The sequence below is a fragment of the Porphyromonas sp. COT-108 OH1349 genome (assembly GCF_000768755.1).
Classification (GTDB): domain Bacteria; phylum Bacteroidota; class Bacteroidia; order Bacteroidales; family Porphyromonadaceae; genus Porphyromonas_A; species Porphyromonas_A canoris.
In genome coordinates this window covers 1-45,136 of sequence record NZ_JRAH01000042.1, presented here as the reverse complement: position 1 = coordinate 45,136, position 45,136 = coordinate 1, and the positions used below count along the sequence as shown (strand labels likewise).

The 45,136-nt window shown below is 45.3% G+C and carries 37 protein-coding genes; 23 read left to right on the top strand and 14 right to left on the bottom strand.

Annotation, left to right across the window (positions count from 1 at the left end):
• The coding region (locus tag JT26_RS10000) for an Ig-like domain-containing protein (protein ID WP_200879752.1) at positions 1-617 on the bottom strand (617 nt) is incomplete at its 3' end.
• Between the two features lie 642 nt (positions 618-1,259).
• Between JT26_RS10000 and JT26_RS10325 the strand changes: the two genes are divergently transcribed.
• The 10 genes from JT26_RS10325 (at position 1,260) to JT26_RS09950 (ending at position 12,417) form a co-directional block, all read left to right on the top strand.
• Entirely contained in the window at positions 1,260-3,425 is a 2,166-nt protein-coding gene (locus JT26_RS10325) for an LptF/LptG family permease (RefSeq protein WP_052110516.1), read from the top strand.
• A gap of 50 nt (positions 3,426-3,475) precedes the next feature.
• Positions 3,476-4,687: a bifunctional 3,4-dihydroxy-2-butanone-4-phosphate synthase/GTP cyclohydrolase II gene (locus JT26_RS09990; protein WP_036849424.1), complete on the top strand. Its 1,212-nt coding sequence runs from the start codon at positions 3,476-3,478 to the stop codon at positions 4,685-4,687.
• 97 nt (positions 4,688-4,784) lie between these two features.
• Positions 4,785-5,807 carry an aminotransferase class I/II-fold pyridoxal phosphate-dependent enzyme gene (locus tag JT26_RS09985; RefSeq protein ID WP_036849444.1) on the top strand — a complete coding sequence of 341 codons (1,023 nt, stop codon included), beginning with the start codon at positions 4,785-4,787 and terminating at the stop codon, positions 5,805-5,807.
• 139 nt (positions 5,808-5,946) lie between these two features.
• The gene (gene rpsU, locus JT26_RS09980) at positions 5,947-6,138 is read left to right on the top strand and encodes a 30S ribosomal protein S21 (RefSeq protein ID WP_036788479.1); all 192 of its coding nucleotides are present in this window, start codon (positions 5,947-5,949) and stop codon (positions 6,136-6,138) included.
• Between the two features lie 178 nt (positions 6,139-6,316).
• Complete coding sequence (cdd, locus tag JT26_RS09975) at positions 6,317-6,793, top strand: cytidine deaminase (protein WP_036849421.1); 477 nt, start codon at positions 6,317-6,319, stop codon at positions 6,791-6,793.
• 98 nt (positions 6,794-6,891) lie between these two features.
• Positions 6,892-8,115: an L-serine ammonia-lyase gene (locus JT26_RS09970; protein ID WP_036849418.1), complete on the top strand. Its 1,224-nt coding sequence runs from the start codon at positions 6,892-6,894 to the stop codon at positions 8,113-8,115.
• Positions 8,116-8,145: 30 nt separating this feature from the next.
• On the top strand, positions 8,146-8,790 hold the full coding sequence (gene pdxH / locus JT26_RS09965; protein WP_036849415.1) for a pyridoxamine 5'-phosphate oxidase: 645 nt from the start codon (positions 8,146-8,148) through the stop codon (positions 8,788-8,790).
• A gap of 275 nt (positions 8,791-9,065) precedes the next feature.
• Complete coding sequence (locus tag JT26_RS09960) at positions 9,066-11,171, top strand: S9 family peptidase (RefSeq protein ID WP_081966446.1); 2,106 nt, start codon at positions 9,066-9,068, stop codon at positions 11,169-11,171.
• A gap of 11 nt (positions 11,172-11,182) precedes the next feature.
• Positions 11,183-11,812, top strand: a complete 630-nt coding sequence (locus JT26_RS10545; protein WP_081964502.1) for an HAD family phosphatase — start codon at positions 11,183-11,185, stop codon at positions 11,810-11,812.
• Positions 11,809-12,417, top strand: a complete 609-nt coding sequence (locus JT26_RS09950) for a YigZ family protein (protein ID WP_036849413.1) — start codon at positions 11,809-11,811, stop codon at positions 12,415-12,417. The genes JT26_RS10545 and JT26_RS09950 overlap by 4 nt, the downstream gene beginning before the upstream one ends.
• A 348-nt stretch (positions 12,418-12,765) precedes the next feature.
• Here the strand turns inward: JT26_RS09950 and JT26_RS09945 are convergent, their stop codons facing one another.
• Together JT26_RS09945 and JT26_RS09940 are read right to left on the bottom strand one after the other, a co-directional pair.
• Entirely contained in the window at positions 12,766-13,428 is a 663-nt protein-coding gene (locus JT26_RS09945; protein WP_036849410.1) for an HmuY family protein, read from the bottom strand.
• Between the two features lie 45 nt (positions 13,429-13,473).
• Positions 13,474-15,519, bottom strand: coding sequence for a TonB-dependent siderophore receptor (locus tag JT26_RS09940; protein ID WP_036849408.1), 2,046 nt, complete (start codon positions 15,517-15,519; stop codon positions 13,474-13,476).
• A 199-nt stretch (positions 15,520-15,718) separates the two neighbouring features.
• Between JT26_RS09940 and galE the strand changes: the two genes are divergently transcribed.
• From galE to JT26_RS09890, 9 genes are all read left to right on the top strand, one after another.
• On the top strand, positions 15,719-16,747 hold the full coding sequence (gene galE / locus JT26_RS09935; protein ID WP_036849406.1) for a UDP-glucose 4-epimerase GalE: 1,029 nt from the start codon (positions 15,719-15,721) through the stop codon (positions 16,745-16,747).
• Between the two features lie 165 nt (positions 16,748-16,912).
• Positions 16,913-17,590 carry a tetratricopeptide repeat protein gene (locus JT26_RS09930; RefSeq protein ID WP_036849403.1) on the top strand — a complete coding sequence of 226 codons (678 nt, stop codon included), beginning with the start codon at positions 16,913-16,915 and terminating at the stop codon, positions 17,588-17,590.
• A 387-nt stretch (positions 17,591-17,977) separates the two neighbouring features.
• Complete coding sequence (gene thrS / locus JT26_RS09920; RefSeq protein ID WP_036849399.1) at positions 17,978-19,930, top strand: threonine--tRNA ligase; 1,953 nt, start codon at positions 17,978-17,980, stop codon at positions 19,928-19,930.
• A gap of 72 nt (positions 19,931-20,002) precedes the next feature.
• Positions 20,003-20,542 carry a translation initiation factor IF-3 gene (infC, locus tag JT26_RS09915; protein WP_036788507.1) on the top strand — a complete coding sequence of 180 codons (540 nt, stop codon included), beginning with the start codon at positions 20,003-20,005 and terminating at the stop codon, positions 20,540-20,542.
• A 106-nt stretch (positions 20,543-20,648) separates the two neighbouring features.
• Positions 20,649-20,846 (top strand): 50S ribosomal protein L35, encoded by a 198-nt coding sequence (rpmI, locus tag JT26_RS09910; protein ID WP_036789010.1) that lies wholly within the window; start codon positions 20,649-20,651, stop codon positions 20,844-20,846.
• Positions 20,847-20,957: 111 nt separating this feature from the next.
• Positions 20,958-21,302, top strand: a complete 345-nt coding sequence (gene rplT / locus JT26_RS09905) for a 50S ribosomal protein L20 (protein ID WP_036788510.1) — start codon at positions 20,958-20,960, stop codon at positions 21,300-21,302.
• A gap of 264 nt (positions 21,303-21,566) precedes the next feature.
• Positions 21,567-23,480: a molecular chaperone DnaK gene (dnaK, locus tag JT26_RS09900; protein ID WP_036849396.1), complete on the top strand. Its 1,914-nt coding sequence runs from the start codon at positions 21,567-21,569 to the stop codon at positions 23,478-23,480.
• 360 nt (positions 23,481-23,840) lie between these two features.
• Positions 23,841-24,395, top strand: a complete 555-nt coding sequence (locus JT26_RS09895) for a GNAT family N-acetyltransferase (protein WP_036849394.1) — start codon at positions 23,841-23,843, stop codon at positions 24,393-24,395.
• A 110-nt stretch (positions 24,396-24,505) separates the two neighbouring features.
• Positions 24,506-25,819 carry a nucleotide disphospho-sugar-binding domain-containing protein gene (locus tag JT26_RS09890; protein WP_036849392.1) on the top strand — a complete coding sequence of 438 codons (1,314 nt, stop codon included), beginning with the start codon at positions 24,506-24,508 and terminating at the stop codon, positions 25,817-25,819.
• 711 nt (positions 25,820-26,530) lie between these two features.
• On the opposite strand, the gene JT26_RS09885 is transcribed toward JT26_RS09890, so the two are convergent.
• From JT26_RS09885 to JT26_RS09835, 11 genes are all read right to left on the bottom strand, one after another.
• A complete protein-coding gene (locus JT26_RS09885; RefSeq protein ID WP_036789014.1) occupies positions 26,531-27,298 on the bottom strand; it encodes a DNA alkylation repair protein in 768 nt (255 codons plus the stop codon).
• A gap of 266 nt (positions 27,299-27,564) precedes the next feature.
• Positions 27,565-27,963, bottom strand: a complete 399-nt coding sequence (locus JT26_RS09880; protein ID WP_200878524.1) for a DoxX family protein — start codon at positions 27,961-27,963, stop codon at positions 27,565-27,567.
• A gap of 58 nt (positions 27,964-28,021) precedes the next feature.
• Positions 28,022-28,741, bottom strand: a complete 720-nt coding sequence (locus tag JT26_RS09875) for a pirin family protein (protein WP_036788563.1) — start codon at positions 28,739-28,741, stop codon at positions 28,022-28,024.
• A 284-nt stretch (positions 28,742-29,025) separates the two neighbouring features.
• Positions 29,026-29,637 carry a nitroreductase family protein gene (locus JT26_RS09870; RefSeq protein WP_036849388.1) on the bottom strand — a complete coding sequence of 204 codons (612 nt, stop codon included), beginning with the start codon at positions 29,635-29,637 and terminating at the stop codon, positions 29,026-29,028.
• Positions 29,638-29,887: 250 nt separating this feature from the next.
• Entirely contained in the window at positions 29,888-31,849 is a 1,962-nt protein-coding gene (gene mutL, locus JT26_RS10875; protein ID WP_036849385.1) for a DNA mismatch repair endonuclease MutL, read from the bottom strand.
• A 9-nt stretch (positions 31,850-31,858) separates the two neighbouring features.
• On the bottom strand, positions 31,859-32,167 hold the full coding sequence (locus JT26_RS09860; RefSeq protein ID WP_052079580.1) for a hypothetical protein: 309 nt from the start codon (positions 32,165-32,167) through the stop codon (positions 31,859-31,861).
• Positions 32,168-32,169: 2 nt separating this feature from the next.
• Positions 32,170-33,840 carry an OstA-like protein gene (locus JT26_RS09855; protein ID WP_052110514.1) on the bottom strand — a complete coding sequence of 557 codons (1,671 nt, stop codon included), beginning with the start codon at positions 33,838-33,840 and terminating at the stop codon, positions 32,170-32,172.
• Complete coding sequence (locus JT26_RS09850) at positions 33,825-35,204, bottom strand: peptidylprolyl isomerase (protein ID WP_152567027.1); 1,380 nt, start codon at positions 35,202-35,204, stop codon at positions 33,825-33,827. Before JT26_RS09850 ends, JT26_RS09855 begins: the two co-directional genes overlap by 16 nt.
• A 24-nt stretch (positions 35,205-35,228) precedes the next feature.
• Positions 35,229-36,941 carry a glutamine--tRNA ligase/YqeY domain fusion protein gene (locus JT26_RS09845; protein ID WP_081966445.1) on the bottom strand — a complete coding sequence of 571 codons (1,713 nt, stop codon included), beginning with the start codon at positions 36,939-36,941 and terminating at the stop codon, positions 35,229-35,231.
• A gap of 40 nt (positions 36,942-36,981) precedes the next feature.
• Positions 36,982-37,710 carry an ABC transporter ATP-binding protein gene (locus tag JT26_RS09840; RefSeq protein ID WP_036849382.1) on the bottom strand — a complete coding sequence of 243 codons (729 nt, stop codon included), beginning with the start codon at positions 37,708-37,710 and terminating at the stop codon, positions 36,982-36,984.
• A 29-nt stretch (positions 37,711-37,739) separates the two neighbouring features.
• Positions 37,740-38,495 carry an ABC transporter permease gene (locus JT26_RS09835; protein ID WP_036849430.1) on the bottom strand — a complete coding sequence of 252 codons (756 nt, stop codon included), beginning with the start codon at positions 38,493-38,495 and terminating at the stop codon, positions 37,740-37,742.
• Positions 38,496-39,171: 676 nt separating this feature from the next.
• On the opposite strand from JT26_RS09835, the gene JT26_RS09830 reads away from it, so the two are divergent.
• The 4 genes from JT26_RS09830 (at position 39,172) to gyrB (ending at position 44,843) form a co-directional block, all read left to right on the top strand.
• Positions 39,172-40,044, top strand: coding sequence for a M48 family metallopeptidase (locus JT26_RS09830; RefSeq protein WP_052110513.1), 873 nt, complete (start codon positions 39,172-39,174; stop codon positions 40,042-40,044).
• A gap of 27 nt (positions 40,045-40,071) precedes the next feature.
• The gene (locus JT26_RS09825) at positions 40,072-41,919 is read left to right on the top strand and encodes a YgiQ family radical SAM protein (RefSeq protein ID WP_036849380.1); all 1,848 of its coding nucleotides are present in this window, start codon (positions 40,072-40,074) and stop codon (positions 41,917-41,919) included.
• 82 nt (positions 41,920-42,001) lie between these two features.
• A complete protein-coding gene (locus JT26_RS09820; protein WP_036788577.1) occupies positions 42,002-42,712 on the top strand; it encodes a DUF5020 family protein in 711 nt (236 codons plus the stop codon).
• A 175-nt stretch (positions 42,713-42,887) separates the two neighbouring features.
• Positions 42,888-44,843 (top strand): DNA topoisomerase (ATP-hydrolyzing) subunit B, encoded by a 1,956-nt coding sequence (gyrB, locus tag JT26_RS09815; RefSeq protein WP_036849377.1) that lies wholly within the window; start codon positions 42,888-42,890, stop codon positions 44,841-44,843.
• Positions 44,844-45,136 lie beyond the last annotated feature (293 nt).

Below are 45,136 nucleotides of genomic sequence, written 5' to 3'. Positions count from 1 at the left end.
GTTACCCGGCAGGAGGCTGTCTTACCGCCATCCACGGATGTAGCAGTAATGGTGGCACTGCCTTCCTTATGCGTGGTTACCTCTCCGTTGCTGTCAACGGATGCCACCTCCGACTTGTCCGAACTCCACGTTACAGCCTTGTTCGGAACATCCGCAGGTGAGAACGTTACCTGAATCTTGAACTTCTCGCCCTCTACCACGCTCTTTTCCGTGGGAGATACAGCGATGCCTTCCACCACCTTCACCAGGGTTACTTTCACCGCCTGACCGTAAGCCGTACCGGCGGAATTGGTTGCGTACGCACGAGCATGGTAGACCTTGCCCGGAGTAAGGTTGCCGATGCTTACCTTGAAGCTGCCGGTCCCGGAGCCTCCGGAGACTTTATCGTTGGAAATAGTGGGAGACGAACTCATGGCATAGCAGACGCCACGATCCGTAACCGCCGCTCCGCCATCTGCGGAGACATTCCCCTCGCACTCGAAACTTGTTGTGNTTGTGGTGATGTTGGAAACAGAGCCGGTTGCCACCGTGGGAGCTTTTGCAGGCTCTTTGGGATCTTTCTTGCATCCTGCCATGGATAAGGATGCAACCAATAATAGAAATAGTACTTTTTTCATAACAACTCATTTTATTGTTTTCTCATTTAATAATCTAATTGAACAAAACGCATAACAGAGAAATCATATATCGAATACTGAAACAACTTGAGATAAACGCTTATAAAACTTCCTCTGAATAGTTTTGCTGTCTGAAATCATGCCTTGACTGACACAATTCATCGCTTGAGTGCTGCAACTCGCGCCTTGTTCTCGACCAATCAAACCTCAATGTCCGATAATCGCGCCCTGCTTTAGATCTCCGAAAGGGTTCAACCAAAGTTCTAAACCTGTTTGTTCTACTTTCTGAACAGATTCAGACGCAAAAGCCTCCACAAAAAAAAGAGCAGAAAGCGATGCTCCTGCATCTGCTTTCCGCTCTTCTATCGTTTCCTTCAGAAGGATTATCTTCTCCGTCTGCTATTACCTCTTTTTCCCTCGCACCGCCTTGGAGTTACGCTTTGCGCACCATGATGCCTTGCGATCCTACTTCAAAATCCCTGTAAGCCTGCGACAGATCGCCATACAGAGAGTGTCTCGTAACTGCCGGAGAAGGATGGGGTTCATTATCGGTAAATATCCCTATCTTTGCAGATGTCTAAAGCCGGGATAAGGCTTTGGGCAAAGAACGAAACACTCATACACAGACGGCTTACAACATAGATGTTAGGAACAAAAAGGCTTTACGTATATACGCTTCAAAAGTTTTTCCCGCTCTTGGCTATGAACTTTCTCATCGCATGGTTCGTAGTGGTGATGCGGGCTCTTTGGAGTATCGTGGAGGATGTTGTGGGCAAGGGAATAGACGGATTTTTGCTATTCGAACTGATCCTCTATGCTGCCGTATCGGTGGTTCCGCAAGCACTCTTTCTAGCGGTGCTGCTCGCTTCGCTGATGACCTTCGGCAGTCTGGGCGAGAAGCTGGAACTTTTGGCAATAAAGACAGCCGGGATTCCGCTCTATAAGGTAATGCAGCCGGTCTTTGTGGTGGTGGTTCTGCTGGCAATAGGAAGCTATACGTTTCAGAACGACTGGCTGATCAAGAGTCAGGTTAAGTTTTATACCCTTTACTTTTCGGCGAGTAACAAAGCTCCGGAGCTTGAAATCCCAGAAGGTTCGTTTTACAGCCGTATTCCGCGTATGAGCATCTACGTCAAGAAGAAAGATGTCCAGAAAAAGATGCTAAGGGATGTGATCATCTACGATTTTTCGCAAGGACATTCGGATGCACGCATTATTCTGGCGGACTCTGCACGTCTCTTCTCCTATGCAGAGAGCAATAAACTGGTGATGAGACTGTATAGCGGTGAGTCTTTTGAGAATCTCCGAGGACACGCATCCGACCCTTATGGAGAGCTTGTTCCGTATCGTCGGGAAACTTTTGAACAGAAAGATCTTGTCTCTGCATATGATGCCTCTTTTAGCTTGATGGATCAAGACGTGATTTCATCCCAGTTTGTCGGAAAGAATATTCAACAGCTCGGACACTATACGGACTCCATGAGATTTGTGGTGGACTCTCTTCAGGCAGAGGTGGCAACGCTGATGCTCAATAAGTCTTATCTGAAGACATTTGCTTCGGAACGGACCGTGCGTACTCCGAGCCGGGTCTTTGATAAGCCGGAAGAGGGTTCGGACATCATCCAAACGGAAGAAGAGTTTCTTGCCGCTTCTTATGCCGAGGGCTTCAACGAGGACAGCATCGCTGCAGGTTCGGATACAGCTACGGATACGGCTGCTTCGCAAATGGAGCAAGGGGTTGTCTATCCCGAAATGCCTGATCTCAGCGGTACGGACCAGCAGAAAAAAGAGGTCTCGAATGCCTCTGAAAATACCTCGGAGATCGTCTTGGCAAATCCCGAAAACAGATATGCCAAACTTTCGGATGAGGAGAAAGAAACGTTCAATGTATATAAGAAATTAGAGAAGGCAGATCTTGAGAAACGTCTTTTCATAATATCTCAAGCTCGTGAGTCGCTCAGCTCGAACAGAGAGTCCATTGCATTCGATCAGACGATAGTGGAGGATCAGAGCCGTGTGTACAGACGAAATCTAATAGAGTGGCATAAGAAACTGACCATACCTATTGCCTGTATCGTCTTCTTCTTTATCGGGGCCCCGCTTGGTGCGATCATTCGTAAGGGCGGACTCGGTACTCCATCCATCATAGCAGTGCTCTTTTTTATCTTTTACTTTATCATGGATTCCATCGGATACAGAATGGGACGTGACGGAAAGTGGATGGTGTGGTTCGGTATTTGGCTTCCGACAATGGTGTTGATACCGATAGGCATTTGGCTGAGCTACATTGCGACCAAAGACTCTTCCAAACTGAATGTGGATGCGTATATACTCTTTGTTAAGAAGCTATTCGGATCGGCTACGGCTCGTAAGGTAGAGTTCAAAGAAGTTACCATGGTCGATGTGGAGAAGAGCAGAGCTATGGCTGAAATAGATGATCTCGATCGCTTGGTAAAGCAAGAGCAGGAAGCTCCGCTTCTTAGCTATCGGGCTCTCTTCTTGGACAAAGATGCGCAGAAGTCCAGACGAAATCTTGTGATGCGTACAGAGCAGCTTGTGGAGTATTTGGCTAATAGCCGGGATCTGCTGTTGGTATCCAAACTGGCAGAAGTACCCTTGCTCTCGACAATAGCGTTCTTGCCTCAGTCAAGGTTTGGATGGCTCAATAAATTATTGATGATACTTCTTCCTTTGGGGCTAATGGTTTTCGGATATTACTATATACGTACTCGACAACTTCGTAAATCGCTCAAGCAGATGCAGGTAACACTGACATCGCTTCGGGAATATGCCGGTAGAGAAGCGTAAAAACGGACATATAACATATTAAACATATAAATAACTCGGAAAGAAAAGCTATGGAATTCCAACTTGCCAGTGTAGAACAGGCGATTGAAGATATAAAACAGGGTAAAATTGTTATCGTTGTGGATGATGAAGACCGCGAAAATGAAGGCGACTTTGTGATAGCGGCAGAAAAGGTTACTCCTGAAATCATCAACTTTATGATGCGATATGGTCGCGGTGTATTGTGTGCTCCAATATCCGAAACCAGGGCTGCGCAACTTCAGCTCCCTATGCAGGTGCAGGATAATACTTCTCTGCACGAAACCCCATTTACTGTGACGGTGGACTTGATAGGTAAGGGGTGTACCACGGGTGTATCCATGTATGATAGAGCAATGACGATACTGGCTCTTGCCGATCCTGCGACTACACCCAATATGCTTGCAAGACCGGGACATATAAGTCCTCTGAAGGCAAAGGAAAAGGGAGTACTTCGTCGTGCAGGACACACAGAGGCTTCGGTAGATCTCTGTAAACTTGCAGGTCTTGAACCGGTGGCGTGTCTTATAGAAGTGATCAATGATGATGGTACCATGGCTCGTCTGCCACAGTTGATAGAGATCGCCAAGCAGTTTGAGCTCAATATCATTACCATCAAAGATCTTATTCAATATCGTCTCCGCTACGACTCGATAGTGGAGAAAGGAGCCTCCGCCCATCTTCCGACGCTGTATGGAGACTTTACAATAGTCCCATTCAAACAGAAATCAAACGGATTGGAGCATATAGCCATCATCAAGGGAGATATTGCAGACGGAGAGCCGGTGCTGGTTCGTGTTCACTCTTCTTGTGCAACAGGGGATATCTTCGGATCTATGCGCTGTGAGTGTGGAGAACAGCTTCACTCCGCATTAAGAAAGATAGAAGAAGAAGGACGAGGTGTGGTAATCTACTTGAATCAGGAAGGACGTGGAATAGGTCTGATGGCTAAGATAGAAGCCTATAAATTGCAAGAAGAGGGCTTGGATACAGTAGATGCAAATTTACATCTGGGCTTCAATGCTGATGAGAGAGACTATGGAGTGGGAGCAAGTATGCTACATCTGTTGGGTGTACAGAAGATGAGACTCATGTCTAACAATCCCGTAAAGCGCATCGGACTTGAAGCCTACGGGCTCGAAGTAGTAGAGAATGTGCCCATAGAGGTAACGCCCAACAAGTACAACTATCAGTATATGATCACAAAGAAAGAGCGTATGGGACATAACCTTTGCAAATTGTAAAGAGGGCAAAAGCCATTTGGACTTTCTTTCTGTAAATTCTTTGGTAACTTTGTACTTGGAAACGGATATAAATATACCCCACAACACCAGTAAAGATATGAGAACAACAGCTGCAAGACTTGAACAAAAGCAACCGATGGATTTCGGTACCAATGTATGGTATGGAGCCACGTTGGATAAGCTTAAAAGCCATCTGATAGAACAGATAGATATAATATCTTCTTATCCGGAAAGGGATGCCAAGTCGCTTCGTCGTCTGTTGGCCCGTCGCTATGAACTCAAGGATGGAAATCTGATCATTACGGCAGGAACTTTCACTGCTGTTAATGTGATAGCTCGTATATTCGATCGAAAGAAATCTCTCTTTGTTACGCCTTGCGGTGGTAAGCTTATAGAGGGATGCGAGGCAAGTAATCACGAGATAGTTCTTTCGGGTGAGATCAATAGTTTGTCCGAGTTGGACTTTACGGGAATAGATCTCTGCTGGATGGCAAATCCGAACACGGTTTCCGGTAAGCAGTACAGGAGAAAAGATATTTTGGATATGGTGGATAGCCACCCCAATGTAACTTTTATCTTTAATATTACCTATGGAAATTATGTCTTGGACGATCCATTAAAGCCATCGGATATGGGCAAGAGGAGCAATATGATCATGTTCTCTTCTGTATCCAAAAGTTACAATCTACCCGGACTTCGCTTAGCTTATATTGTTGCTCCGGAAGGCATTGGAAAGGTGTTGCAGAAGCAAGTGGCTTCTTATAGTATAAGCACTATTGCACAAGAGGCAGGGAAGTATATTTTTGTGCATCCGGCTCAGTTTGTTATTCCTTTGAGAAAGTGGTTGCGCAATGCGGAGGAGTTTCGCTCTACTCTTGCAGCAATACCGGAGATAGAGGTTTTACCATCAAATACTCCTTACTTCTTGATCAAGCTGAATGTCGGAGACGGAAGAGAACTGGCACGTTTCCTTGCAGAGCATCGCAATATCAATATTCGGACAACGGATGATGTTTGTGGCTTGAGCAATCAGTTTATAGGGGTAAGTACACGCTCCTCTGAAGAAAATAGCCTGCTTGTAGCAGCGATTAATGAATGGATAGCGAGCAAAGTGAAGTAACATAAAAGTAGCTCTTTATTCCCTATCTTGCTTATATGCAAAGTTCTTAGTATCTTTGCACACCAAAGTAGAGCTTGCTCTCCTTTCCATTAAATCAAGTTTGGATACAATAATAAAATAATAGCTATATACACAAATCATGATTGTAGTACAATTGAAAGAGGGCGAGAACATAGAGAAAGCCCTAAAGAAGTTCAAGAGAAAATTTGAACGTACTGGTGCCGTTCGCGAGCTTAGAGCACGTCAGGCTTTTACTAAACCTTCTGTAACTAAGAGAAAACAGATGGAAAAGGCCAGATATGTTCAGAAGCTTAGAAGCGTAGAAGAGTAAGAGAGGCTCTCTTCTTCGTGCGTTTTGCAGTACGAGTATGGGCAATCTTCGGATCCTACTACGTCAGATCAGCTTATAGTATATATTTTTAGAGCAATCCCAAAAGCTACTTTACAACGTGAATTTTTCCGTTGTAAAGTAGCTTTTTCGTATCTTAGAAGTTACAAAAACTTAAGTTATGAATCAGAAACAAATTACTATACCATACTATCTGCGTTCTAATGACAAGTTGTCGGACACGGAGCAGGCTCTTGTAGCTAAAGCCCAAGAGGCTGCGGAAAAAGCTTATGCTCCTTACTCCGGATTTCATGTCGGGGCTGCCGTTCTTCTTTCCAATGGGGCGATTGTTGCCGGATCCAATCAGGAGAATGCAGCTTATCCATCCGGGATATGTGCTGAGCGGACAACTCTCTTCTATGCAAATGCACAATATCCGGATGCTTCCGTAGAGGCCTTGGCTATCATAGCCATTCACGGTGGAGAGGTAGTACCATCCATATCTCCATGTGGAGCATGTAGGCAGGTCATGGTAGAGGTCTCTTATCGCTACAATAAACCGTACAAGGTTATTCTTGCAGGAAAAGATAAAAGTGTTGTCTTGGAAGATAACAGAATGCTTCTCCCTTTTACGTTCTCCGGAGACGACCTTAAATAGTATCTGATATGATTATCAATAATACTTTATTGGTATCTTTGTTCGGTAAAAAAAGTCGTGTGTAGATAAAATTTCTTTCCGGAGTAGAAAAAGTATTTATGGAATCTATCAAACAGATATATAAGATAGGCAATGGCCCATCTTCAAGTCATACCATGGGACCTAAAAGAGCCGCAGAGATCTTCATACAGGATCTGCCTGAGACAGTAGCATCTTTCCGCACAACGTTGTATGGGAGTCTTGCTGCTACGGGTGTTGGTCACATGACAGATGTTGCGGTTCTCGATGTACTGCGTCCTATAGCTCCTACGATCATTGTATGGGAACCTAAGACAGAGTTGGACTTCCATCCCAATGGGATTCGGTTTGAAGCTTTTGATGCAGAAAACATCCTTATCAAGGAGTGGTTGGTTTTTAGTGTAGGCGGTGGTTCTCTTGCCAATGAAGAGTTTGACGAACGGACATCCCAGGAAGTTTATCCGCACAATACTATTACGGAGATTATGGACTATTGTAAGGCCAACAGCCTTCATTATTGGGAGTATGTGGAGAAGTACGAAGGTCCTGAGATCTGGGAGCATTTGGACGAAGTGTGGAAGGTAATGAAGGAGGCAGTGGAAAGAGGGCTTGATGAAGTGGGTATTCTTCCCGGCGGATTGAATCTGCGTCGAAAAGCAGGGGATTATATGATTCGAGCCAAAGGATATGGCAGTAATGTGCAGAGTAGAGGATTGGTTTACTCTTATGCCCTTGCTGTTTCGGAAGAGAATGCAGCGGGAGGCCGTATAGTTACAGCCCCTACTTGTGGTTCTTGTGGTGTATTGCCGGCAGTGCTTTATCACCTATCTACTTCTCGTTCTTTCACTCCAAAGCGTATTCATAGAGCATTGGCTACTGCAGGGTTATTTGGTAACGTTGCACGTACAAATGCTTCTATCTCCGGAGCAGAGGTCGGATGTCAGGGAGAGGTCGGGGTTGCTTGCAGTATGGCGGCGGCAGCAGCGAATCAGCTTTTTGGAGGAACACTCAAACAGATAGAGTATGCCGCAGAGATGGGACTCGAACACCATCTGGGGTTGACATGTGATCCCGTTTGCGGACTTGTACAGATACCTTGTATTGAACGTAATGCTTTTGCAGCTGCTCGTGCTTTGGATGCCAATACTTATGCCAACTTTTCCGATGGTACTCACCGGGTTTCTTTTGATCAGGTCGTTTCCGTCATGAAGCAGACAGGTAAGGATCTTCCCAGTATCTATCGTGAAACATCCGAAGGAGGACTTGCACTTCATGAGCAGAGCATACAAAGCATCACTTGTTAGAACCTTTCTATTTTTAACTAATAATACATTATGAGCTTAGAACTACAGGATATCCGTCGAGACTTCAAGGCCGGAAGTCTTGATAGAAAGGATATGCCGAAAGATCCGCTTGTAAAAGTGGATGAGTGGATAAAGGAGGCCGTTGAAAAGCAAGCAATAGAACCTACGGCGGTAATCGTAACGACGGCAACTCCTGATGGTCATCCTTCTTCCCGGACAGTACTTTTGAAAGAAATCTTGAATGGGAAGTTTATTTTTTACACCAATTATGAGAGCCGAAAAGGGGAGCAAATAGCTGCAAATCCCTATGTGTCGCTTACATTTCTATGGCATCAGTTCGAACGTCAGATACATATAGAGGGCGTCTGCACCAAGGTTCCTTCGGAAGTTTCGGATGCTTACTTCCGTACTCGTCCATATAAGAGCAGAGTCGGAGCTCGTATCTCTCCTCAGAGCAGACCTATACCATCTCGTACATTTATCATGACGGAGTTTATGAAAGAGTCTCTCAAATATACCGGACGAGAAGTTCCAAGACCGGATTCGTGGGGGGGCTATCAAGTTGTTCCACACAGGATAGAGTTTTGGCAAGGGCGTGAGAGTCGTCTGCATGATCGTTTTCTTTACGTACAAGATGAAAGAGGAGAGTGGACATTGGAGCGTATAGCCCCTTAATAGGATAGCGATCGGAGTATTTATATTTTGTCTATTAGGGCTACGATATAGAGTGAAAGCTACACAACAGACGTGTGGCTTTCATTTTTTCTGTGCTCTGCCATAACTGCTTGTTTGGTATGGCAGAGGTTCTTTTGTAGGGCTGATATATTATTAGTACTTTAGCGGAGGAATAAAAAAGAGGTTTTGTTTCATTTCTTTACGAGATCTCTATTTTATGGCTCCTTTTAATTGAGGATTTAAGAATAAGTATAAATAAGCAACAGACATTCTACATGAAAAAAACATTCTTTATGGCATGCCTCTGTGCTGCTATCGGATTCGGGAGCGGATCCGCAACAGCAGCTACTCCCGGTGCTTCTACGGAGAAGAAAGCAATGACTCCGGAAGTTTTACTTTCACTTACTCGTATTTCGGCACCTACACTCTCTCCCAATGGTCAGATGTATCTTTATAGCCGATCCATGCCCAATATCAAGGACAATAAGATTCTTTCCGAAGTGGTATTGGCGCGTCTTGATGGCAAAGGTGCTCCGGAGGTAATTTTAGGTACGGACAAGAAAGCTTCTCAGGCTACATTCTTATCGGATACGGAGATTGCTTATGTTGCAAAGGCGGGAGACTTCTCTCAGATATGGCTCTATCACACAGTAAATAAGACATCCGTACAGCTCTCAAGTTTCGACTTTGATGTTACCGGATTTCTTTTCTCTCCCAATCGTGAAAAGGTTGTGGTGGTAAGAGATGTGGAGTTGCCCAATATAGCAAAAGACAGAAACAAAGACCTTGATAAGATTACCGGAAAGATCTATACTGATCTTATGTATAAGCATTGGGACGAGTGGAAGGTCTCCATACCGAAACCATTTGTTGCGAAGGTAGAAGCCGGCTCCAATAAGATTGCCAGAGATGTCCAACCTGTACTTAGAGCGGATGAGTGGTTCGAGGCTCCTACCAAACCTCATGCCGGAATCGAGCAGTTCGCTTGGTCTAATGAAGGCAAATACTTGGCTTACTCTTGCCGCAAGAAAGTCGGATTGGAGTATGCTGTAAGCACAAATACAGACATCTATCTTTTCGATACAGAGACAGCCACTACGGTAAATCTTTCGGAAGGAATGATGGGCTACGATACCAATCCTATGTTTTCTCCGGATGGTCAGTCCATTGCTTGGGTCAGCATGGAGCGCGATGGTTATGAGGCGGATATTAAGCGTCTGTTTGTGATGGATTTTAAGACCCAGATGAAGAAGCACCATGCTCCCGATTTTGAACACCATGTAGATCAGTTCGTTTGGCTACCCGATGGAAAGAAGATTCGCTTTGTCGCTACCATAGAAGCTCTTACCAATATCTACGAGATAGATCTTGCCACAGACAAGATAGAGGCCATAACCGAAGGCGTACACGATGTAACGGCATTCTCAGGCAATGGTCGTACCTTCGTTACCGGTATTCAGTCTTTCACTCACCCTACGGATCTCTTCCGCGTGGAGCTTCCTGCAAAGAAAACCAAGAAGAATAGAGGATTGGGCAAGCTCACAAAGCTCACCACAGAAAATGATGCCGTGCTTGCCGGTATAGAGATGGCTCAAGTGGAGAAGGTATGGATAGACACTACGGATGGTAAGAAGATGCTCACATGGTTCGTGAAGCCTCCGTTCTTCGATCCTAATAAGAAGTATCCTGCTATTCTTTACTGTCAGGGAGGTCCTCAGAGTACGGTGAGCCAGTTCTGGAGTTATCGTTGGAACCTCAATACATTCTCTTCTTTCGGATATGTCATTGTGGCACCGAACCGCAGAGGCTTACCATCTTTTGGCAAGGAGTGGCTCGAACAGATCAGCGGAGATTATGGTGGTCAGAACATGAAAGACTACCTTGCTGCCATTGACCATGCCGCCACCCTTCCTTATATAGATAAAGATCGTTTGGGATGTACGGGCGCAAGTTACGGCGGATTCTCCACTTATTGGCTTGCCGGACATCACAACAAACGCTTCAAAGCGTTCTTCGCGCACGCCGGTATCTTCAATCTTGAGGCGCAGTATCTCGAAACGGAAGAGAAGTTCTTTGCCAACTGGGATATGGGCGGTCCATACTGGGATAAGAGCAATGCCACCGCACAGAAAACATTTGCCACCTCTCCTCACCGCTTTGTGGGCGAGTGGGACACTCCTATCTTCATCTGTCACGGGGAGTACGACTTCCGCATCCTTGCTTCCCAAGGCATGCAGGCTTTCGATGCCGCACGCATGAGAGGAATACCTACCGAGATGTTGTTGTATCCGGACGAAACACACTGGATATTGAAGCCTCAAAACGGAATGTTGTTCTACAGAAGCTTCCGGTCTTGGTTCGACAGATGGCTTAAGAAGTAATCTCATTGCGGATGAAAATAGAAAACATTGTCCTTGATCTCGGTGGCGTCCTGCTCCATCTTGATATTGAGGAGAGCATAAAAAGATTTCAAGAGATTGGCGTGTATGATGCACGCCAATTTCTTAACCCCTACAAGCAGAGCGGACTTTTCCTCGACCTTGAACGAGGGACGCTCTCCGCCTACGAGTTTGTCCGGGCGTTGTCGCAGAGATACGGGCGCAGCTACACCTATAACGATATAGAGCACTGCCTGCTCGGCTTTGTCCGCGAAGCGCAAGCCTATAAGTTTGAGTTTATAGAGCAGCATCTTCTGCCTCACTACAACCTTTATCTCCTCAGCAATAATAATCCTTTCATCTACAATTGGTGTAATAGCAACTCCTTCCTGCCCGACAGAAGGAAGCTCGAAGGATTTTTCCACAAGACCTTTTGCTCCTATCACATGAATCTGTGCAAGCCGGAAGCCGAAATCTTTCAGGCAGCCATAGATATTTCCGGAATGGATCCGGAGAAAACCCTCTTTGTGGACGACGGAGAGGCAAACGTGGAGATGGGGAAAAAGTTTGGCTTCCGAACGATCATGCCCCACAACGGAGCCGACTGGCGAAACGAACTCTTATCCATACTTCACCGGCAATGACCGCATATAAGACCATCCTTCAACGCTCCCAAAGCGCCCTGACCGAGAAGCGAAGCAAATTCATCTCCTTCGCCATCCCCGTAGCCTCTCCGGAAGAAGCACTGGAGGAGGTGGCAAAGTTGCGAAAAGAGTATTTCGATGCTCGCCATGTCTGCTGGGCTTATGTCGTGGGGACGAGAACGCGACAAGAGAGAGCCAACGACGACGGAGAACCATCCTCCACAGCCGGAAAGCCCATCTTGGGACAGATACACTCCGCCGAGCTGACCAATATCCTCGTTGCCGTTGTTCGCTACTTCGGGGGGATAAAGCTGGGGACGGGCGGACTCATCGTAGCCTACAAAGAAGCAGCCGCTCTGGCGATAGCGGCATCCGAAATCATCACCATAGACCTCGCCAGACGCTACAAAGTCTCTTTCGGATTCGATGACATCAACACCATCATGCGTGTGGCGAAGACCTATTCTGCCGAGACGGCAGATACCGAAAGCTCTCTCTCCGGATACCAATGGACTTTCTCCGTGAAAGAGGAGCTTGCCGGCTTTTTCTTTGATGAAATCTCATCACTCTACTTTGCCGGAATAGAAGAGTTGCAAGAAGAATAATCCCCCCATCCCGTCATCGCACACTCTCGTCCGCACGCCAATTTATTTCCGTCCGCACACCAATAAATTTTTGCATATACGAAAATAAATTTCTGCATATGCAAAAATATTTTTCTGCATATACGAAAAAATATTTCTGTCCGCATGAAAATTTTTTTCCATGCCCATGAAAAATTTTTTCTTGGCCACGGAAATTTATTTTCTTACTAATCCAAAGTTTTTTTTCTGTAGACTATAAGTGAGTTTTGTCTGTCGTCAAAAAATAAGAAGCCGTAAAGATAGATTTACGGCTTCTTCTGCTTGTCTATCCGTAGCGATGCGGATAGTCTGTATTCCAGATAATGGAAGTTAGTTCAGTTTCGTACTGCCATCGGCTTGGTAGACATATTTGAAGCTGATGTATCCCGGTCTGCCTTCTGCATTGGAGTAGCTGACGAACTTTACTTTGGCATACTTGCCGTCCGCCGTGCGGATGATGAAGATGTTTTCGTTGGGTGTATAAGTGGGAGGAGGTCCTTGGAACCTGATTGCCTCACCGAGTCGGATGTCTACTCTTGGTTGGAGCTGGATCTTGGAGATGCCGCTCAGCACAACGTTTGCCGTGGTTTTGTGTTCGATCACTTTACCATTGTAGCCGAGAGCAACGTAGTCTTCGTCTATGCCGTATCCTGTGATCGGTGCTTCTTTGACATCGGCAAGATTCTGCTTGTCTGTCTTGAGTGCGCCACCTTTCCCTTTGCCGGACTTACCGCTGTTCGTACGGAAGAAGAAGGAGTTGAACGCTATATCCCAGTCTGAACGCTCTTGATAGTTGGACTCTGTAACGCCTCCCACTTCTTTGCCCGTAGCAAAAGAGAAGTAGATCCATTCTCCTTGAAACTCGGTAGGTTTGCTCTGTGTGTACTCTTTTGCAGAAGCATCGGGAGATGGAGCTTCTCCGGGCTTTTTTCCGCACGATGTCAGTGATAGCGCTGCCAGTATGACGAGCGAGATAAAGATTGTTCTGTTCATAAGTGATAAGTATATAAGTTGTGTTTGAAGTAAAACGGGGGCAGACTATATCTTGAGATGCAGAGATACAAAAGCGTTTCGCCCGATCCCCGTGTATGAATTGAAGCTGACGATACCTGCGTGGTAGTCGAATATGTTGTCCACTCCGAGCGTTATCTGACCTACTTTGTCGTGGCGATAGGAGAGGGAAACGTGCCAGAGGGAGTACGCCGGAATGATTGTCGTGTAGTATTCCGTTGTCGTGGTACCGTTTTGTTCGAGATCTTCTTGGACGTCAAACTCCTTTTTGCCGATATACGAACCGGAAAGGTTGATGTTGATGCCGCTCTTTCCCCATGAGCGATCGTACTCGGCACGAAGCGTTCCGGACAGAGTGCTTTGTGTGTTGAGCTGGAGACTTTTGTTCTTTGTGGGGTGGAGATAGTTGGCAGAAGCGTGGAGATGAAGCCCGTTCACAAACGGATTGAAGCGTATCTGTGCCTGCAGTCCGGCAAGGAGAGAAGACTCGATGTTGTTGTAATGAAGTTCTTTCTGATTGTTCCGCCAAATGCCCTCGATCTTGTTGGAAAAGCTGTTGTAGTAGCCGGAGATCAGTGCATAGAAGCGTCCGGAGACATACTCGGAAGAGAGAGAGAAGTAGTGGTTGCGCTCCGGTCGAAGTGCGGAGTTGCCATAGATCATGAACATACCGAGATGATCCCAGTTCATGTGCAGCTCTTTGATACTCGGCGATCGGTATCCTGCGCCGTAATTGAAGCGGAGCGTTACCGGCATCAGCTTATATATGGCTGCCGCTTTGGGTGCAAGATTGAAGCCGTAAGCGTTGTGATAATCTCCTCTCAGCCCGGCTATAATGCCAAAGCGGGGAGTGATCTGCCAGTCCTCTTGAACGTAAAGAGATGCGCTGTGCTGGCTTCGGGCGGAGTAGCCGACATTGGTAAACTTATCCGTGTAAAGCATCTCGTCGAAGTATTCTGCGCCAAGGCTCAGCTCGTGATGCTCTCCGATCTTCCGGACATACGAGAGGCGCGGCTGCACCAAACGGTGTCTGTAGATGAGGTCTTTGCGTCCTTTTATCAGCTCGAACTTCTTGTACTTGTTGTACTGATCACCCGAAAGCGTGAGCTTGAGCATTCCCTTATTATCAAATGTATATGTTCCGGAGATGCTTCCGGTGATGTCCGTGTTGTATTCGTAAAGGTTGTCCGGATTGAGATCATACTTGCTCATCTCGTACAGAGTGCCCGTAGCGGAGAGGGAGAGCCTTTTGTTCGGAGTGAATGTCAACACTTCACGTACGCTGTTGGTACGGAAGCCGGAGACATTGGTCGGGGAAGTGCTTACCGGCAGCGTGATGGTGAGATCCTGTTTCTTGAAATGTTTTTTGAGCCCTTCGCTGTCATGGAGAGCGTAAGCGTCCGCACTCCGATGCGTCAGTGTGGTCTGTGTACTCCACTTGCTATGGCGGTAGGATGCGGTCAACGAGCCGTTCAGGTTGGGTGCATCGGCATTTCGTTTGAAGAGAGCGTATTTATCGCCTGCTTCTATCGAGGGATAGTTCGTCTGATAAGCCGGGCTCCACTTCGTGTCCAGTGAGAGTCGAAAACGATCTTTGGGCTTTTTCGTGATGATATTGATGACGCCTCCCATTGCCTGCGTACCATAGATGGCAGACCCGGCACCTTGGACAATCTCTATCCTTTCTATATTGTTCAGATTGATCCGCTGGTAGTCTATATTATTGCCACTCTCTCCTGCCATACGCTCTCCATCTATAAGGAAAAGGATGTGTTTGCCACTAAGCCCTTGCATATTGATGCTTGTTCCGAAGCCGACCTCATTGAACGTAAGCCCCGGTACCTCTTGCGATAGAAGAGATTTAATGTCCGTAAGACCTCTGGACTCTATCTGTTTGGCGGTGATCACCTGCGTCATCACAGGGGAGTTAGATATCTTTTTCGGAGTACGGGTTGCCGTTACCACTACTTCCTCGATCTCCCGGTAGTCGTCGGCGTTGCGCTTCTTCCCTTGCTGTGCAAAGGAGGCAGAGTATATGAATATACCCAAGAGGGTAAAGATGATGCGATTCATTGCTTTATACAGAACAGAGCATAGAATATTCTACTTCTGAATTTTTGTGCAAAACTATACATACCTTTCTTTCTACACAATAGCTATAAATCGGTATTTTGTTCCTCTCTTTTTGTCTGTGCATTAAGGGTAAAATCGGAGCCGTTATATTGCAGAAAGTTTCTTAAATTTGCGAGAGCAAAAACCCAAAGAATTAGATATGAATAAGAAAACAATTTTGGTAACCGGCGGTACCGGTTATATCGGTTCTCATACCACCGTGGAGCTTCAAGCAGCCGGATATGATGTCATTATCGTGGATAACCTTTCCAATTCCAATAAAGAAGTGATAGACGGGATAGAGTCCATATCGGGTGTGCGTCCGTTGTTTTATGAGTTGGACTGCAACGATAAAGAGGGGCTAAGCCGCATCTTCTCTTCTCATCCGGGTATAGAGGGTATTATTCATTTCGCTGCAAGCAAGGCGGTAGGGGAGTCTGTGCAGAAACCACTGCTCTATTACCGTAACAATATAGTAACACTACTGAACCTGCTGGAGCTGATGTCCGAGCATCATGTCAAGGGTATCGTCTTCTCTTCATCCTGCACCGTCTACGGGCAGCCGGATATACTTCCCGTCACGGAAGCGGCTCCCACAAAGCCGGCTCTCTCTCCGTATGGCAACACGAAGCAGATCAACGAAGAGATCATACGCGACACCATCTACTCCGGTGCGCCTTACAAAGCTATTCTGCTGCGCTACTTCAATCCGATAGGTGCTCATCCGTCTGCCAAGATAGGCGAGCTCCCCATCGGCGTACCCCAAAATCTTGTCCCTTACATCACGCAAACCGCAGCCGGTATCCGTGCCGAACTGAGTGTCTTCGGGGATGATTACGACACACCGGACGGCTCTTGCATTAGAGACTATATCAATGTGGTAGACCTTGCCAAAGCGCACGTCATCGCCATGGATCGTATGCTCAAGAGCGATAAAGGCGAGCAGATGGAAGTCTTTAACATCGGAACGGGACGAGGCGTCAGCGTTCTGGAGCTGGTGCATACCTTTCAAGAAGCTACCGGCGTGGCTCTTCCGTACAAGATTGTAGGACGAAGAGAAGGAGATATAGAAAAGGTCTGGGCAGATCCCAAACATGCCAACGAAGTATTGGGATGGCGGGCAGAAAAAGAGTTGGCTGAGACTCTTCTGAGCGCTTGGGAGTGGCAGAAAAAACTGTCTCAAAAGTAAACCTGTCCGTTTGCTCTGCTTTCTTTCCGCTCTCTATCCGCTACAAAATTAAGATGGTGGTATCAGGGTATTCAACTTTATTTTGTACTTTTGTGGGCGGAATGAATTATTCTCTAATTTTTTGAGCATAAACTTAAAAGTCACATTTAGATTACGAGACTAAAAATGAAGGATCAGAAACAACACTCTTCGTTAGGAGAGACTACAGCGGAAGCTATAACCCGTTCGGAGAAATTTTTAGACGAAAACAAGAAAGCTATTGTCTTTGTCATCATAGCAGCAGTAGCTTTGGTGGGGCTCATTTTGGGATACAAGTATCTGTACAAACAACCCCATGAGAAGAATGCAGAAAAGAGCATCTTCGTTGCGGAAAACTATTTCGCCAAAGACTCTTTCCAGCTCGCTCTTAACGGTAACGGTGCAGACATCATGGGTTTCTTGGACGTAATCAAAAAGTATGATGGTACGCCTTCAGGCAATGTGGCTCATGCTTATGCAGGTATCTGCTACTACAAGCTCGGAGACTATGCAAAGGCTGAAGAGCATTTGAAGAAGTTCGACTCCTCGGATACTATGGTGGCACCTGCTTTGGTCGGTCTTATCGGAGACTGCTATGTGGAGCAAGACAAGTATCAGGAAGCCATCGGCTACTTTGAAAAAGCAGCAAAGAGCGCCGATAACGAGCTGATCTCTCCGATATATTTGAAGAAAGCGGCAACCGTTTACAAGCATCTTGGTCAGAATGACAAGGCTTTGGAATGCTACAAAACCATCAAGGAAAAGTACTACGCTTCTCAAGATGCTCAAGATATAGACAAGTACATAGAGCAGCTATCGTTCTAAACATCCGTTTAGACCCGAAGAATAAGAGAGGATGCGTCTTTCATCAAGGCGCATCCTCTTTCTTTTTCAGGTGTCTGCCCGGATCTTTTCTCCCGAAAGATTTTTTCTCCGAAGCCGTTCAGAACATTCTCTAAACCTTAAAAGAGGTTGCTCCAAACGGGATAAAAGGTCAAAACCGAGCTTTGTTTTCCATAATTCACGGCTCGATTTGCAAAACTCATGACCTGCTTTGCAGAACTCGTGGCTTGCTCCGCAAAAACTCACGGCTTGCTTTGCGGCAGTCAAAGTTTGCTTCAAAGAATATAACAGGTTCATTCTTTTATTTATACACTAAAAGAAGTATCTTTGCACAATATTTAGATCAAAAAATAGATTCAATAGGAACTTATGTCTCAAATAAAGATAACTTTCCCCGATGGCTCTCAAAGAGAGTTCGAGTCCGGTATCACTCCTCTTCAAATAGCGGAGTCTATCAGCTCCAGATTGGCCGGAGATGTCCTTTCGGCGTCTATAAATGGTAAAAATTCCGACCTCGCCACGCCCATTACGGAGGATGCTTCCATCATTCTTCACAAGTGGGAGGATAAAGAAGGCAAGCATGCGTTCTGGCACACCAGTGCTCACCTCATGGCGGAAGCATTGCAAGAGCTTTATCCGGGAGTGAAGTTCGGTATTGGTCCGGCCATCGAGAACGGTTTCTATTACGATGTGGATCTTGGTGACAGAGTGATAAAAGACTCCGATCTGGCTGCAATAGAGAACAAGATGAAAGAGTTGGCATCTCAAGGATGCCCCTTGCAAAGACGTGCCATAAGCAAGTCGGACGCTTTGGAGTACTGGAACCAAAAAGGAGACGAATATAAGATAGAGCTTATAACAGACCTCGAAGACGGTACCATCACAACATATACACAGGGAGGATTTACCGATCTTTGTCGCGGTCCTCACCTGAGAGACACATCGCCCATAAAGGCTATAAAGCTGCTCTCCATTGCGGGTGCATACTGGCGTGGAGACGAAAAGCGCAAGCAGCTCACACGTATATATGGTATCACTTTCCCTAAGAAGAAGATGCTCGATGAGTATCTCGTTCTTCTGGAAGAAGCCAAAAAGAGAGACCACAGACGCATCGGTAAGGAGTTGGAACTCTTTGCTTTCTCACAAAATGTGGGTGCCGGTCTTCCCTTGTGGCTGCCGAGAGGTACACAGCTTCGCCTTTCGCTCGAAGACTTCTTGAAGAAGATCCAAAAGCGTTATGGTTATGATCAGGTGATGACTCCGCATATCGGCAACAAGGCTCTATACGTTACTTCCGGACACTATGAGAAGTATAAGGAAGATGCTTTCCGCCCTATCCTTACGCCTCAAGAGGGAGAAGAGTTCATGCTTAAGCCGATGAACTGCCCTCACCACTGCGAGATGTACAAGGTGAAGCCTCGTTCGTATAGAGATCTTCCGGTGCGTTTGGCAGAGTTCGGTACGGTTTATCGTTATGAACAGAGCGGAGAGCTTCACGGTCTTACCCGTGTAAGAGGGTTTACCCAAGATGATGCGCACATCTTCTGCCGTCCCGATCAGCTGAAGGAAGAGTTCTTGAAGGTCGTGGATATTATCTTCATCATCTTCAAAGCTCTCAACTTTGAAAACTTTGAAGCGCAAATATCGCTCAGAAGCAAAGAGGACAGAAGTAAATATATCGGAAGCGAGGAAAACTGGGAAAAAGCAGAAACAGCGATCATAGAAGCTTGTCAGGAGAAAGGTTTGAGTGCCGTAATAGAATATGGAGAAGCGGCATTCTATGGACCTAAGCTTGACTTCATGGTGAAGGATGCCCTTGGTCGCCGTTGGCAGCTCGGTACCATTCAGGTGGATTATAACCTCCCGGAACGCTTCGACCTCGAATATACCGGAGAGGATAACAAGAAACACCGCCCTGTGATGATTCACAGAGCGCCATTCGGATCTATGGAGCGTTTTGTGGCAGTGCTTATTGAGCACACTGCCGGAAAGTTCCCTCTATGGCTCACACCGGATCAGGTGGTTATCCTGCCTATCAGCGAAAAGTATAACGACTATGCTTATAATGTTTCTCGCTACTTTGCTTCTCAAGATATTCGTTCTTCGGTGGATGACAGAAATGAGAAAATCGGCAAAAAGATCCGGGATAACGAGCTTAAACGCATCCCTTACCTGCTTATCGTAGGAGAAAAAGAGATGGAAACCAATACGGTATCTGTAAGAAAGCAAGGTGAAGGTGATAAAGGTTCGGAAGAATTTACTACCTTTGCGAAGAATTTGAACGAAGAGGTTGAGTCTATGCTTAATGCATGGCAGACTTAATCCCTATTTTGATTATACATATACATTATAACATACACACCCATATTCACCGGCAACAGAAAAAAGTACTGAATGGCGATAAACAACAAGAAAGACGATAAGGATCAGCATAGATTAAATGAGAAGATCCGTGTAAAAGAGGTTCGTCTCGTAGGAGATAATGTAGAGCAAGGTATCTATCCTACTCAGAAAGCTCTTGCAATGGCAGAGGAACAGGGCTTGGATCTCGTGGAGATTTCTCCTAATGGTGAGCCTCCGGTGTGTAGAATAATGGATTACCAGAAGTTTCTTTATCAGCAAAGAAAGAAACTGAAGGAGCAGAAAGCAAAATCTGTAAAGGTTGTGGTGAAGGAGATTCGCTTCGGACCTCAGACAGACGAGCATGATTATAACTTCAAGCTCAAGCATGCGATAGGATTCCTCGAAGATGGTGCAAAGGTTAAGGCTTACGTCTTTTTCCGTGGACGATCCATCCTTTTCCAGGATCAGGGAGAGATGCTTCTGCTTAAGTTTGCAAACGACTTGGAGGAATACGCTAAAGTAGACCAGCTACCCAAGTTGGAAGGTAAGAGAATGATCATGATGTTCTCTCCTAAGAAGACTAAAAAGTAAAGCAGCTGCAAAGCTCTTGACTCGATAATTCATATATTTTAAGTGTTGATTGCGCTTATGGCTGCGCAACAACATTATGTTTAACAAACAATACAAACGTACGAAAATGCCTAAATTGAAGACTAACTCCGGTGCGAAGAAAAGGTTTACCCTTACCGGAACAGGTAAAATCAAGCGCAAACACGCTTTTAAGAGTCATATCCTGACTAAGAAGACAACTAAGCAAAAACGTCATCTTACCGCTACAGGTCTTGTTCACAAAGTGGACGAAGCCAGCGTGAAGAGAATGCTTAACCTCAGATAACAGAGGCTCCTGAAAGTAGTATTTGTACAGATTTTTTTAACAGAGCACTTAGCCCAGCAAAGGAGTAAGAGATTCCATAATCCGCTAAGTCTCACAAAACAATTTTAAACTATGGCTAGATCAGTCAATCATGTTGCTTCAAGAGCGAAGAGAAAAAGAATTTTGAAGCTCACTCGTGGCTATTACGGAGCCCGTAAGAATGTTTGGACCGTTGCTAAGAACACTTGGGAAAAGGGTCTTACATACGCTTACAGAGACCGTAAGAACAAAAAACGTAACTTCCGTGCTCTTTGGATCCAACGTATCAATGCAGCTGTTCGTCAAGAAGGTATGAGCTACTCTAAGTTTATGGGTGCTCTTCATGCAAACGGTATAGAGATCAACCGTAAGGTTCTTGCAGATCTTGCAATGAATCATCCGGAAGCATTCAAGGCTATCGTAGATAAGGTGAAGTAAGAAACACTTTCATCTACCAAAATACTCAAGGACTCCTGCCTCTTTTAGAGGTGGGAGTCTTTTTTTAGTCATATTTGGCACGTTATCTGCTATGCTATCCAAGAGGTGTCATAGATGTCTGTCATACATTCTGCCAGAGTTAAGCTCTTGTCAGTGTACTCTGCCAGCTTTAATCTGTTGGCACACCGTTTGAATTTTATTGTGTGGAATGCTCGAAAGAGAGCTTTCCGAAATGAACGAACAAACTAAAAACAATTATATATAATGGGAAAAATAATCGGAATTGACTTAGGTACTACCAACAGCTGCGTATCTGTAATGGAAGGTAACGAGCCGGTAGTAATTGCAAATAGCGAAGGTAAAAGAACAACACCTTCAGTAGTGGCATTCGTGGAAAACGGAGAACGTAAGGTGGGAGATCCTGCTAAGCGTCAAGCTATCACGAATCCTCAAAATACCATATTCTCTATTAAGAGACTTATGGGAGAGACATTCGGACACATGGCAAACGAAGCAAGCAAGCTTCCTTATAAGGTTGTTAAGGGAGATAACGACTCTTGCCGCGTAGATATTAACGGTCGTCTTTACTCTCCTCAAGAGATTTCTGCGATGATTCTTCAGAAGATGAAGAAGACGGCGGAAGATTATCTTGGAGAAGAGGTAACATCTGCAGTGGTAACTGTTCCGGCATACTTCTCGGATGCTCAACGTCAAGCAACAAAAGAAGCAGGCGAGATTGCAGGTCTTAAAGTAGAGCGTATCGTGAACGAACCTACTGCCGCAGCTCTTGCTTATGGCTTGGATAAGAGTACAACAGATAAGAAGATCGCTGTATTCGACCTTGGTGGTGGTACGTTCGATATCTCTATCCTCGAATTGGGTGATGGCGTCTTTGAAGTACTCTCAACAAATGGTGATACACACTTGGGTGGTGATGACTTCGACCACGTTATCATCGAATGGCTTGTAGATGAGTTCCGCAAGGACGAAGGATTGACTCTTAGCGAAGATCCTATGGCGCTTCAACGTCTTAAGGAAGCAGCGGAAAAGGCAAAGATAGAGCTATCTTCTTCTGCATCTACAGAGATAAACCTTCCATATATTATGCCGGTAAACGGTATTCCCAAACACTTGGTGCGTACATTGACCAGAGCAAAGTTTGAACAGCTGGCAGACAAGTACATCCAAGCCTGTGTGGCTCCTTGTCAGAAAGCATTGTCCGATGCAGGGCTCAAGGCTTCGGACATCGACGAAGTAATCTTGGTGGGTGGTTCCACTCGTGTTCCGGCTATTCAGGAGATTGTACAAAAGATCTTCGGCAAAGCTCCATCCAAGGGAGTGAATCCGGACGAAGTGGTGGCTCTTGGTGCTGCCATACAAGGCGGTGTACTTAGCGGAGATGTGAAAGATGTACTTCTATTAGACGTTACTCCTCTATCTCTCGGTATCGAAACACTTGGCGGAGTGATGACAAGGCTTATAGATGCCAACACCACTATCCCTGCGAAGAAGAGCCAAGTATTCTCTACTGCTGCGGACAATCAGCCATCCGTAGACATCCACGTGCTTCAAGGAGAACGTTCTATGGCGAGAGACAATAAAACACTCGGTCGTTTCTCTCTCGATGGTATTCCTCCTGCACCACGTGGTGTGCCTCAAATCGAAGTAACATTCGACATCGACGCCAATGGTATCGTGAACGTAAGTGCAAAAGATAAGGCTACCGGCAAAGAGCAAGCTATCCGCATCGAAGCATCCACCGGTCTTTCGGAAGAAGAGATCCAACGCATGAAGGACGAAGCTGCGGCAAATGCAGAAGCAGACCAAAAAGAGCGTGAGCGCATAGACAAGCTGAACCAAGCAGACAGCATGATCTTCCAAATAGAGAAGAGCCTCAAGGATCTTGGCGATAAGCTCCCTGCCGACAAGAAGAGCGAAATAGAGACTGCTCTTACCGACCTCAAGGAGAAGCACAAAGCTCAAGACATTGCCGGACTTGATGCTGCAATGGATAAGCTCAATGCCATCTTCCAAGAAGCGAGCCAACAAATGTATGGTCAGCAAGGTACTCAAGCCGGAGGTCCTCAACCTAATCCCAACGCTTCATCTGCTAATGCCGGTGGTGGTGATGCAAATCAGGAAGGAGATGTTACGGATGCGGATTTTGAAGAAGTTTAAATAAGCATTAGATTCCAACATAAATAGAAAAATCGCAGCAAGTGTTTAGCTTGCTGCGATTTTTCTTTCTACCCATCCTTTATGCCTAACCAGAGGAGGATATAATATTTTTATCGTTTAGTCGGTTATGCTTTTATAGTTCTGATAAGGCTATATCATTGACGAGAACCCAAAGAAAGAAAAGAGGCGAGAATAGAATAGGTGATGAAGATAAAATCTCTGATTTTTTATCTTGCTTTTTTCTATCTAACACATTATTCCATTTCATATCTTTGTGTTAGTGCATTATCCTACATTAGTGATAGGCGAGAGATGATATGACAAGATGATAATAAAGTGAAATCTTGATTTAGTAAGAATATGGAATTACAAACAGAACATTTAATTTTAAGACCATGGCAAGAGAGCGATGCCGAAGATCTTTACAAGTATGCGCAAAACCCTAATGTTGGTCCAATAGCTGGTTGGCCCCCACATACGAGCATAGAGAATAGTCGTGAGATTATTAAGAGCGTTCTTTCGACTCCTGAAACTTATGCTGTTGTATTGAAAGCGACAGGAGAAGCAGTCGGTAGCGTTGGGTTAATGACGGCAAGAAGTGAAATTCACTCTGCAAAAATGGCAGATACCGAGTGCGAAATAGGCTTCTGGCTTGGAGAGCCATTTTGGGGACAGGGTTTGATACCCGAAGCTATAAATGAGTTACTTCGATATGCTTTTGATGACCTAAAGCAGACTGCCGTTTGGTGCGGTTATTTTGACGGAAATGAAAAATCAAGGCGTGTACAAGAGAAATGTGGATTTACTTACAGCCACACAGAGCACGACAAAGCAGTTCCATTATTGAATGAATTTCGCACAGAACATTTCACGAAACTCACATTAGACAATTGGAGAAAAACCAGAAACAGATAAATATGTTCGGTGATGCTTTTGTGGACTTAAACCTGTTTATGACAGTATTATATCGAGAAGAATTCAGGATAGGGTTAAGTGTTAACTTTTAATTTTCAACCAAAATCGATATGAAAAATAACATAACCATAGCTATAGCTACGATCTTTCAAAACGGAGGGGATGCAACAAGAGCCCTTGAGATAGCGAAGATTATAGATGAATATAAACCAGAGAATTGTAATCTCAGGATTGTATTCCTCACAAGAGGAAGCCTATACGAAGATAAAGTTATTGAAGCAGGATTTGAGCTCTATCGGGCTACTCCTCGATTGGAAGGTATTCGCTATCAAGATGATTTCGAAACTAAATTCGGAGAGCTGATCGGAAACGAATCATTAGCTTATGATATATTGCAGGGGGAGATTAAAGCATATAAAGAAATCAACCCCGATTTACTCATTTATGGATTTTGGCCGATAGGGAGCATCTCAAAGCGTTTGGCTATTCCAAGTGTAAAAAGCATTGCTTTCCTGCCACTGCCGTTAACGGAAACTTTTCTAAATGAGAGCCTCACCTTTCCTGATGAATTATTCTTTTCTCGATTCCCAGCTAAGTTTCAGAAGTGGGTAATGAGCTGTATTCCCCATTCATTAAAAAAGAGGAATCCGGCATTAAAGCATTCCTTAATCAGAAAGGCTGCTGAAAAATCCGGATGGGATGGATCTCCTTTAATCAACATATTTGAGATGCTTAAGTCTGATCTTTTATTGGTCAATGATTTGGCAGTCTTTTACCATACTGAGCAATACGACAGTACGGTAATCTTTACAGGACCGGTGTATGCTCAGGAAAAGCAAGAAGAAATAAAAGACAAAGAAATTCTCAAAATTCTTGATGATACAAATACACGCAAAAAGTTCTTTTGCACTCTTGGAACATCAGGAAGCAAGGAGGAGTTATTAGAAATAGTAAAGATGTTCAACTCTCCTTGGGGCATGAAGTGTGGTGGTATTATTCTTTCTCCTCCTTCTGTTTGTCCATTGGAAGAGTCTCAACGACTGCTTAACAATAAAAATGTTTATGTAACCGATAAATTTGTTCCGGCAAAAGCTATTAGTAAAAGAGTTGATTTAGTAATATGCCATGGAGGACAAGGAACGCTGCAAACAGCAATAACGAGTGCAATTCCTTTGATAGGAGTCGCTACGCAACCTGAACAGAAAATCAATTTGGAGCATTTAGAGGCGTTTGGTTCTGCTATTCGGATACCTATGAGAAAGTGGAACTGCAAAACTCTTGAGAAAAAAATTCAAGAGGTTTTGGAGCATTACCCCGAATATAAACAAAGTGCAGAAATGCTGTGCAGACAATACAATGAAACCAATGCAAAAAAAATCATTGGAGAATCAATTTGGGAATCAATAGAAGTTGTCAGAAAGTAATACCCAAACAAACGGTAATAATATTCTGATTGTTTATAATTGATTTCAGTAGTCATATTTACTCCATGCTATTGCAATCTGTTGTAAATCAGAATGTTTTTTTTTGTTTTTACTTCAAGGAGGAATTATTAAATAAGTAGTATTCCTACTCGTTGCTACTAATCTCAGTAGCCAATTATCGGAAGTTATACGAATCCGATAATTGGCTGTTTTTATTTCTATATTTGATTCCCTATAATTTTAAGATAAATGAATAGTCGGATTGTAGCTGTTTAGAAAATCATTTGAACGTGTTAGAAAGATAGGTGAAAGGTGTTTAGAAATATGAAGTGAGTCTTGGTTGCTGAAAATCAAAGTTTGGATTCTGGAAATTATGACTTGACTTTTACCAACCGAGCTTTGATTTCTCTTGTTAAACGTATTCACCGAAGGAAGTGAACAGGTTCTTTGGAAATTTGAAATATGGTCAGACTATAAATTTTTCACACTGTTTCAGATGAAGAGAGGGGTGTTTTGTGGATCTGTCAGTGATTATTCTCTTGTGAACAAGAGAGCATGAGAAACGATTTATGTATGACGTTTTTTGCGGAGCCTTATTGATGTGTACTTTGCTTAGCCTTTCCTGCCATGTTGATCTTTGTGGGGTGTCTGCAAAAGGTATCTGTTGAAGGCTTTTCTAATCTTGGCTCCGGTTTTTCGGCTATTATCTGTTCATCTTTCTTCGCACGAAGAGCACATGGCATCTTTGTTCTTGGTGCGAGAGGCATGCTTGATGATCCATGCGCACGCCTTTGTCATGTCCGGGCTTTCCCAGTCGGTAATGATCTGCTCAAACTTTAGAGGATCGGCTTTGTAAAGATCGTTCAGATTGTTGGCAACGCTCTTTTGGATGGTTTTGTCCGGATCGTTCCTTAGGTTGGAGAGAATCTCCCGGTAGAGATCGAAGTGCCGTAGCGCGACATCTGTTTTCTTTGACCATGGGAGGTATATGCGGAGGCATTCGCTTGCCAATCGACGTACTCTTTGATGCTCGTCTTTGCTCCACTCCAACATCAGCCGCATGGTCTTTTCGGGAAATCGAATGAGGATCGGACGCATACAGTATTCGCCTGTGAATCTTTTGGTCAGCTCTTTGCTGAATGCCGTGCTCGGCTCGAAGTGAGTGTCTCCGTATAGCTCTACGAACTTGCCCACGGGCCAAAGCCACCACCCCTCGCTGAACATGCCTAAGCTCCCTTCGACTTCCGGTCCGAGAATCCGGATGAAGATACTTAGTGTCTGTTCGTAGCTCTCAGGCAGGCATGCTTTGAGCGCAGTGGCAATGAGGATTTGTCTGTCGTTGAACTCTAAGAACTCCAGCCGTTGCGATACCAAGTTGATAAACTTGCCGGTATCAAACGGAGGATATACCGATGCTATTTTATGTCCAAGAAAGAGGCAATACTCCTGATTATAATACTCCTTTAGTTTCTTTGCCATGCTGTTGTCTGTTCGTTTATCGGATTTGAGTGGGCTGAGACTTTGGGTGGTGAAGTAATTGATAAGAAGAGGTCCGATTTCGGATGTTGTTGCGGCATGGAAGCTGCAAAAGAGGAATGACGGAAGGAAAGCATGGGAATATTCGAAGAGAGAGCAAGAGCGCAAACGCGTGCCGAGAAAAAGAGAGTAGAATCGGAGCTTGGAGATAACTTGGAGATAAATAGAAGAGCGAAACAGTAATGTTTCGCTCTTGTGTTATGGTAGTATCAGTCCCACTTATTTTTTGTAGAGACGGCATATTTCCCTCCGCCTGTAAAGAATAGAGCAAGAGCCCCGAATAAGAAGAGTCCGGGTAGTTCTGCCCCCCATCCTCCGTACTGATTGAGAGAAAAAACGGGGTGCCCTCCTAACCAGATAATGGCAATACAATTAAATACGAACAGGAGTGCCGCTAAGCGTGTCCTTGCTCCAAGTATCAGCAGAAGAGGTGCCAGAATCTCTCCTATATATACACCATAGGCGATAAATGCAGGTAGGCTTTTTGCTTCAAGCATCCCTTGTACGGGGCCCATGCCTCCTTGTAGTTTGGCGATGCCATGCAACAGCATCATCACCCCGATCGAGAGTCGGAGGATCAAAATGCCTAAATCTTTGTTTCTATCCATAATGATATTGTGTGTTTGATGTTGTCTTATTTTGTGTCTGTTTTCTGTATTACTCTGATCAGGCAGTCATAGGTACTTCCATAAGAAGTATTTCGGTGCCCGAAGCATCGGACGTCACGGAGAGAGTGTCTATATCCCAAATACCGAGACCGTCTCTTGTTGAGAGCGAGTGGCCCGAAATAGTGGCTTTACCTTTTATGATAAAGGCATAGACGCCGTTGCCTTTGTGCTTTATCTTGTATTCGGATGTTGTGCCGTGGTCAAACTTTCCCATATGGAACCATGCATTTTGGTGTATCCATACCCCTTCATCATTCGGATCGGGGGAGAGGATTTGGTGGAATCGGTTGATCATGCTGTTTACATCCAAGCTTTTTTGATCGTAGCGAGGAGCAACATTTTTTTTGTTTGGGAAGATCCAAATCTGTAAAAATTTGGTCAGACGATCTTTGTTCCTATTATATTCACTGTGCTGAATACCTGTCCCGGCACTCATGACTTGAATATCTCCCTGCTTGATCACAGCAATATTGCCAAGAGTATCTTTGTGTTCAAGATCTCCCTCCAAAGGAATGCTGATAATCTCCATATTGTCGTGCGGATGTTTACCAAAGCCCATTCCTGCTGCAACGGTATCATCATTGATTACTCTAAGTGCACCGAAGTGTATGCGTTCGGGATTGTAGTAGTTGCCAAAGCTAAAAGTGTGATAGGATTCTAACCATCCGAAGTTAGCTTTACCACGTGTTTCTGATTTGTGAATTACAAAATTTTTCATGTTAATTAAATCTTATGTGGATTGTGTATAGCTTTTTATAAATTGGTTATCGACAATCTATCCGTAGAGATGTTCTGAAGAGTGTGAGGATTGTTTTATATCTCTTCTTCTGGGAACAACATACTATGAAGCCATGTAACTTAAGTAATTTCCCAAGTGAAACGAAAGCACTATATGTAAAGTGAGCATTATCTCGCTTTTTACATATAGTGCCATCTGAATCGGGTGATTTTATCTTACCCGAGTGTAGAATTGTAGATAAAACGAATCTTCTATCTTCTGTTTTACTTCACTATAAGTGTCTCTGCAAGAGAGAGTTTTTCTTTTGCACTCACCTCTTCAGCCGGCGCTCCGAAAGGCATCTGTGCTGTGAGTACCCATGAAGGGTCTACACCTGCAAGGGTCTTGATTTCATCGTCTATCATACCGATGTAGTGCTGAAGATTTACTCCAAAGCCAAGTACATCCAGACCCATCCATACGGCGTATTGGTGAGAGCCTTGGGTCTGTTGAGCCCAAAGAGGAAAGTTTGCAGCGTATGCGGGGAAAGATGCTTGAAGGCCTTCTGTGACAGAAGGTACATCAAAGAAAAGAATAGTGCCGACACCGCTTGCAAAAGCTTGACGTACTTTAGGAGCTGTATTAGCTTCGTACTTCTCTTGCCCCATAAACCCTATCAATGCCTTTTCTATAAGTTCCCAGTGAGCGGTATGCGCTTCTCCCGTAAGAAGTACCATACGAACAGGTTGAGAGTTGAAAGCTGAAGGTATGTTTTGTAGAACATGACCGAGAAGGTCTTCGACGGCTTCGCGTGGAGCTACCCATTCCGGACGGATAGCATAATGAGAATGGCGATGCGAAAGGGCATCTTTAAGAGTTTCTATTTTTGTAGTCATATATTCAAAAAACCAACGAAGGTGCTATGTCTTTTTATAAATCAAAAACTTGATTTAGTTTGTCCGCAACAATAACTAAAAACAAAACAGATATTTTGTGTAGAACCTTTGTTGGAATATTTATTGTTATTTAGAAGAACTATTTTATATGTTTTGTAATGGAAATACGGACTTCACGTTGCAAAGATACAAAAAAATAGATTTAATGGCGCAGATATGAACGGATAAATTTATCCTCGTAGGGAGTTGCTTATCCAAATCTTTTTTGTATTTCTTCTGCCGTTATTTTAGAAAAGATTGTATGTCCATCAAAAGTAACTCTGGTTTCTGACAGTTTACGTAGGGAGTAGAGAAGTTTTTGTGCTTCCTGTTTTCGCAGAATAGGTGTAACTCTTTTGTGTAAAGCTTTTACCATCGAAGCAACAATCTGTTCGAGGACAATCTCTTTTGATTTCTTTTCCAAGTGCTTACTTTCATACAGTATCTGGACAAGAAGATCGGGATCTGTCGGCATTCCTTCCGGAATGGCTACCAAGCTGAATGTGTTCCCTCCCATATCGGTAAGGTCGTAGCCTACTTCACTCAATTCATCCATGTATCTGTGTAAAAGATGTGCCTCTTGAGTGTTGAGCGTGAGAAGTTCAGGGAACATCAGCGGTTGAGATACCGGCTTAGAGGCAAGAAGACGTGCCATATATTTGTGGTGCGAAATAGCTCTTGCCGCCTGATGAGCATCTATAATAGAAAGACTATCCTCATCCATAGTGATGATATATCGCTGGCGAAGGATGATGAGAGACTCTCTCTCCGGCTCATCCGACAGGCTTTCTCTCTCTTGGGGAGCAGGGGTCAGGAGCGAGTCTGTATGTGTTGTGTCGTCCGGCTTTAGGGATGAAGAGCGAGACGTGAATACGGAAGCAGCTGTCTCCGGCTCTTGTGATACGGAAGAGGAGAGGGAGGAAGTGCGCCTCTTTACTCTGATGCCGCCGGGGGGTGATGTCGTTATGCCGGAATCTTTTTCAAAGTCTTTGTAGAAGGCTTCCCATTCCACATCCTTTTCCAACTCGAAACCTCCGAAATCTTTATAGTCGTCCGGGTCGAATGAAGGGATATAGTCCGTGTTTTCTCCTCCAATTTTGGGTTCTACCAACTCGTTATCTGAAAGAGATTTATAGTTCGGAATGTCTATCTTGTCTTGAGTGAAGTCTATGGCATGCGCCACTGCTCCTTTCATGAGCGTCTCTCGAAGGACGGTATTGAGTATCTGCCCGATATAGGTTTCGTTCTCGAACTTTATTTCGGTCTTAGTCGGGTGAATATTTACGTCTATTGAGGAGGGATCGACATAGAGGTAGATAAAGTAGTCTGGCATATCTCCCGATGGAATCATTCCCTCATAAGCATTCATGAGCATCCGATGAAAGTAGGAGTGCTTCATGAATCGGTCATTTACAAAGAAGTATTGCTGCGCTCCTCTTTTACGGCATTCGGATGGCGTACTTGTGAATCCGCTGATACGGACAAGGGGTGTCTCGGCTTCTATCTTGAGTATCTTGCTCTCCAATCTGTGCCCGAAGAGGTCGAGGAGACGCTTTTTGAGTTCGCCCGGATGGTAGTCGAAGATAACCTTTTCCTGATGCAAGAGGCGAAATCTGATCTGTGGGCAGACTGCGGCAATACGGTATATTTCGGTCTGTATGCGCCTGAACTCGGTGTCGTTGGTCTTTAGAAACTTGCGGCGAGCCGGTATCTCGTGAAAGATGTTCTTTACCGAGAAGATGGATCCGGGGGGACAAGTGGCTATCTCGTTGGAGATAACCCGACCTCCTTTGAGCTCTATGCGCACACCGGTATCTTCATCGTGTTGGCGGGTGATAAGCTCCACCTCTGCCACGGCTGCTATCGAGGGCAATGCCTCTCCCCGAAAGCCCATAGTACAAAGGCGGAAGAGGTCATCGGCTGTCTTTATCTTGCTGGTGGCGTGTCTCTCGAAAGCCATTCGGGCATCTATGGGAGACATCCCTTTCCCGTTGTCTATAACGCGGAGAAGGGTGCGCCCGGCATCCAAGACTTCTATCTCTATCTCTGTGGCTCCTGCATCTATACTGTTTTCGACCAATTCCTTTATGACGGATGCGGGTCGTTGTATGACCTCTCCGGCTGCTATTTGATTGGCAATATTATCAGGAAGAAGATTGATGACATTCTTCATACAGCAGGTTTATCTGTAATATAGGACGTAAAAGAGCACAGCAAGCACCACGAGAAGAAGAAGCATCCACCAGTTGGACTTTGCACGGCTCTCCTTGCTCTGTCCCTTGTCTTTACTGCGTTGGAGATGCTTGGACTGTTTGGAGATAGAGCCTTCGATGAGATCTTTATAGTCTTCCGCAGAAAGAGAGGCCTCGTCTCCGTTCAGCTCTCTCTGGATGCGTCTTACGCGCTTTTCCAGCTCCTGCTTCCTGACATCTGTATAGATGTAGGAGTATCTGAAGCTTTTAGGCTTTTGAGGATTAAAAAAAGATTTCATGGTTAAGATTCTTCTTCTCTGTTAGTAATATTGAGAGACTCTGTTCCGGAGCTTTCTTCTTTCTTCTCTTTATCTTCTTTCTTGCCTCTGTTTGGGGTTGTCCGGAAAATATCTTTCGGAAAGAGCGGACGTCCGGTAGCAAACCAGAAGAAGTTTGGGAAGTTGTAATTTTTACTTTCTACAAGGAAAATAGGATTGACGATGCCTTTTGTCTTTTCAAGGAAAGAGATAGACTCCAACTCCTCTTTCTGGAACAGCATCAGTATGGATGCGCTCTGAACGCGAACCTGAGAGGAGACAACAGAGTCTCCTTCTACGGTATAGTAGATGGTTTCAGCGTTTCCACTGGTTCGGACAGAGTCCATCTTGTTGTCATTAAAATAGGCAAGGATTTCGTTTCCAACCATTTGGTTATAGAAGAGATCCTCGGTCAGCTCCATGGAGACCAACGCATTGTTCGAGATCTGTGCCTTGTACGGGTTGCCGTCTTTCATGAACAGACGAATGGTGTCTCCCGATATTTGTGAACTGTCGCTCCATATAATGGGCTTGCCCAGAAGGTTCAAAACGGAGTCTTTGGAGCGATAAAGGAGTGTGTCCGATACGGCTTGAACATCCTTTCGATATATCCGAACATTCTCCAAGCCCTTTACAATGTCTCCGTTGATGGTGTCTCGTATCAGCTGCATCTCCAATGCGTGCGCCCAAAGCGTGTCTTTGGAGGAGAAGTCCATCACGTAAGCGTTGTCTCTTGCCAAGCCTTTGCCCTCTTTTTCATGGTACTCCGCATACTCTCCGTGAAGCGATACGTTTTCGGCTGTATCTTTCAGCTCTACGTTCCCGAAGAGCTTTGCCAGAGATTCGCTACGGCTATACACCATAGAGTCTCCCGTAGCAGTGCGAGAGCCTGAATAGAGTTTGCTCTTGTCCAAAAGGTAAGCGATGTCTCTTTGAGTGTCGTATACTCCTTTGGATGTGAGGATATATCCGCTGTCTCCTACGATGCGAGAGGGGCTTTTAATATCTGCAACCTTAGTCTCCGTATTGTAAAAGAGCTTGTCGGAATAGAGTGTGAAGTTGGGGTTTTCCAGCCTCACATCAAACTTGAATATGGCTGTCTTGTTGTCCGTATAGTACTCTCCGTACTGGGAAGTGAGTGTGTTCAGCGAGTCCACTATGGTTCCGCCCTCGAAGTAGTAGCCCAAACCGATGTTTCTGTCGTAGTCCAGACTGTCGGTAAAGAGGGTATTCTCTCCGTGTCGCATGATCACATTGCCACGCAAACGAGCTATCAGGCTGATGCCATCGTAGTTGAGATAGTCGCAGGTAATGTGCAGAGAGTCTCCTTGAATGATATGAACATTTCCGAAAGACTCTATGGCGTTGCGCTGTTCGTACAACAATGCGCTGTCGCACTTCATTACCGCTCCTTTGTGATGGAAGTTGACATCTCCCGTGAATATCTTCGCATCCGGATTGATATCCCTATCGTACCACAATCGTCTGGCTTCCGCCTCTATCTTCTCTACCTCCTGATTCTTTTTTTGTTGGGTCGGAGGGTTTTGATAATAGGGCAAGAGAGCGGAGGATGAACGCAATGTCGCACCACCCACACCTATGATAAAGAAAGCGGTTATACAGCAAAAAACGACCTGTCTTACTCTTTTATCCATCCCGGGTAGATGAATTTACAGTGACGCCACTTAGGATTTATCTTAATGTATGTCTCTGCTTGCTTCTCTTGGATCCACTTGTTCAGAGCTTGCTGTTGTTTCTCTCGCAAGACAAAGTCTTTGATGATCTGGAAGTCTTGAGACACGTTTGCTCTGTGTCCCGGATTGCGTTTGCGCAGCTTCACAATAGCCACAACCGTATTGCCATCCTTGTCTTCCATGGTAAATGGCTGTGATACTTCTCCCTCTTTCATCTTGCTGACGATAGGACCGATCTCCTGTGGAAGATCTTCCATTTGGAATTGGGCTGTACCTTGAAGGTGTCCGGAGCCGGATGCTTTATTGTTTACCATGACGCCGTTATTGTTTCGCGTATCTTCGTCATAAGATAGATACCTTGCGGCATCTGCGAAAGAAAGGGAGTCTACGGCTATTTTGTGAGCGATGGAGTCGAGTCTGGCTGTTGCAGCGGTAACTGCTTCTTCGGAAGGTGAAGGGCGAAGCATGATGTGCCGTACGTTCACAAGATCGCCTTTCTTCTCGATAAACTGCATGATGTGATAGCCATATCTCGTCTGTACTATGCGGGAAACCTTTTTGGGATCCATGGAGAAAGCAACATTTGCAAACTCTGGTTCCAACTCCGCTTTACCATAGAACCCAAGCTCTCCACCCTTTAGAGCGGAGCCTTTATCCTGGGAGTAGAGCCGGGCCAATAGTGAAAAGTCTCTCTTGCCGGCATTGACTTCCGCTGCGTACAACCGAAGTTTGGCTTTGATTTTATCTATCTCCTCTACCGACACCTTGGGTTTGATGGTTACGATCTGTACCTCTACCGTTTCCGGCATAAAGGGAAGAGAGTCTTTGTTTACCTTTTCATAGAAACGATTAACCTCGGACGGAGACACCTTTATATTGCCCATGATGGTCTGTTGTACCTGTTGCACCACAGACTCTTCCCGTAGTGCCTTGCGACGCTCTTCACGTATCTGGGAGATGGTTCTGCCTAAAAGTTCTTCGAGTCTTTCTCTTCCCCCCACTTCATTGATCTTTTGGCTGATCCAGCGTTCGGCTGCCTGAATCACCATAGACTCGTTCGGGGAGATACTGTCTATCTTTGCCTGTCTCAAGAACAGCTTCTGTATCGCCATCTGTTCGGGAATAAAGCACATCGGATCGCCATCCACTTTTGATCCGCTCTGCTTTAGGTATATGAGCTGATTCTCTATATCGGATAGCAGGATTGTCTCATCTCCCACCACCCAAGCTATTTCATCTATTATTGTTCTCTTTTGAGCATGGAGTTGCAGTGAAAAAAGCATAGAGACACCGAGGCTCCACATTATCCATTTCAGTGTTTTCATTATCTCTTAGTATGGGATTTTCTATTAGTTTATCTTTTTGCTCCAAGTATCTTTTAGCGATACGGTGCGGTTAAAGACCTTTTTATCCGGTGTGCTATCCGGGTCTACATTGAAGTATCCAATGCGTTGGAACTGGAAGTGTTGCAGGGGTTGGGCATCTGCCAAATACTTTTCCGCTTTGGCATTGGTAATGATCTTCAACGAGTCCGGATTGAGATAATCTCTGAAATCTTCAATCTTAGGATCCGACGGATTCTCTACCGTAAAGAGTCTGTCATACAGACGCACTTCGACGTCAATACAATCATCAACGGCAACCCAGTGCAATGTCCCTTTCACTTTTCGGTTTGAAGTATCCGATCCACTCCTGCTGCTTGGATCATACTCCGCATATACCTCTACCACCTTGCCTGTTTCGTCCTTCTTGCAGCCGGTACAGGTAACGATGTATCCGTTTTTAAGACGCACATCTTGCCCCGGAGTCATACGGAAATACTTCTTTGGCGCATTTTCCATAAAGTCTTCCTGCTCTATGTACAACTCGCGTGCAAAAGTTACCGTATGGGTTGTGGAGTTTGGATCTTCCGGATTATCTATGGCAACCATCTCCTCTTTCTTATCTTCCGGATAGTTGGTGATGATCAGCTTAACAGGGTTCAACACAACACTTACACGAGTGGCATGTTTGTTGAGATCCTCCCTTACTGCATACTCCAACAGTCCTACGTCTACCACCCCTTCGTATTTGGTGTATCCGATCCTGTCTATAAAGTTTCGGATGGATTCGGGTGTATATCCTCTTCTTCTAAGCCCCGTGATGGTCGGCATACGAGGATCGTCCCATCCCTTAACGGCTTTCTCTTGCACGAGTTGAAGCAGCTTGCGCTTACTCATCATCGTATATGTGAGGTTGAGACGGTTGAACTCATACTGACGAGGGCGATAATCGCTCTTCATGAGCAGGTCTATGAAGTAGTCGTAAAGTGGTCTGTGCACAACAAACTCCAGCGTACATATCGAGTGAGTAACACCTTCAAAATAGTCGCACTGCCCATGAGCAAAGTCGTACATAGGATAAACCTTCCAAGCCGTACCCGTACGATGATGAGGAACATTGATGATGCGATAGATGATCGGATCCCTAAAGTGCATATTGGAATGCGCCATATCTATCTTTGCTCTCAGTGTCAGAGAACCTTCCGGAAACTCTCCTTTATTCATCCTTCTAAATAGATCCAAACTCTCTTCTATGGGTCTGTCGCGGAACGGGCTGTTTATACCCGGAGTGGTTGGAGTGCCTTTTTGAGCGGCTATCTGCTCTGCAGACTGCTCCTCGACGTAGGCGTGCCCCTTTTTGATAAGATCTTCGGCGAAGTCGTACAACTGTTGGAAGTAGTCCGATGCATAGAAGATTTCTCCCCATTTGAATCCGAGCCACTCTATATCCTCTTTTATGGCATCCACATACTCCACATCTTCCTTTATCGGATTAGTGTCATCGAATCTGAGATTGCAGATACCATTATACTTTTCAGCGATACCGAAATCTATACAGATCGCTTTGGCATGACCGATATGAAGGTAACCATTGGGCTCCGGAGGGAATCGGGTCTGTATGCGACCATCGTGTAGTCCTTCTCTTATATCTTTTTCTACTATGGCTTCGATGAAGTTCAGCGACTTTCCTTCTCCGCTTTCCATCTTGGTGTTTCCTGCTACGCTGTCATGTGTGTTCATACTATATCTCCTTATGGTATTTCTCTATTGTTTTATGTCATTATTCTTTGTTCACGAAAACGAACTGCTTGAGTCTTTCGTTGTTTGAGTTCATAATATCCTTTCCTCTCCCTTCCCACTCGATGCGTCCGCGATGAACGAATATCACTTTCTCGCCCAACTTCTCCAGCGAATTCATATCATGAGTGTTGATGATAGTAGTCATGCCGGACTCGTGAGTGATTTCAAGCAGAAGATCATCTATAACCGAAGAGGTCTGCGGATCCAGTCCGGAGTTTGGCTCATCGCAGAAAAGGTATTTCGGCTTAAGGGCTATTGCTCTGGCTATGGCTGCTCGCTTCATCATTCCACCACTTACTTCGGCAGGATATTTCTTGCCTGCATCCACCATCTTAACTCTGGCAAGACACTCTTTTGCCACACTTATCCGTTGGGCTTTAGGCAGTGGAGAGAACATATCAAGCGGAAACATCACATTCTCCAGTATCGTCATGCTGTCGAACAGAGCCGATCCCTGAAAGAGCATACCCACCTCTTGTCTCAGCTTCTTCATTTCGTTCTCCGAAAGGTTATAGATAGAGTTGCCATCGTATAGCACCTCGCCTTTGTCCGGGAACACAAGCCCTACGATGCTTTTCAGCAGTACAGTCTTTCCGGCGCCGCTTTTGCCTATTATCAGAGACGTTTTGCCGGACTCGAAAGTGGCGGATATGCCTCTCAATACATCCTTTCCGCCAAAAGATTTTTGTACGTTTTTTATCTCTATCATTCTATTCGGATTCTAACGTTTAACCTCTCCTACACCAACATGAGTTGGGTCAGGAGCAAGTCTGCCACAAGGATCATGATGCTGCTCGATACTACCGCTTTGGTACTTGCCTTGCCCACTTCCAATGCTCCTCCCTTTACAAAGTATCCGTAAAACGCAGCTATGGAGGCGATGAGAAATACATACACTTCGCTCTTGACCATGGAGTAGAAGAGGTAGTAAGGCTCGAAAAGGTACTGGATTCCTTGAATGTATGCACTGATAGGCATTTCCGGATTGATGCTGCAAGCGATATAGCCACCGATGATACCGGTAAACATACTTATCAAGACCAATACTGGAACGAAGAGCATGATACCTACAATCTTCGGAAGAATCAAGAAGTTGGCAGAGTTTATCCCCATTATTTCTATCGCGTCTATCTGCTCCGATACACGCATTGTTCCTATCTCACTGGCAACGCTACTGCCTATCTTGCCTGCGAGGATAAGGCACATCACGGTGGAAGAAAATTCCAACAGCACTATCTCTCTCGTTGTGAACCCGATGGTAAACTTGGGTATCAGAGGCGATGTCAGGTTCAATCCCAACTGAATGGTTATTACGGCTCCGATGAAGAAAGATATAATGATGACGATCCAAAGAGAATCATATCCCAGCTTGTACACCTCCTTCAGCATCTCCCGAAGGAACATACGAAACTTGTCGGGTCTTTCAAAAACCCGCTTCATCAGCAAGAAGTATTGTCCTACTTCCTCTATCTTTTTTTTCAGTAAGCCAAGCATCTGTTCTCTCTTACAATTGTCCTTATTTGCAATTCGGTATTCAACAAGCAAATATACAGAAAAAACAGCTTTCCGGTGCTTTACACGCATCATTCCGGAAATAGGATCGTGCAAAGCCACATTGTATTGCCCTCTTTAGGGAGCTCTTTCTGTCCGGCAACTCTTATGGTATGGCTGCCGGCAGGATGCTTGCAGGAGATCCGGCCTTTTTGTGTTCGGTTTTATTTAGTCCTTGTCGGGAGTTTTATTTTAACGCTTTCGGATCTTCTTTTTAACTTGTTCGGATCTTCTCTTAAACCTTATAAAATCTTGAAATCGTGCTCCGGTTTATAGCAATCAAATCTTGATTTTGGGAGATCAAGGCTCGATTTGTATCCATCGGCTCTTGATTTCCAACTCTATAAGGCATCAGAGCGATTTTTGTCCCTGTTTAATGAATTTTGTTGACGGCTTCAAGAGATTTTGCAGACCCTTTGGGAGTTTGAGACAGCTGTGATGGGGGAGTGGAGGAGGGTTTATGACGGAACAGATGAGGAGCGCGAAAACTCTTTTGGAGAGTGCCCTCTCAATATCTATATCGGCATGAGCGGTGATGCCGTGCGGGTTACTTATTTTTTTTAGTTACATTTGTATCGTTCTGTGATGTCGTATTTGAATAAAGCAAAGCAATCATAAAATGAAGAGAAACAGATATATCGAAAGAGTGCAACAGCTCTCCATGGCTTGTCTTATGGGAGTGCTTCTGCTGGGATGCTCTACCGTTCCGCTCACGGGAAGGAAGCAGCTCAACTTGGTTTCGGATCAGCAGATCCTCTCTATCAGCTCCAATCAGTACAGAGAGTTTATCGCTCAAGCTCCTATCTCCAAAAATGCCGCACAGACAAGACGAGTGTTAGAGGTGGGGAACAGGATTGCCAGGGCGGCAGAGGCTTACCTTAGAAATGCCGGACTGGGTTCGGAAGTATCGCAGTACAGATGGGAGTTCAACCTTGTAGCCTCCAATCAGGCCAACGCATTCTGTATGCCGGGAGGGAAGATTGTCGTTTATGAAGGCATTCTTCGCTTTGCTCCCACCGACGATGAACTGGCTACGGTGATGGCTCATGAGGTTGCGCATGCATTGGCAAAGCATTCCAATGAACGGATGTCTCAGGCTCTTGTTCAGCAACTCGGTGCCGAGGCTCTCAGCTTAGCCGTTGGAAAGCAGAGCGCAGCGGTAAGGGCGGTTGCAGGAGCTGTGTATGGTATCGGCAGCAATGTGGCTGTCATGCTACCTTACAGCCGTACACACGAGTACGAAAGCGACAGAATCGGTCTTACACTAATGGCAATGGCAGGCTACAACCCTCGTATGGCTGTAACATTTTGGGAGAAGATGTCGCAGAGCCAAGGTGCCAAAGAGACCTCTGATATGCTTAGCACTCACCCTTCGGATAAGAAGAGGATAGATGCCATCAATAAGTATCTGCCCGAAGCACTCAAGCATTATGGCGGGAATGCCACGACGACAACAAATGCCAAGAAGGGTGGCATCATCACTCGCTACTGATTTTAGACCGATATAGAAGTAGAGAATTTGAAGAAAGAGAATCCTACCGATCCCTCTTTATGGCTTCCGACAACCAAGAAGGAGGTGGAAAGACTGGGATGGGACAGCCTTGATGTCATCCTTTTTGCCGGTGATGCATACATCGACCACCCTTCATTCGGAATGGCGGTCATTGGTCGCATCCTCCAAAAGCACGGCTACAAGGTGGCGATAGTACCGCAACCCAACTGGCGAGACGACCTCAGAGACTTCAAGAAGCTCGGACGCCCCCGCCTGTTTTTCGGTATATCGCCCGGGGCGATGGACTCCATGATCAACCATTATACCGCTGCCAAAAGGCTTCGCAGCAATGATGCCTACACGCCGGACGGCAGATCGGATATGCGTCCGGACTATCCGACCATCGTCTATTCCAAGATTTTGAGAGAGCTGTACCCCGATGTCCCGATTGTGGCAGGCGGTATAGAGGCATCGCTAAGGCGTGTGGCCCATTACGACTACTGGCAAGACAAACTTCTTCCCGGTATGCCGGTGATGGCTCCGATAGATTTCCTCATTTACGGTATGGGGGAGAAGCCTATCGTGGAGCTGGCTGATGCTTATGCCGAAGGGAGAAGCATCGAGGAGATAAAGAAGATTCCGCAGCTTGCTTACTTGGAAAATGGTGCATATACCCCTGCTCCTGAAAATGATGATATAGTGCTCCACAGCTACGAGGAAGCGTTAGCGTCGAAAAAGAAACACGCAGCCAACTTCAAACATATAGAGGAGCAGAGCAATGCCGTCAAGGCTAAAAGGCTGATAGAGCCGGTAGGAGAGGGATACATAGTGGTCAATCCGCCTTATCCCATTATGACTTCGGAGGAGTTGGATGAGTCTTTCGACCTTCCCTATACACGGCTTCCTCATCCGAAGTATAAGGGTAAACACATTCCGGCATACGAGATGATCAAGTTTTCCGTGAACATGCACCGTGGCTGTTTTGGCGGATGCTCTTTCTGTACCATCTCGGCTCATCAGGGGAAGTTTATCGTTTCCAGAAGCGAGCGTTCCATTCTGGAAGAGGCAAAGCATCTCACTCACATGCCGGACTTTAAGGGATACATCTCCGATCTTGGAGGACCCAGTGCAAACATGTATGCCATGAGAGGACGCAACCTGAAAGCTTGCGAGAAGTGTCTCAGACCCTCTTGCATCTTTCCTGGTATCTGTCCGAATCTAAATGCAGACCATACTCCGCTGAATAATATCCTGAAAAAAGTGGATGCCTTGCCCGGTATCAAGAAGAGTTTTATCGGGAGTGGTATAAGATATGACCTCCTCCTCCATCCGTATAAAGATGAAAAGCTGAAGATGGCAGCACGTACCTATATGGAGGAGGTAATAGCTCATCACACATCCGGACGGCTCAAGGTGGCGCCGGAACACACTTCGGACAGAGTGTTGGAGCAGATGCGCAAGCCCTCTTTCTCTCTTTTCTATACGTTCAAAAAGGAGTTTGACCGGATCAATAAAGCGTATGGTCTCAAGCAGCAACTGATTCCTTATTTTATATCATCGCATCCAGGAAGCAGGGAAGAAGATATGGCAGAACTTGCTGTGGCTACTAAGAATCTTCAGTTTAAGCTGGAACAGGTGCAAGATTTTACGCCCACTCCCATGACGGTATCCACTGTGATATACTACACAGGGTATCATCCTTACACGATGGAAAGGGTCTTTACTGCTACCACACCCGAACAGAAGGAGCGGCAAAGGCAGTATTTCTTCTGGTACAAGCCGGAGATGAAAGGCGCTATCCGGAAATCTCTGACCCATATCAAGCGTTTGGATCTGCTGAGACTGCTTTTCCCAAACGAGCGTAGAGAAAAATAGAAGGAGATTTGGATAATTCAAGGATAGAAACGAAATTTGCAACGGATTGTTATTTGGATAAACAAACTATAAATACATACTTATGAAGAAAATTCTTTTGGGCGTAGCCCTTCTATTGGGAACCCTTACAGCCGTTGGGCAGAACATCCAGACACACTATCAAGCAGGGCGTCATCTCTACAAGGATATGGAAAAAACTCCCTCTTTTGTTACTACCGTAGAACATTTTAAGGCAGACAGATGGGGACAGACATTCCTTTTTGTCGATTTCGTTCATACGGAAAAAGGTATCTCAAACTCTTATTTTGAGATCGCAAGAGAGTTGAAGTTCTGGAAAGCACCCGTTGCTCTTCACTTGGAGTACAATGGCGGCGTGGATAGAAACTTCTCCATCAACAACGCTTACCTCGTTGGTGCTTCTTACCTTTGGACAAGTAAGGACTTCAGTAAGAACTTTAGCATAAGCACCAGCTACCGTTACGATCAAGCGATAGAGGGTGTTCAAGACGCCAATCATGGTATGCAGCTTACTGCCGTATGGGGTTGGAACAGCTGGAATCGTGTATTTACCCTGAACGGATTTGTGGATGTCTGGACAAAGAAAGCTTCCGATAAGAGCCACGGAGTGGTGGTATATTCGGAACCACAGGCATGGATCAATCTGAATCAACTTGTCGGATTTCATGACAATTTCAATTTGAGTCTCGGTACGGAGGTTAGACTTTCTTACAATTTCCTTAACCCGAACAAATTCTATGCGCTTCCGACTCTTGCAGCGAAGTGGACCTTCTGATTTTTTTGCATAATTGATTATATAAATGGGCGAACCAATCGGATTTTCTTCGGTTGGCTCGCCTTGTTTTTAGAGCCGTAAGTCATTCGCAATTGTGGAAAAAATTGCTATCTTTGTATCTTGAGATTTCAAGAAGAAATCGGACTAAGTACTACTTCATTTAGAATAATAATATATGACTGAAGATATGCGGCAAGAAGCTGCCAACTATGGCGCAAGTAACATTCAGGTTCTCGAAGGGCTCGAAGCCGTTCGTATGCGTCCTGCAATGTATATTGGAGACATTGGAGAGAAAGGTTTGCACCACTTGGTGTACGAGGTGGTGGATAACTCCATAGACGAAGCACTGGCAGGCTATTGCGATAAAGTAGATGTTGAGATCAACGAAGACAACTCCATCTCAGTCCATGATAATGGTAGAGGTATCCCTGTGGATCTGCACGAGAAAGAGGGTAAGAGTGCCTTGGAAGTTGTACTGACGGTGCTCCATGCGGGAGGAAAGTTCGACAAAGGCTCTTATAAAGTTTCCGGAGGACTTCACGGTGTGGGGGTTTCTTGCGTGAATGCGCTATCGACAACTCTTAGAGCGGAAGTGAAGAGAGAGGGAAAGGTCTACATGCAAGAGTATCACCGAGGTGTTCCTGCCGATGATGTGAAGGTGATAGGAGAGAGTACAGAGACCGGTACGACTATCTACTTCAAGCCGGACGACTCTATCTTCATCACCACCGAATACAGCTATAAGACACTTTCGGATCGTCTTCGCGAGTTGGCTTTCCTTAATGCCGGCATTACGCTGACCCTTACAGACTATCGCCACAGAGATGAGGACGGAAATCCCAAGAAAGAGATCTTTTACAGCGAGAACGGACTCAAGGAGTTTGTTTCCTACCTCGACTCCAACAAAGAGCCTCTCATAGACGATGTCATACACATCGTTACCGAGAAGCAGGATATACCTGTGGAGGTGGCGATGACCTATAATACTTCCTATAACGAGAATGTCTACTCTTATGTGAACAACATCAACACGATAGAGGGTGGAACGCATCTTGCCGGCTTCAGACGCGCTTTGACAAGAACGCTGAAGAAGTATGCGGAGGAGTCCAAGATCCTTGAGAAAGAGAAGATAGACGTTTCGGGGGACGACTTTCGCGAGGGTATCACGGCAGTCATATCCATCAAGGTTGCGGAGCCTCAGTTTGAAGGACAGACAAAGACCAAGCTTGGCAACTCCGAAGTAGCCGGTGCAGTGGATACTGCAGTGGGGGAAGCTCTGGGACACTACCTGGAAGAGAACCCCAAGCAAGCGAAGATGATAGTGGACAAGGTCGTATTGGCGGCAAAGGCACGTATCGCTGCTCGCAAGGCAAGAGAGATGGTACAGCGCAAGACACCTATGTTCGGAGGAGGACTTCCGGGCAAACTGTCGGATTGTAGAAGCAAAGATCCTGCACGTTGTGAGCTGTTCCTTGTCGAGGGAGACTCGGCGGGCGGTACTGCAAAGCAAGGTCGGGACTCTATGTTTCAAGCCATCCTTCCGTTGCGCGGAAAGATTCTGAACGTAGAGAAAGCCATGCCGCACCGTGTCTTGGAGAGTGATGAGATACGAGCCATGTACACTGCGTTGGGAGTAACCATCGGCACGGAAGAAGATCCCAAGGCACTCAACATCTCGAAGCTGAGGTACAACAAGGTGATCATCATGACGGATGCCGATGTGGATGGAAGCCACATTGCCACGCTTATCCTTACGTTCTTCTTCCGCCACATGCGTGTCCTTGTGGAGCGTGGTTGCATTTACCTTGCCACACCACCGCTTTATCAGTGCAAGATGGGAGATGTCGTGGAGTACTGCTGGGACGATCGCCAACGGATGGAGTTCATTCAGAAGTATGCGGAAGGAAACGAGTCGAAAGTCGTTACACAGCGTTACAAAGGTCTTGGAGAGATGGATGCCGAGCAGCTCTGGGAGACAACGATGGACCCGGACAACCGTCTTCTCAAGCAGATCACGATAGACAATGCGGTTGAGGCGGACGTTGTGTTTTCCATGTTGATGGGAGAAGATGTTGCTCCTCGTCGCGACTTTATTACGGCGAATGCGGACTATGCGAATATAGATGCCTGATCGAATAGGGCAACGTTAGTCGATAACGTACCAATACACAGAGCCTGAGAGTAAATAGCTACTCTCAGGCTCTTTTTGAAAATTAGTCCTTATCATTTTTCGGATTTGTAATTATCGTTTTTGAGGTTGATAATTATCATTTCGTAGATTGGTAATTACTGTTTCGTAGATTGGTAATTACTGTTTCGTAGATTGGTAATTACTGTTTCGTAGATTGGTAATTACTGTTTTGTGGATTGGTAATTACTGTTTTGTGGATTGGTAATTACTGTTTTGTGGATTGGTAATTACTG

What these genes read in the sequence shown, in the direction of transcription:
- JT26_RS09855 (WP_052110514.1), bottom strand. Translation starts at nt 33,840, where the DNA reads ATGGATAAAAGAGTAAGACAGGTCGTTTTTTGCTGTATAACCGCTTTC.
- dnaK (WP_036849396.1), top strand. Translation starts at nt 21,567, where the DNA reads ATGGGAAAAATAATCGGAATTGACTTAGGTACTACCAACAGCTGCGTA.
- JT26_RS09930 (WP_036849403.1), top strand. Translation starts at nt 16,913, where the DNA reads ATGAAGGATCAGAAACAACACTCTTCGTTAGGAGAGACTACAGCGGAA.
- mutL (WP_036849385.1), bottom strand. Translation starts at nt 31,849, where the DNA reads ATGAAGAATGTCATCAATCTTCTTCCTGATAATATTGCCAATCAAATA.
- JT26_RS09895 (WP_036849394.1), top strand. Translation starts at nt 23,841, where the DNA reads ATGGAATTACAAACAGAACATTTAATTTTAAGACCATGGCAAGAGAGC.
- JT26_RS09860 (WP_052079580.1), bottom strand. Translation starts at nt 32,167, where the DNA reads ATGAAATCTTTTTTTAATCCTCAAAAGCCTAAAAGCTTCAGATACTCC.
- JT26_RS09990 (WP_036849424.1), top strand. Translation starts at nt 3,476, where the DNA reads ATGGAATTCCAACTTGCCAGTGTAGAACAGGCGATTGAAGATATAAAA.
- rplT (WP_036788510.1), top strand. Translation starts at nt 20,958, where the DNA reads ATGGCTAGATCAGTCAATCATGTTGCTTCAAGAGCGAAGAGAAAAAGA.
- JT26_RS09845 (WP_081966445.1), bottom strand. Translation starts at nt 36,941, where the DNA reads ATGAACACACATGACAGCGTAGCAGGAAACACCAAGATGGAAAGCGGA.
- JT26_RS09880 (WP_200878524.1), bottom strand. Translation starts at nt 27,963, where the DNA reads ATGGATAGAAACAAAGATTTAGGCATTTTGATCCTCCGACTCTCGATC.
- JT26_RS09840 (WP_036849382.1), bottom strand. Translation starts at nt 37,710, where the DNA reads ATGATAGAGATAAAAAACGTACAAAAATCTTTTGGCGGAAAGGATGTA.
- JT26_RS10325 (WP_052110516.1), top strand. Translation starts at nt 1,260, where the DNA reads ATGTTAGGAACAAAAAGGCTTTACGTATATACGCTTCAAAAGTTTTTC.
- pdxH (WP_036849415.1), top strand. Translation starts at nt 8,146, where the DNA reads ATGAGCTTAGAACTACAGGATATCCGTCGAGACTTCAAGGCCGGAAGT.
- gyrB (WP_036849377.1), top strand. Translation starts at nt 42,888, where the DNA reads ATGACTGAAGATATGCGGCAAGAAGCTGCCAACTATGGCGCAAGTAAC.
- rpmI (WP_036789010.1), top strand. Translation starts at nt 20,649, where the DNA reads ATGCCTAAATTGAAGACTAACTCCGGTGCGAAGAAAAGGTTTACCCTT.
- JT26_RS09870 (WP_036849388.1), bottom strand. Translation starts at nt 29,637, where the DNA reads ATGACTACAAAAATAGAAACTCTTAAAGATGCCCTTTCGCATCGCCAT.
- thrS (WP_036849399.1), top strand. Translation starts at nt 17,978, where the DNA reads ATGTCTCAAATAAAGATAACTTTCCCCGATGGCTCTCAAAGAGAGTTC.
- JT26_RS09820 (WP_036788577.1), top strand. Translation starts at nt 42,002, where the DNA reads ATGAAGAAAATTCTTTTGGGCGTAGCCCTTCTATTGGGAACCCTTACA.
- JT26_RS09890 (WP_036849392.1), top strand. Translation starts at nt 24,506, where the DNA reads ATGAAAAATAACATAACCATAGCTATAGCTACGATCTTTCAAAACGGA.
- JT26_RS09830 (WP_052110513.1), top strand. Translation starts at nt 39,172, where the DNA reads ATGAAGAGAAACAGATATATCGAAAGAGTGCAACAGCTCTCCATGGCT.
- rpsU (WP_036788479.1), top strand. Translation starts at nt 5,947, where the DNA reads ATGATTGTAGTACAATTGAAAGAGGGCGAGAACATAGAGAAAGCCCTA.
- JT26_RS09950 (WP_036849413.1), top strand. Translation starts at nt 11,809, where the DNA reads ATGACCGCATATAAGACCATCCTTCAACGCTCCCAAAGCGCCCTGACC.
- JT26_RS09835 (WP_036849430.1), bottom strand. Translation starts at nt 38,495, where the DNA reads ATGCTTGGCTTACTGAAAAAAAAGATAGAGGAAGTAGGACAATACTTC.
- JT26_RS09945 (WP_036849410.1), bottom strand. Translation starts at nt 13,428, where the DNA reads ATGAACAGAACAATCTTTATCTCGCTCGTCATACTGGCAGCGCTATCA.
- JT26_RS09940 (WP_036849408.1), bottom strand. Translation starts at nt 15,519, where the DNA reads ATGAATCGCATCATCTTTACCCTCTTGGGTATATTCATATACTCTGCC.
- galE (WP_036849406.1), top strand. Translation starts at nt 15,719, where the DNA reads ATGAATAAGAAAACAATTTTGGTAACCGGCGGTACCGGTTATATCGGT.
- cdd (WP_036849421.1), top strand. Translation starts at nt 6,317, where the DNA reads ATGAATCAGAAACAAATTACTATACCATACTATCTGCGTTCTAATGAC.
- JT26_RS09875 (WP_036788563.1), bottom strand. Translation starts at nt 28,741, where the DNA reads ATGAAAAATTTTGTAATTCACAAATCAGAAACACGTGGTAAAGCTAAC.
- JT26_RS09850 (WP_152567027.1), bottom strand. Translation starts at nt 35,204, where the DNA reads ATGAAAACACTGAAATGGATAATGTGGAGCCTCGGTGTCTCTATGCTT.
- JT26_RS09960 (WP_081966446.1), top strand. Translation starts at nt 9,066, where the DNA reads ATGAAAAAAACATTCTTTATGGCATGCCTCTGTGCTGCTATCGGATTC.
- JT26_RS09970 (WP_036849418.1), top strand. Translation starts at nt 6,892, where the DNA reads ATGGAATCTATCAAACAGATATATAAGATAGGCAATGGCCCATCTTCA.
- JT26_RS10545 (WP_081964502.1), top strand. Translation starts at nt 11,183, where the DNA reads ATGAAAATAGAAAACATTGTCCTTGATCTCGGTGGCGTCCTGCTCCAT.
- infC (WP_036788507.1), top strand. Translation starts at nt 20,003, where the DNA reads ATGGCGATAAACAACAAGAAAGACGATAAGGATCAGCATAGATTAAAT.
- JT26_RS09885 (WP_036789014.1), bottom strand. Translation starts at nt 27,298, where the DNA reads ATGGCAAAGAAACTAAAGGAGTATTATAATCAGGAGTATTGCCTCTTT.
- JT26_RS09985 (WP_036849444.1), top strand. Translation starts at nt 4,785, where the DNA reads ATGAGAACAACAGCTGCAAGACTTGAACAAAAGCAACCGATGGATTTC.